This is a genomic window from Candidatus Eremiobacteraceae bacterium (assembly GCA_036511855.1).
Taxonomy (GTDB): Bacteria; Vulcanimicrobiota; Vulcanimicrobiia; order Eremiobacterales; family Eremiobacteraceae; genus JABCYQ01.
Genome location: DATCBN010000030.1, coordinates 1 through 51,234, shown reverse-complemented (window position 1 = coordinate 51,234; position 51,234 = coordinate 1). Strand labels below are relative to the sequence as shown.

The window sequence follows — 51,234 nt, the reverse complement described above, 5'->3', positions numbered from 1 at the left end:
GGAAGAAAAGCTCGTCGATGACGTCGAGATGACGTTCACGCAGCACCTCGCCGAGCTGCGTAACCGCCTCTTCATCTCGATCATCACCGTCGTCGTTATTTCAGCGGTCGCCTTTCCGCTGATGCCGCGCATGCTCAACTGGGTCGAGCAGCGCTTCTTGAACGGAATTCAATTGCACGTGTTCTCGCCGGCAGAGATCATCACGGTAGAGATCAAGCTCTCGCTGCTCGCGGGGGTCGTGGCCGGCATGCCGGTCGTGCTCTATCAACTCTACGCGTTTGTCGCACCCGCCCTCGATCGCCGCGTCCGCGGCCGGATCGGATGGTACGTGATCCCGTCGTTCTTCATGTCCGCGCTCGGCATCGCATTTTGCGGCTTTCTCATCTTGCCGTTCGTTCTGCGCGCGCTTCTGAGCCTCACGCAGCAGGCGGGCCTCGTCGGCACGTATCAGTTGGAGCCGACCATCGGCTTCGTCACCGTCTTGCTCGGCATCTTCGCGGTCATGTTCCAACTTCCGATCGTGCTTTCGATCCTCGCGAGCATCGGCTTGGTGAACGCGAAGATGCTCGCGGACAAGTGGCGCCACGCGACCGTCGTGATATGCGTCCTCGCCGGCGTCGCCGCTCCCGACGGCAATCCGTTGACCATGGGCCTGCTGGCACTTCCGCTGCTCGGGCTGTATCTCGCGAGCATCGCGGTGGTGCGTGTCACGCAGCCGAAAATCGCACCGGCATGAGCACCACTCGCCGGAGGCCGTTCGCAGACGAAGTGCTCGACGTGCTCAGCAACGTGCTGTTTCCGGTCGCCGTGTTCTGCGTGTGGGCGGCCGCGACGACCGTCGGCACGATCATCGATCAGAATCAGACGCCGGATCACTACTATCAATAGTATCCGTCGGCGGTCGCGAACCTGGTCATCCGGCTTCACCTCGACGGCGTCTTCCACTCGGTGCCCTACATCTCGCTCGTCGTCCTGTTGCTCGTGTCGATGTCGGTGTGCACCTTCAGACGCGTCATCCCAAAGCGCTTCCCCGCCGACCGGGCAGTGCCCATCGAGCACTTCGCCTTGCGGGCGAGCGCGCATGTGGCAGGAACGCAGGCGGCGGCCGCTGCTGCTTCGGATGCGTATCTCAAGCAGCGCGGGTTCAACGTGCGAACGCAGGAAATAGACGGCGCCCACTGGGCGTTCGCGCACCGCCAGAAGTGGGCGCGTTACGGCGTGTTGGTGGCGCATCTCGGATTTGTCGTGCTGTGCATCGGCATCTTCTTGGGCTGGAAATTCGGCATCCGCGGCCAGCTCATGGCATTCGACGGCCAGACGATCGCGGTGGCGCAAACGCCGCTGCAATTGACGCTGCGGAAATTTACGGCGACGTTCGAGCCCGTCCAGACGCCGACCGGGACGTTTTATCAAGCGTCGAGTTTCCAATCCGATGTGGCGCTGGCCGGACCCGACGACAACGCTGCGCCGAGCGTCACCGTGAATCATCCGTACGTGACCCATGACGGTATCTACATCTACCAAGCTTCGTACGGTTTTGCCGGAAGGCTCGCGGTGACGCGCCACGGTAAGCCGGTCGCAGTCGACGGAGCACAGCGCTTGATGCCGCAAGATGAAGTGCTGTTTCCCGGAACGAGCCGCGGCGTGCAATTCATGACCATGGCGGGGCCGAGCGATCCGTCGCAACTGCCGCCGGGTGTGCGGCTGCCGAAGACAGACGAGTACGTGTTCTGGGCGTTTCACGACAACATCCCCACGACCGACAAACCGATCATCCTTCCGGTCGGCAAGACCGTGGATGTGGGCGACGGCTACAAAGTCACCGCACTCGCGCCGATCGCGTGGTCCGGCATGACGTACCGGCGAGATCCGGGCGAGGACTATGTCGGTCTCGGCGTCGCGATCCTCATCGCAGGCTTCGTGATGTCGTTGTTCTTTCTACCCGTCAAGCTCTATGCGCGGGTCCGGCGGGGTGCTTCCGGCGTTGAGGCGGACGTCGCGGTCACGACCACGAAAGGCAACGCGATGTACGAGGACGATTTCGCTGCGCTCGTATCCGGATGGCGCGAAGCCTTGGCCAAAAGCGCCGCCCCGGACGATGTCAGTACGGTGAAAGCCTATGCCTGATACCAACTACTCGCAGTACAACTCAAACGCCGCCGCGGCGATGACCGCGCATTCGCTGCAGTACATGGAATGGTACTTGGCGGCCGTCATCATCTACGTGTTCGCGTTCGCGGTCTTCGTCGGCTGGTGGTTCTTCCAGAACAGAGTGGTGCTATTCGCCGGCGTCTCGATTGCCGTCGGCGGAGCCGCATGCCAGATCGTAAGCCTCGGTCTGCGGTGGTACTACAGCGGCCACGTGCCGTGGAATGATCTTTATGGCTCGCTCTCTGTGGTCGTGCTCTGGACGGTGCTTCTCTTCGTCACGTTCGGCGCGCGCTTCAAGATCTGGTATGCGGGTCCGATCGTGTTCGCCGTCGCCGACCTCTTGCTCGCCTACGCAAGCGGTTGGAACAAGGGGCTCGAGCCCCTGGTACCGTCGCTCAAATCATATTGGATCGTCTACCACGTGCCGATCGTGTTGGCTGCATATGCATCGTTCTTGATCGGGTTCGCGACGAGCGTTCTCTTTCTCCTGAAACGGCGCAGCGAAGAGGCGGCCACGCCACAAGCCTGGCTCGTCAACGTGCCGCCGTCGTCTAAGCTCGACGTGGTCACGTACCGCGTCGTCGCGGTCGGCGAGATATTGCTCACCATCGGAATCGTCTTGGGTGCGCTTTGGGCGCACGACGCCTGGGGTGCATATTGGCAGTGGGACCCGAAAGAGACCGCGGCGCTCGTATCGTGGCTCGTCTACGCAGCGTACCTGCACATGCACACGCGGCCTTCGTGGCGCGGCGTCAATTCGGCTTGGACGTCCATCGTCGGATTCGCCAGCATCATGTTCTGCTACTTCGGCGTGAACATCTGGATCAGCGGGCTTCACTCTTACAAATAACAATCAACCCGTAGGAGGGTGAGCATCGCTCACCCAATTTTTTTTGGGCAAGCGATGCTTGCCCTAGTACATTTGCCTTCCTACAGAGAGTTGGTCACCAGCCACAGCTTTTGGTCGCGCGCCAAAACGGTAAGCGGAAGGCCGCTCGCGCGTAGGTCGTCGTAGCGCTGCGGTGAGACGACGCACAGCGCGCGTTTCTCGGCCGCGAAATACTTTTTGGGATTGACGTCGGTCGGATCGTGACCAATCGACGTCACAGGGCCGGATTCAGTATAGAACAAAAGCGAGAATCCACCGCTCACGCCGTCGAAGCAGACCGCGTCGCCGGCGCGGTCGTGCGACATCAATTGTGCGGCCATTCCCTTCATCGGTTTGAACGTCTCCACTTCCGGCAGGATGAAAAACGCGAGCGCGGCCACGAATCCGGCCATCGTGAGGCTCAAGCCGACCGGTGCTAGCCAGACTCGCTTCAGCGCCACCGTCAGCACGGCGGTCAGCACGCACGGCACGACAACGAGCCACGCAAGCGTCGCGAGCGACGGCGCAAGGGCCGCCATCTCGCCCTGGAAATGCAATCTGCCATAGAACGCGATTCCGGCGGTGAGCAGCACTAGCGCGGCCGGCAAGAATATCAGGGCTGAGCGCAGCGGTCTCAAGTTGTTCTCGCGCGCCGAAGCCCCCACGAAGCTCGCCACGAGAATACCGAGCGCCGGAAAGAACACCGCGATGTAGTTCGGCAATTTTGTCTGCGCGATCGAGAAGAACACGAAGGGCACCGCAACACAAAGAAGGAGAAAGCGCTCGTCGTCGCTGCGGAGTCGCCACGCCCGCTGCAACGCTTGCGGCAAGAATGCGATGAACGGGAAAAAACCCAACAGGAGCACTGGTACGTAGTACCACCAGGGACCTGGTTGATTCTCGAACGGATGTAAGAAGCGGCCGACGTTTGAAAGCCCGAAGTACTCGCCGAGAAAACCCGAACCACGCAACATCGTGGCGATCGCGAACCACGAACCGGCGATGACGATATAGGCCACTGCCGCGCCAAGAACCGGTTGACCGCGAAGCCGCGACCAGCCGCGCGTCCACGCGAGCCACAGCAGGATCACGAGCAACGGAAGAACGAGCGCGATCGGGCCTTTGGTCAATGTGCCGAGCGCCGCCGCAGCCGCCGCGATCCACAGCGCACGCCCGTCGCCGTCGCGCAGTGCGAAATACGACCAAAAGAACGCGACGGTCATGAAGAAGATCAGCGCCGTCTCCATCATGGCGAGCCGGGAGAGCACGATCATCTCGAGGCTTGTGCCGGCGGCGAGCGCTGCGATCAGCCCTTCCGCCGAACCGTACATGCGCCGGCCGGCGCGATACGTCGCGATCGCGGTGGCGATGCCGAACAGCGCGCTCGGCAAACGAAGCGCAAACTCGTTCAACCCGAAGAGCATCGCGCTAAGACCCGCTGTCCAGAACCAAAGGGGCGGATGCGTATCCCAAGGCCGGAAATTCAGATGCAGCGTCAGCCAATCGCCGGTCCGGAACAGTTCTTTGACGATCTCGCCGTAGGTTGGCTCGCTATTGTCCCAGAGGCTGCCCGCGCCGAGACGGACGAGATAGATAGCGGCCAATAGCGTGAATACCGCGGCGGTGAGGAACGGCGGAATTCGCAAATCGGGCGCGCCGGACGACGCGTTCACGCCGACGTGAGTTGCAAAAGCCGCACGGCTTCCCCTCTTTAGCGCCATGCTCGTGGGAGCCGGCGAAGCTGCGGGCGAACGGAGTCCGCCTATCATGTCCGCAACGCACGTCGCCGCCTTGCGCATCGCCACGCGCAAGAGCCGCCTCGCACTGGCTCAAGCCGAACTCGTCGCCACGCTGCTCGCGCGCGTCGCCGGCTGCGCGCACGTCATGCTCGAAATCACGACGCGCGGCGATTCGGTTCAAGACCGGAGCATTGCCGCGATCGGCGGCGACGGGGTCTTCATCAAAGAATTGGAGACGGCATTGCTCGAGGACCGTGCCGACATCGCCGTGCATTCGCTCAAAGACATGCCGACCGAGACGCGCGCCGGGGTGGATGCGGGCATCACGATCGAACGAGGCGATGCGCGCGACGCGTTGATCTCCCGCGACAACCGCTATCCCACGATCGCGTCATTGCCGCACAACGCTCTCATCGGGACCAGTTCGCCGCGCCGCCGCGCGCAGCTGCTCGCATTGCGCCCGGATCTCGACATCCGCGACATACGGGGCAACGTCGATACGCGCGTGCGCGCCGTGCTCGACCAGCGCTACGATGCCGCCGTGCTCGCCGTCGCCGGCATGGACCGGATAGGCCTTCTCGGATCCGTCGGCGGTGGTTCGCCGCTCGATCCGGCTACGTTCGTTCCCGCGCCCGGGCAAGGCGCGATCTTCGTCCAGCATCGGACCGGCGACAAACGCGTTGCGGATTTGCTTGCGCCACTGCAGCATGCCCCGACGGCGATCGCGACCACGATGGAGCGCTCGTTCTTGCGGCAGATGGGCGGCGGCTGTCTCATGCCGATCGGCGCGTACGCATCGATTGACAATGGACACGCGACCATGTCCGCGTTCGTCGGATCGCCGGGCGGCGACGTTTGGCTTCGCCGGACTTTCGCGTGCGATGCAGAGGTGGGAACGGCGCGCGCCGAGATGGCTGCCGACGAAATGCTCGACGCCGGCGGCCGCGACATCCTCGCACTGTGCAGAGCGGCGGAGACCAAAAAAGCGTGAAGCTTCCGATCCGCCCGCGCAGGCTGCGTTCCACAGCGACCCTTCGGCGAATGGTCGCCGAACACTCGGTCAGCGTCGACGATCTTGTCGAGCCGCTGTTCGTCGTGCCCGGCTCCGGCGTACGCACGGAAATCAAATCGATGCCCGGCGTGTATCATCAATCGGTCGACTCAGTCGTGGAAGATGCAAAAGCCGCAGCCGCGCTTGGCATCCCCGCCGTGCTCTTGTTCGGACTGCCACCGTCCAAAGACGAAGCGGCGTCGTGGCTCGACAAGCCCGACGGCCCCGTGCAGCTCGCGATCGAAGGCATCAAGCGCGCATGCCCGGAGCTACTCGTCGCAGCCGATCTGTGCGCGTGCGAGTACACGTCGCACGGTCACTGCGGGATCGTGGACGACGATGGCCACATCGACAACGACCGCAGCGTGGAGCTGCTCGCTCGCGGCGCGCTCTCGTATGCGAAATGCGGCGCCGACTTCGTTGCGCCCTCAGATATGATGGACGGCCGCGTTGGCGCGATCCGCTCGGCGCTCGACGGAGCCGGTTTTGCCGCCACCGGCGTGATGTCGTACGCCGTCAAGTACGCATCCGCGTTTTACGGCCCATTCCGGGAGGCGGTGGATTCGACGCCGGCGTTCGGCGACCGCCGCACGCACCAAATGGATCCGTCCAACGTGCTCGAGGCGGTGAAAGAAGCGCAGCTCGACGCCGAAGAAGGCGCAGACGTCATCATGATAAAGCCGGCGATGGCGTATTTGGATGTGGTGCGTGCGGTGCGCGACGCGGTGCTCTTGCCGCTCGCCGTCTACAACGTCAGCGGCGAATACGCGATGGTCAAGGCTGCGGTGGCGAAAGGATACCTCGAAGAAGAGCGCACCGTGGACGAATTGCTCGTCGCCTTCAAACGCGCCGGCGCCGATATCATCGTGACCTATTTCGCGCGCGCCTATGCCGCTCGACGCGCCCGGCGCTGAAAAGCGCGTCACCATCATCGTGCTCGCCGGCGGCGCTGCCACGCGCTTGCCCGGCAAGCTCGCGTTGCCCGTAAACGGCGAGCCGATGCTCGTTCGCGTGGTGCGCGCGCTTTCGGCAACGGGTGATCCGTGCATCGTGTCCGCCAACGGCCTCTTGCCGGCCGAGATCGCCGCTCAACTCGACGTGCCGGTCGTCTACGACGACCGCCCAGGCGAAGGCCCGCTCGCGGCGCTCGCCTCATGCGCCTCGGCCGTGAACACGCCGTACTTCTTCGCAGCCGCAGGCGACATGCCGGGAATCGACGCCGCCTTCGTCGCGCGCGTTGTCGCAGCGGCGCAAGCGGCAGTTTGGCCCGACGCGATCGTTCCGGCGCATGCCGACGGCACGCTCGAGCCTTTGGCCGCATTGTATAAGGCCGCGCCGTGGCTGGCGGCGGCGCGCATCGCACTCGCGAACGGCCGCCGCAATGTCACTGCTGCGCTCGACGGCTTGCGCACCGTTTACTACCCGATCGTGCCGGAAGATGAGCCAGCGTTGGCCAACGTCAACACGCCCCGCGACTACGAAAGCCTGCGAAGCGCATCGGCCGCTCGCGATCGGAGAACATGAACACCCCACGATCGACTGAGTTGTTCGCGGCGGCGCGGCGCGTCATCCCCGGCGGCGTCAATTCGCCGGTGCGTGCGTTCGCAGCGGTTGGAGGCACGCCGCGCTTCATCGCCCGCGGCGAAGGTTCGCGGATCTACGACGTCGATGGAAATGAGTACATCGACTACGTGGGCTCGTGGGGGCCGCTCATCCTCGGGCACGCGCACGAAGCCGTGGTCGCAGCGATCGAGCGGGCCGCGCGCATGGGCACCTCGTTCGGCGCGCCCACCGCATTCGAAGTCGAGCTAGCCGAACTCGTGACGAAGGCCATGCCTTCGATCGAGCTCGTGCGCTTCGTCAACTCAGGCACCGAGGCGTGCATGAGCGCGCTGCGGTTGGCGCGCGCGTTCACAAAACGCGACAAGATCGTGAAGTGCGCCGGCTGCTATCACGGTCACGCCGACGCGTTGTTGGTCAGCGCGGGATCGGGCGCGCTCACCCTCGGCGTGCCGGACTCGCCGGGAGTGTCTAAGAGCCAAGCCGCCGACACGATCGTCGTGCCGTACAACGATGCCGCCGCGCTCGAAGCTGCATTTGAAAGCAACCCGGGCCAAATCGCATGCGTCATCGTCGAACCTGTCGCGGGCAACATGGGATTGGTGCTGCCGGGTCAAGGTTATCTGCAGGGGCTGCGAGACATCACCGCGCGCGCCGGCGCGCTGCTCATCTTCGACGAAGTGATGACGGGCTTCCGCGTGGCGTACGGCGGCGCGCAGGCGGTGTACGGCATCGTGCCGGACCTGACGTGCTTGGGCAAGGTGATCGGCGCCGGCCTTCCGGTCGGCGCGTTCGGCGGTAGGCGGGAAATAATGACACGGCTCGCGCCCAGCGGCGATGTCTACCAGGCGGGCACGCTCTCGGGCAACCCGCTCGCGATGGCGGCCGGCATCGCGCAGTTGCGCGAACTTGCCGAACCGGGCGTCTACGAGCGGCTTGAGTCGAAAACTGCGCTGCTCGAACGCGGCTGGCGCGACGCGTTCGCCGCCGCCGGCGTCTCCGTCCAGACCGCGCATGCCGGGTCGTTGTGGGGTTTTTTCTTCAGCGCGACGCCCGTGACGGATCTTGCGAGCGCTAAAAAGGCGGACACCAAGTCGTTCGCCGCTTTCTTCAATAACATGCTCGAGCGCGGCGTCTATCTGGCGCCGTCGCAATTCGAAGCCGCCTTCGTCTCGCTCGCGCACAGCCCGGATGACATCGCGCGCACGGTCGCCGCAGCGCGCGCATCGCTATGATAAAACGCGCGCACAAGCCGGCGACGAAGCGATCCGTCCGCCGCGAACCGTCCGGAGACGGCGTGCAGGTCATCAGTCTGCCGCGGCTCTTCCTCTACCATCGCGGCTTGGAGGACGCCGTGCGCGACGGCGTGACCGTGTTGACGTCCGAAGAGCTTGCTCTGCGCGTCGGTCGAGGCATATCGTCGACGCAGGTGCGCAAGGATCTTTCGCGCCTTGGCGCTCTTGGCAGGCGCGGTCAAGGCTACGGCGTGGTCGCGCTCATGCGCAAGTTGGCGCGCCTGCTCGGGCTCGACCGCGATTGGCGCATCGTCATCGTGGGATTCGGCTATCTCGGCCACGCCCTTGCGACGTTCCTCGAATATCGCGAAGAGAAATTTCACATCGGCGGCATTTTCGACACCGACGCGGCGCTCGTCGGATCGCGTTGGCATGGCGTGCGCATCAGCCATGCCGACGACCTCGAGAAGGTTCTGCCGGCGCTCGAATGCAGCATGGGCATCGTGACGGTGCCGTCCACTGCCGCCCAACTCGTCGCGGATCGGCTGGCTCGCTGCGGCATCGGCGCGATCCTCAACTTCGCGCCAACCACGCTGAAATTGCCGGCGCGGGTGGCCGTGCGCACGATCGATCTCGCATCCGAACTCTCGATCCTGACGCACCACTTGAAGCGCGGCGTCCGCGAATAGTCTTATTGTCCCGGGTTACGGTGCGAGGTTTGCCGCTGCGCCGCGAGAACGCTTGACGTACTTTGCCGATCGTCGTCCTCGGACTGAGTCATCGAACCGCGCCGCCGGACGTGCGCGACCGCCACGCTTTTCCTCCCGGGCGCATCATCGAGGCGCTCGGTGTGCTTCACGAATACCCTGAGGTCCGCGAAGCGGCGATCGTCTCCACGTGCAACCGTCTCGAGATCTACGCCGATGTCGGCGACTTCGAGAACGGCGTGGCTCAGCTCAAGGAATTCCTGACGACGTATCGATCGATGCGCGTCGACGACTTCGACAAATATCTGTACACGATGCTCGGCGCCGAAGCGGTCGAACAACTCTTCAAGGTCGCGAGCGGTCTCGATTCCATGCTCGTCGGCGAGGCAGAGATACTCGCGCAAGTAAAAGATGCGCTGAGAGCGGCGGAACTCGCAGGCACTGCAGGCAGCAACCTCCATCATCTTTTCCGCAAAGCGCTCGAGACGGGAAAGCGTGCTCGCACCGAGACCGCGATAGGCCACGACGCCGTTTCGCTCGGATCTGCGGCGGTCGAGCTCGCAGCGCGGCATTGGGATATCCGGGCGGCGCGCGTGCTTGTTGTGGGAGCCGGGAAGATGGGCGGCATCGTCGCGCGCCACTTGGCCGCCCGCGGCGCCGCTTCGCTTGTGATCGCCAACCGCACCGTGGCCAAAGCAAAACAGCTCGCTCACGAAATCGGCGCCGACGGCGCCGGGCTCGACGACGTGCCCGCGCTGCTCGCGAATGTGGATCTGGTGATATCCGCCGTCGGCGCGGGCGCGCCGGTGATCTCCGCGGACGCGATCAGGGCGGCCGTGCGTTCGCGGGTCGGACAGCCGCTGCTCGTCATCGACGTGGCCACGCCGCGCGACGTCGAAATGGCAGCTCGCGACATCGCCGCGGTGACGATCTACGAACTGGCCGATCTGCGGCAAATCGTTGCGGGCCACATCGAAAGACGCCGTGAGGAGATACCCGCCGTCGAAGCGATCGTCGCCGCAAGCGTGGCGGCTTATACCCGCTGGTATGTTTCCCGAGCGGCGGCGCCGCTCATCGCCGACCTTAGAAGGCGCGCCGAAGCCGTCCGCGCGGCAGAAATCGAGAAGCTGTTCGCGAATCTTGGAAGCTTGAGCGATCGCGATCGCGAGCTCATCGAGTCCGCGAGCCAAGCGATCGTCAACCGGCTGCTCCACGCGCCGGTGACGCATTTGCGAGAGACGATCGCCGATCGCTCGCAAGACGTTTTCGAGACCGACGCGCTGCAGAGCTTGCTCGACGTAGACGGTTTGCATCGCGATCTCGAGCGTGATCTGCGCGAAACGCTCGCGCCGGTCGCGAAGCGGCACGGAGAATAACGCAAAGCCGCTGACCGGTGTGCGCGTGTTGCTGACGCGGGCGCCGGCGGCCGGGCATAAGGACATCGACCGCCTGCGCGATCTCGGCGCGCTCGTCCGCGAAATACCACTGATCCGGATAGTTCCTCCACCCGATGAACGCGCGCTCACCGCGGCCGCAGCGCGAACGGATTTCGACTGGATCGCGTTCACGAGCGTGCACGGCGTTGAAGCGTTCGCACGCGAACGCGGCTCAGGCAAAGCGTCGACGTCGAAATTCGCCGCGGTCGGGCCGGCGACGGCGCGGGCGATACGCGCCGCATTCGGCCGCTCCCCAGAGCTCATACCGGCTTCGCACACCGGCGCCGCACTTGGCGAAACGCTCGCGACGGTCATGAAATCCGGCGAACGAGCGCTGCTCGTCCAAGCTTTGGATGGGCGGCCGGACGCTCTTGAATCGCTTGCGGGCGCAGGCTGCGCGGTGGAGACCGTGGCGGCCTATGCGACGATTGAAGCGCCGCCCGACGATATCGGCGCCGCAATTCGGGATGCGGACGTGATAGTAATAGCATCCGGCAGTGCCGCGCGCAGTCTTCGCTTGGGTCTCGGCGCGGCGACGGCATCGACCTTGGCGCCGAAGATCATCGCCTGCATCGGCCCCGTCACCGAGGGCGAGGCGCGCCACGCGGGCATTCCCGTGACGCTTGTGCCGCGCGAATATACGATGAACGGGGTCATCGACATCCTGATCGAGCGCTTCAAACAGAGCTGACGCTCGCGGGATATCGGGCCGATGTGCGCTGCGTCACATAAAATCAGCAAGGCGCGCCTGCGGTGCGACGGCGGAAGCGCCGAACCCTAATAGTAGATGAACGGTTCTCGCGCATCGATGGCGCAAGCATGGGACCGTCGCTACGCTAGGAGATTCCACTACGATGGCTGTCGACGTTCGCAACCAATTCGGGCCGCTCGAAGCGCTGGTCCGCGCAATCGCAGATCGCAAAGAGCGCCCCACTCCTTGGGTCGATGCGACGACATATCCATGGAGCGATCCCGACTTCAGCAAACGCTACGTGCGCCGTGCCGACTACGCGCAGCAGATCGGCATGAACGAGACCGGCGAAGAAGTAGAATCGCTCATCTCGGCGTTGCAGGCCAAACCTAAAGCGCGCATCCTCGACCTTTGCGCAGGCAACGGCAGGCACGCCGTGGGGATGGCGTTGCGCGGATTCCGGATGACCGGCATCGACATCGGACCCGGGGCCGTGGCGCTCGCGCGCGAAACCGCCAAGAACCTCGGTCTTGCCGTCGACTTTCGCGAACTAGATGTTTGCGATCTCGCCATCGAAGATGCATACGACGGCGCTTACCTCACCTGCGGCGGCCTGTCCGATTTCGCGCCGGCCGATTGCAACCGCCTGCTGGCCGTTGTCGAACGCGCGCTCGTCTCGGGCGGCAGAGCCGCCATCGAGTTCGCCGACGCCGCGAGCGCGGCGGGCGATGTCCGCGCATGGCAGTTCGTTCAAGCGGAATCATCGTTGTTCACGGACGTGCCGAATCTGCAGTTGGAAGAGCGGCTTTACGACGCGGATGCGTCCGCCGAAGTGATCCGCCACTACGTCGTGCCGACCGACGGCAAGATCTTCGAAATCGCGCGCTGCCGGCGCTACTTCACCGACGCCGCGATCCGCGAAGCGATGACCACCGCCCGTTTCGGCTTGCTCGAAGTGGTGCCAGGCAGTGCACCCGGCCTTAAAAAGATCATCGGCATCAAGAACTGATCGATGGGCAAGCGATGCTTGCCCTAGTACAACTGATGAAAGGGCCGACCTTTAAGGTCGGCCCTTTCATCAGTGAACGATCAGCGGATTGGGATACGCCGATGAGAGATACGTAAAAGCACCCTTTTTATACTGGTAAAAGTAGACATCGGCGCCGAGCACGTCGCCCGACGGTTGGAATTGTATCTGGCCCAGAATCGTGTTGAACGAATGGGTGGCGAGCGCGCGATCCACCGCGCGATGCTCGACCGAAGTGGCGAACTTCGTGGATTGGATGGCGATCTGCGCTGCGACGTAGCCGAATAGAGCGTACGACGACAGCCGGCCATACCGCGATTGGAATTGCGTGACGAAGTTATTCGCCGTCGGCATGAATTGGACGGGCGGCACGCACGAGCTCACCGTGATGCCTTCGGCATTGTCGCCGAGTGATTTGAGCAGTGAATCGCTGTAAAATCCCTGCGTGGCAAGGAGCGGCACGGTGACGCCCGCGGTGCGGAGCGATGGAATGACGCGGATCATATCGCTTCCGACCCCGCTCAAGAACACGAGATCGGGCGCCCAATCTTTCAGCGCGGCCACCTGGGTCTTCAGATTCTTGAACTCGACATCCAGCGGAAAATCTTTTTCCGTCACGTTGCTCGCAGCGGTGTAGTTGACGAATCCTTGACCGGCGTCGGCGCCGTAGTCGTTTTGCTCGTACACGACCGCGATCCGCTTTGCGCTGAGCGTGCGATCGGCGTAGCGGGCATCGCTGCGACCCTCGCTGACGTCGGTCGGGCAAAGCCGGAACACATTGTCGTATCCGGTCTGCGTGAGCGCGGCGAACGGCGACGTCGGGATGATGACCGGCACTTCAGCTTGATGGTAGGTCGGCAGCGAAAGCGCGGTCTCCTGACCGCCGATGTGGCCGATGATGAACGCCGTGCTCGGATCGACCAAGGCGAATTGCGCCTGCTGCTGTGCGATGCCGGGATCGGCTTGATCGTCGAAGCTATGCATCACCCATCCGTAGTCCGCGATGCCGCGCGCGTCGTTCGCCTCGTCGACCGCTTGCTGCACGCCGTTGGATAGATCGATGCCGAATTGTTTGTCGGACCCGGAAAGCGGTGCTACGATGACGATCGACACGACCTTCGCGTAGGGCGGGAAATCGGCGCCTGCTGGAGCCGACGACCGTATGATAAGGGCGGCGGCGGCAAGGGCGGCCGCGATGGCGGATCTACGGGATGAAAGCGGCATGGGCGGATACTCCGGTGACGAGCGAGGCAAAGGTAGTGCACATGAAGACGACCGAGAAGAGCATGTTGGCGTTGAAGACGGCGGCATTGAGCGAAAAGACGTCGCCGCTCGTGCGTAGCAGTGAGAATTCGAAGGCCAGCAGCGCGCCGGCGGATGCGACTCCCACCCAATACCATCCATGCGCGCCGGTCGCGACTCCTAACCAGGCGAGCGCCGCGACGACTCCGAGATGCAACAGTTGCGGCAGAAGGCGTCCGCTCCCTTCGCCGAAGCGCGCAGGAACGGACGCGATCCCCTCGCGGAGGTCGAAATCTCGATCCATGAGCGCGTACAGGATGTCGAACCCTGCGACCCAGAGCGTGACTGCGGCGAACAGCAGCCAGGCGCCGGCTTCGAATCGGCCCGTGATCGCGATCCATGCGCCGAGCGGAGCGAGCGCGTCCACTGCGCCAAGGAAGAAATGCACGCCCCACGAGACGCGTTTGACGTACGGATACACGATCAATCCGACCGCGGCCAGTGGAACGAGGGCAAAACAGAGCGGGTTAAGTTCGAACGCAGCGATGGCGAGCGCGACGAGGCTGATCGCGATAGCCCATATCATCACCGACGGCGAAAGTTCGCCGGTCGCCAACGCGCGGCGCGCGGTGCGCGGATTCTTCGCGTCCATGCGCGCATCGATCAGACGGTTCGCCGCCATCGCCGCCGTTCGTCCGCCGAAAACGGCGACGGTGATCCACGCGATGCTATGCCACGGCGGCACGCCGCCGTAGGCGAGAAGCGCGCCGACGTAAGCGAACGGCAGCGCGAACAGCGTGTGCTCGATTTTGATCTCTTGCAGAAATGTGCGGAGCATCGCCGTCATCGATCGGCGAGACTGGACAAACCGTATTCGGCCCAGCGGCGCGCCACCAGTACTTTGACATCGTCCGACATGACGATGTCGGGCGGCCACTCTCGCTGATAACCCTCTTCGGCGGTCTTGCGCGTGGCGTCGATGCCAAGCTTCGTGCCGAGCAAGGGCAGCGGTCCAGCATGATCGAGCACGTCCACCGGGCCGGGCGCGAAAACGAGATCGCGGCCGGCGTCGACGTTGTTGAGCGCGACCCACGCGACGTCGCGCACGTTTTGCACGTCGACATCGGCATCGACCACCAGAATATTTCGCGTGAGCATCATCATGTGGCCGAGGCCCCACAACGCATACATCACCTTCTTGGCTTGGCCAGGGTAGCGCTTTTTGATCGAGACGATGGCGAGATTGTGAAAGCCTCCTTCGACGGGCAGATTGTAATCGGTGATCTCGGGCACCATCTGACGCAGCAGCGGCAGGAAGAAACGTTCTGTGGCTTTGCCGAGCCACTCGTCCTCCATCGGCGGTTTGCCGACGATGGTGGTCCAGTAGATCGGATTCTTGCGATGGGTCATGCAGGTGACGTGGAAGACCGGGTAGTCGTCGGCGAGCGAATAGACGCCGGTATGATCGCCGAACGGTCCTTCTCGGCGCAGCTCCGCGTTGTCGACGTACCCTTCGAGCACGAATTCCGACTCTGCCGGCACTTTAAGATCCACCGTGCGGCATTGGACCATCGGTACGCCGTGACCGCGCAGGAAGCCGGCCAACACCGCCTCGTCAATGCCGGCTGGCAGAGGTGCGGTGGCCGCGTATAACATCGCCGGGTCCGTGCCGATCGCCACCGCAACCGGCATCCGCGCGCCGGCGCCCGCTGCTTCTTGGTGTTCGCGTCCGTGTTTGTGCCGCTGCCAATGCATGCCGGTGGTGTTGCGGTCGTAGACCTGCATGCGGTAGACGCCGACGTTTTGCGCGCCCGATTTCGGATCTTTCGTGATGACCAATGGAAGCGTGATGAATGGTCCGCCGTCCAGCGGCCAACACGTGATGACCGGCAGCAAGCCGAGGTCGACATCGTCACCTTGCAGGACGACGTCCTGGCATGGACCCGAACGGACCGTCTTTGGGAAAATTCCGGCGAGGTCTTTGAGGCCTAGGAGCATTCCAAGTTTGTCGGACGTCGCGCCGGACTGCACGAACTTGAGCAGCGCTCCGACTTTGGCTTCGAGTTCCTCGAGGTTGTTCAAGCCCAGCGAGCGAGCCATCCGCCGTTCGCTTGCCAACGCGTTGATCAGAACCGGAAAGCGCGAGCCCTTCACATCGCTGAACAGCAGTGCGGGCCCGCCATCGGCGCTCTTGACGCAGCGGTCCGCGACCTCCGAGATTTCGAGATAAGGATCGACTTGGACGGGAATTTCGCGCAGCTCGCCGTCACGCCTCAGTCGATCGACGAATTCCCGAAGATTGGCGTACACGGCTTCGCTCGTTCTCATGCCGCGCATGGAAAGCCTCGCGTGCAAATTCTAGCGGCCGTCGCACTGAATCAATCACTTTGACGAGCGGCGTCGCGGACATCAGCTCGAACATTTCGTCAATGCGAATTGACGCGTGCGGCGCAGAAAATCGCGCTCGTTCGAATTTCGCCGGCTCTCTCAAAGCCATGGCTTCAGTTCGCTTGTCACCGAACCGCCGGACGCGGCGCATGAATGCGTTCACGGCCTCTGCCGCATCGACGCGAACCACAGATCCGGCCGTTGCGCGGCGGGTGAATAGACGCTCGCGCACGACCGGCGCTATCGATTGACCGTGCGAACGATTGAACGCGAGCCAACGGGTCTCAGGAACGGCCTTTTCGTCCCGTTGCACGGGATTTTAGTTTCCTCACTAACTGTTAGGTAGGATATGGTGAAGCAGTTAACAATATACGTGGAAATAGTTAACTCGTGTACCGGTTGCGGCAAGCAACAACGTCTGGAGAGAGAAATATGGGCATCGACATCCGCACTTTTGATTCGATCGAACCGGGCGAGACCGTCGCCGTCGTCGAGGGAGATCTCGACGCGGCAACCGGCCGCGTCGTGCGCAACCGCCTCGTAAAACTTATGGCAGGCGAGCCGAAGAGTTTCGCACTCGATCTCAGTAACGTGCATCTTGTCGACTCGGGCGGCCTCGCAGCCATAATCGGGCTGCTGCGCGCGGTGCGCGATGTCGGTGGTGATGTGCGTGTGATCGCCGCCAACGAATCGGTCAGACGCGTGTTCGAAGTCACCGCCTTGTCGCGAGTGTTCAAGTATCACCCGATCCGGCCGCAGGTCGTATCGGCCGCGTAAGTGGCGCGATACGACGGCCGCCTTTTGAAAGGTCGCCAAACCGTGCGCGTTACTAGTTTCTCGGCTGCCGCAGCGATTTGCGGCGCGATTTTCCTGGCGAGCCCTGCGGCGCAGGCAGGCCAGACGAACGTCGATCAACCCCAAACAGCGTCCACGACCCGGACTTCGCTTTCGCTCGCGGACGCTTTGCAGCTCGCGCTTGCCAACAATCTTTCGTATCAGGCTTCCGCGCAGGACGTGAGCGCGGCGCAAGCGCGCGTGATCCAAGCCGGAGCGGGCCGCGTTCCGAAGCTGTCGGCCGACTATTCATTCGTGCACACGCAAAATCCGGCATTCTTCAATTTTCAAGCGCCTGGGCCGGGCGGCAAACTGGTGACCAAACCAATTTTCTTCTCGGCGACCAATCTCAATAACGTGGACGCGACGCTGCAATACGCGTTGTACAGCGGCGGCGCGGTTCAGGCCGCCATCGGTCAAGCCGCCGCCGGACTCTCCGCAGCGCAAAGCGATTACGCGGCGCAGCGTGCCACCGTCATCCGCGACGTCACCAACGCGTATTTCCAACTCATCGAAGCCCAGCGCGGAACCGCCATCGCGGATCAAACCGTCGCGGTCGCCAAAGAGAATCTCAAAACTGCCAACGATGGACTCAGCGCCGGAACGCTTGCGAAGGCCGATGTGTTGCGGCAGCAAGTCGCGCTTACGAACGCGCAAGTCCGCGACATCCAGGCCGGCGCCGCCGCGTCACTTGCAAACGCCGCGCTGGCAAATCTGCTCAACGTCAATCTCGGCAGTCAGATAGACCCGACGGAAGAACTCGCCGCGGCCACGCCGTCGTTCGCGCTTAGCGACGTGCTCGCCGATGCCACCGGGCATCGCTACGAGCTCGGCGCTGCACGGGCCGCGGTCGACATCGCCGCCGCCGCAGTCAAGGCGGCGCGTTCGGGCGCGCTGCCGTTCATCACGGTCCAGGTCGCCGATGCGAGCAGCAAACCGAATTTCGAAAATGTTCCGCAGCCGCAGCTCTCCGAGACCCTAGCCGTGACCTGGAAGCTCTTCGACGGCGGGCTCACGCACGGCAAAGTAGCCGAAGCCAACGCCGATGTCGAAAAGGCGAAGATCAACCTCAAGCAATTGAGCAACGGGATCGACTTGGAGGTCAGGCAAGCGTATTTCAACTACACCGCCGCGCAGGCACAAGTCGGCGCAAATAAAGCCGGGCAGGATGCCGCCGACGAAAGTCTGCGTGTCAGCCAGATCCGTTTCAAATCCGGCGTTGGGACGTCGCTCGAGCTGGCCGATGCGTTGCTTGACGACGCTCAAGCCCGCACCGACTACGTGAACGCACAGGCGAACCTTCGCATCGCGTTGACCGCACTGCAGCGCGCCGCCGGGCTGCTGTAGCCCATTTTGTAGGGCCGGCCTTTCCGGCCGGCCGATGATAAACATCGGCCCTACAACCACGAACGCTACGGGTTGCCGGCGCCGATCTCCATCGTGTCGCATTCGAGGGTTGGATTCGGGCCGGCGCATTCTACGAAGATCTTGCCGCCGCTCGCCGGCAGCGTGCGCGCCAATTGGTCGCTCTTGAACAACCTGATCTGATACTTCGCACCGACCGCGTGGGCGATATCCTTGGCGTCGTCCGGCAGATAGGCCGCAGCGAATTTGAATCCCGCCGCCGGGTCTTTGCCCTCGAAGAAGTCCAGCGAGAAGTGCTGCGCGACCGCCGGCGTCATACCGAAATACGTCACCGTGAGATACGCGTGCTCCGTGGTGTAGATCGAAGCACCCGGCGGAGGCGACGGCAGCGCGTGATACTTCGACGGTTGCGGCGGACTTGGCTTGCCGAGCACCGATTCCACCTCGGTGCGATTGTAGCCGAGGGTGGCACAGCATTGGGGCGGCGCTTGGGCCTTCGGCGCGCATGCGACAAGCGCCGGCAGAATGACTAGTAACGCTCGTGCCATCATGTTCCGCGTTGTCATAGTCGAACGGATTGTAGGGTGGGCGCGGCTGAACCTACTGCTACGGGACTCAATCATACTAAAAAAAATGGCCGGCCATAAAGGCCGGCCCTACATTATCTTCGGCCAAACGCTTAGTTGTTGGAGTTGTCGCCGGTGAGCACGCGCGAGAGATTCACACGTCCTTGGCTGTCGATCTCGCGCACCTTGACGGTGAGCGTATCGCCGAGATTCACTTCGTCCTCGACGCGGTTGACGCGGTGAGCGGCTAACTGCGAGATGTGGACGAGACCCTCTTTGCCCGGCAAGATCTGGACGAACGCGCCGAAGTTCATGATCCGCTTGACCACGCCCGTGTAGACCGCGCCGATTTCGACGTCGCGAACAAGATCTTCCACGATCTTCTTGGCCTTCTCGCCGCTCTCGCCGTCGGGCGCAGCGATGAACACGCGGCCATCGTTCTCGATGTCGATCTTGACGCCCGTGTCGGCGACGATCTTGTTGATGATCTTGCCGCCTGGCCCGATGACGTCTTTGATCTTCTCTGGGTTGATCTCCAGCACGTACATGCGGGGCGCGAATGCCGAAAGACCGCGCCGCGGCGCAGCGATCGTCTCCCGCAACTTGCCGATGATGTGCAGCCGGCCCTCACGCGCCTGGGCCATCGCGTCTCGCATCGTTTCGATGGTGATGCCCTGCACCTTGATGTCCATCTGCACGGCCGTGATGCCGTCGACGGTGCCTGCCACCTTGAAGTCCATCTCGCCCAGCGCGTCTTCAAGACCTTGGATGTCGGACAAGATGCCGGCGCGCCCGCCCTTGAGGATGAGCCCCATGGCGATGCCGCCGACGTGTTTGGGAAGCGGCACACCGGCGTCCATCAGCGCTAACGTGCTCGCGCAGACGGAGCCCATGGACGATGAACCGTTGCTCTCAAACGTCTCTGAAACGAGGCGTAGGGTATATGGGAACTGATCCGGCGGCGGAAGCAGCGGAACCAGCGCGCGCTCCGCAAGGTGGCCGTGGCCGATCTCACGTCGCCCCGGGCCACGCATCGGACGCGTCTCGCCGACGGAGAACGGCGGGAAGTTGTAGTGGTGCATGTAGCGCTTGAACGTTTGCGGGCCGAGTCCGTCGATTCGCTGCTCGTCGGAGATGGACCCGAGCGTTGCGGCCGTGAATATCTGCGTTTCGCCGCGCGTGAACAGTCCCGAGCCGTGCGTGCGAGGCACGACGCTGGTGCGGCAGGTGATTGTCCGGATCTCGTCCAGACGGCGTCCATCGGGCCGGATGCCCTCATCGACCACCATCGTTCGAAGCTCATCCTCTTCGCGCGCCTTGACGCACTTGTTGAAGTCCTGATTCTTCGGATCTTCGAGCTGCGGACGCAATTCCGACTCGAGCATATGCCCGACGATCCGTCGCTTCGCTTCGTCGCGCGTGATCTGCTCGAAGGCGCGCTCGCGCTCTATCTTGCCGGTGATGCGCATGGCGCTCGCGATATCCGCGCCGAACCTGTCGTCGACAAAGCTGTGCATGGATGGCGACGGCACGAATAACTTGAACTTACGCTTCGGCTTGCCGGCGCGCCGCGCAAGGTCGTTGATCAACCGCACCAGTTCTTTGATGCGCTCGTGCCCAAACGCGACGGCGCCGAGCATCTGCTCCTCTGAGATTTCTTTCGCGCCGCCTTCGACCATCATGACCGCATCGGCCGTTCCGGCCACGATCATGTCGAGCGTGCTCGATTCGAGGATCGACTTTGCGGGGTTGACGACATACTGGCCGTCGACGATGCCGACGCGCACAGCGGAGACGTTGAAATCGAAGGGGATGTCGGAGACCGCGAGCGCGGCGCCCGCGCCGATCATCGCGACGACATCGGGGTCGACTTCAGGATCGACCGAGAGCACCGTGCAGATGACGTGGATATCGTTGCGGAATCCTTCCGGGAACAGCGGCCTGATCGGCCGGTCGATCAACCGGGCGGTGAGGGTGGCCTTTTCGGACGGCCGGCCTTCGCGCTTGATGAAGCCGCCCGGGATCTTACCGGCGGCGTACATCCGCTCTTCGTAGTCGCAGGTGAGGGGGAAGAAATCGATGCCCTCGCGCGGATTTGCGCTTGCGGTGGCGGCCGCGAGAATACAGGTGTCGCCATAACGAACAAATGCGGAGCCGCTGGCCTGGCGCGCAAGTTCACCGGTTTCGATGGTGAGCGTGCGCCCGCCCAGCTCCATGCTGACGGACTCTGGCAAAAGGGAGTTCCTCCTAGATTCTTATTGATTTAATCTCGATATTTCGACAATCCGATGTTCTTAAAGATCGTCGAACATCCCTGGACGCGCAAAGCGCACCGGTGCGATCCGACCGGCGCGCTTCGATCGCATAAATGGTTAGTAGCTAGTGGCGCAATCCTAGTTTCGCGACGATCGCGCGATATCGATCGAGATCGCTTTTTTCAAGATAACGCAGCAGACTTCGGCGTTTACCCACCTTTTTGAGCAGCCCGCGGCGGCTCGCGTGGTCCTTCTTATGGATCTTGAAGTGACCGGTCAGCTCGTTGATTGATTCGGTTAAGAGAGCGATCTGGACTTCGGGTGAACCGGTGTCATCTTTTTTGCGCTGATGTTTATCGATGACCGCAGTCTTGCGATCCCTATTGAGTGCCACGGTTTGATAGACTCCTTCCGAATTCGCGTACGGCCGCAGCCCGCATCGTGCGAGCCGCTTCGCCGTCGTAAAAAGGCACCTCAGTAGGATAACATACAGGTCCGGTACGGTCAAACGCCGCTTCCACAAAAAAAGCGGCGAGCCGTAGCTCACCGCTTGAACTCAAGCCGAGCCTATCGCGGTATCAGGAGCACCTGGCCGGGTTGAAGCCTGCTCTTCGCGGTGAGATGGTTGACCTGCGCGACCGTATAGGCCGCCTCCGCGACGTCGCTGCCTGGGCCGGCGCGCTTTGCGACGATGCTCCAAACCGTGTCGCCCTGACGGACCGTGACGCGATCGTAGCGCGACGGCGTGGACGTGTAGACGTGAGCGCCCCAGACGACCGGCAATGCGAACACGATGACTAAGGACAGCAATTGGATGACGGGAATCAATGTGGCTCGCGAGGCGCGGTAGGTTCGTAGCATGGGGCTTGTCCTCTCGGTCGGGACGCGGTCGAACGTATGTTTGACAGGTTCATCTTAGCGCCGGGTGCCCTCAGTGTCAAGATTTTTTCGAACAAACGTTTGCAATTTTTGAGCCCCTATGGTACGATTCACTTTGCGCGACGGTCGAGCTATCGGCCGCCGTACAGTATCGTCACCCTAATTTGCCTCTCTCGAAGAGCATTGGATAAAGGCGGTAATCGCAGTGGATCGCAAGACGACGCCGCGCCAGCAATCCATCCTAGATGTCATCCGCGATTTTCGTCGCGAACACGGTTACCCGCCGTCGGTACGCGAAATCGGCGAGCGCGTGGGCCTCTCCTCGAGCAGCACGGTGCAATGCCATCTGCGCACCCTCGAGAAGAAGGGGCTCATCAAGCGCGATCCCACCAAGCCGCGAGCGCTCGTCTCCGGCAACGAATCCCATGAAGAAACGCTGTCGCTGCCGGTGGTCGGCCGAGTGGCCGCGGGCTGGAACTACGACGCCATTCAAAACGTCGAAGAGCGCTTTACCGTGCCCGCCACCTTCGTCAAGAATTCCGGATCATTCATGCTTCGCGTGAAGGGCGACTCCATGGTGGATGCCGCCATCCTCGACGGCGATCTCGTCGTGGTCAACCCGCAACCGGTCGCCAATAACGGCGATATCGTGGTCGCATATCCCGACGATTCGCAAGGCGGCGAATGGGAAGCCACCCTCAAGACGTTCTACCTCGAAGGCAACCGCGTCAGACTGCAGCCCGAGAACAAATTCATGGAACCGGTCTATACCACCAAAGCCAAGATCCTGGGCAAAGTAACGGCGGTCATCCGCAAGCTTTCGTAGCACGCGCGAGCGAAAATGTAGGAGGGCAAGCATCGCTTGCCCTTTTTCGTAGGAGGGTGAGCAACCCGTATTAGGGTGAGCAGCGCTCACCCAATTGGGCAAGCGATGCTTGCCCTAGTACGAGCTTGCCCTCCTACACAGACCCGAGGGGTCCTCGCAGCGCAAAGTTGAAACATCGTCGCGATGAAGCCTAGAATCGCGATCACGGTCGGCGCGGATGAAGTGTCGGTCCGTGACCACTGGGCCACCTACCGCCAAGCAGTAGAACAAGCCGGCGGCGAGCCCACGCTCCTCTACGGCACATTCACCGAGGATCAGATTCCGGCAATCGTCGAGGCCTACGACGGACTGCTGTTGCCCGGCGGTCCGGACTTGCCGCCCGACGAATACGGCGGACGGCCGCATCCGACCGTGTTCGTCTCGTCGGCCGATCGCGACGGTTTGGAGCTCGGGGCCGCCCGCTACGCGAAAAGGGCCAAGATTCCGACGCTTGCGATTTGCCGGGGCTGTCAAGTGGTCAACGTCGCGTTCGGCGGCACGTTGTACGAAGATATCGAAGACCTGTACGAATCGCCCAACCATCAGATCGTGCAGCATCAGCAAACGCCGGACCACGGCCGGCAAGAAACCACTCACCCCGTCGACATCCATACCAACTCGAAACTCGCAGAGATCGTGGATGGCGTCTGCATCGAGACGAACTCGATGCACCATCAGGCGTTGCGGCGCGTCGCCTATGGACTTCGGGTGGTTGCGCGCGCGCGTGACGGCACGATCGAAGGCATCGAGGCCGACGATGGCCATCCATTTTTCGTCGCTGTCCAGTGGCACCCGGAAGAGCTGGTCGGCCGCGATGAGCCGAGCCGCCGGATCTTTCGCTCGTTCGTGGAGCATGCCGCAGCGCGACGCCGCGCCAGGTCGGCCGTGCCCGCGTCCGGCGCTTCGTAGGGCCGGTAACCTTTGCAGCACGCCCCGAGCGGCGGTTTCGAGCGGACGATCGCCGCGCTCGAGATGCGCTTTTTCCCCGCGCTTCGCCGCGCAGCCGAAGAGCCGCATATGGCGGCAGTTCGAGAGGCGATCGGGCCCGCATTCGTCGCCCTGCTAGTCGCGAGCATCGCAGCATATTTCTACCAATCCGATCCGGATCCGGCCAGCCGCTTCTTCGCGGCGTACCACGTGGGCTTCGGCGTCATGGGCGTGGCTCTGGCGGCCTTTCTCGCCGAGCGGCTCGCGCGAACCTTCCGCTACAACCGCGTCGCGGCCGTCGCGCTTAGCTTGATCGCATTTTACCTCTCGCTTCCCACGGACTCGCGCGCTCAGCCGTGGTTGGCTATCGCGCAGATCTCCTCGACGAGCATATTCTTGGGACTGATCGTTGCAATGCTCACCGGCGAAGCGCTGCGGATCGCATGCAGAAGGCTGCCAGCGATGGCCGGCATCGCCGCGGCCGCAATCGCGACCGTTGCCGTCTTCGGCTTGCTCGCCGCCGCCGGCATAAGTCTGGGCGGCCTCTTGCTTCCGCTCATCAGACCGCTGGTGGCGGTCGGCGATACCTTGCCGGGTCTGCTGGTCGTCGTCGCGCTGCAGACGCTGCTTTGGTGCGCCGGCGTGCACGGACCGGCATTCCTATCGGCCATCGTCACGCCGATCTATCTCCACGCGCTCGATCAGAACAGTCAGGCCTTCATCCATCATCAGCTGCCGCCGCACATCGTCACGATAGCCCTCGCCACGTTTTTCTTCCCCGGCGGATCGGGCGCCACGTTGCCGCTGGCGCTGCTCATGCTGGGCTCGCGCGTCGCTCGCTTGCGCAAACTCGCGCTCGCATCGCTGCTGCCGTCGTTCGCGAACGTCAACGAACCGTTGATCTTCGGCGTCCCCATCGTCATGAATCCGACGTTTGCGCTTCCGTTCATCGGTGTGCCGCTTCTGCTCGCGACGATCACCTACGCGGCCATGTGGTTCGGCATCGTCGACCGGACCGTGTTTTGGGTGCCGCCCGTCAATCTGCTTCCGGCGGTGATCGGCGCGTGGATCGTCACTGGCCGCGATTGGCGCGCCGTCGTCCTCGTCGTGGTCAACGTAGCGGTCGGCGCGGCCCTGTATGCGCCGTTCTTGCGATCGTTCGAACGCGAGATCGGCCGTTCGCCCGAAGAAGCTGAAGCGCTCGTCAAGACCGCCGCAGCGATCCGCGCGCACGAACTCGACGTCGAGCGTCATCCCGAACATCTGGTGGAAGAGAAGACGGATGGTTGACCGACTTCGCGCTGCGGCCAAGCTTTTCGGCTTCACGCCGCGTGTCGTCGACGCGGCGGAGTCCGCGCTCGCGCTTGCCTTGCCTGCGTGGCGCGACCGCGATGCCAAAGCGTTCGAAATCTCGGCAAAGGTGATCGGCGCGTTCGCGCAGGCCGGCTTGAACGAAGGCCACCTCACAGGCAGCACCGGTTACGGCTATCACGATCGCGGCCGTGAAGCGTACGAATCGTTGTTCGCCCGATTGATGGACGCCGATGCGTCGATCGCGCGCCTGCAGCTTGCAAGTGGAACCCAGGCGATCGTCGTCACGCTGTCGGCGCTGCTTGACGCGGGCGGCCGCTTCTGCTCGGTGACGGGCCGGCCGTACGACACGCTGAGGATGGCGCTGGTGGACCACCCCCGCAGTCTCGTCGCCCGCGGCGTGAAGTACGATGAAGTGCCGTGGACTGACGGACCCGCCCCGGCGGCGCACGATGTCGCCGCAGCGCTCGATCGCGTGCCAGACGTCGTCTTCGTGCAACGCTCGCGTGGCTATGCGCCGCGTCCGTCGCTCGATGTCGCGGCGATCGGCGCTCTTGTCGCGGCCGTGCGCGAGCGGGCTCCCAATGCTATCGTGGTGGTGGACAACTGCTACGGGGAATTCGTCGAACCTGTAGAACCGTGCGCCGTCGGCGCCCACGCAGTGGTCGGTTCGCTCATCAAGAATCCGGGCGGAGGCGTGGCGGTGAGCGGCGCGTACGTCGCGGGGCGGGCCGAAATCGTGGAGCGCGTGGCAGAACGAATTTTCGCACCCGGGATCGGCGCCGCGATCGGACCGACGCTGGACACGAGTCGATGGTTTTTCGCCGGGCTGCATCGCGCGCCGCGCGCCGTGGCCGAGAGTTTGAAGACGATGGATTTCGCCGCCGCGCTGTTCGCCGAATTAGGATACGAAACGGAGCCGGCGTGCGGCGCAGCACGTACGGACATAATTCAAGCGATCCGCCTTGGATCGCCCGAGAAGCTAAAGGCATTCGCACGCGGTGTGCAACGGATGCTGCCGGTGAACTCGCGCGCCTTGCCGGAACCCGGTCCGGTGCCGGGTTATGCGGATCCCGTGTTGATGGCCGACGGCGCGTTCGTCGCCGGCTCGACATTGGAGCTCTCGTGCGATGCTCCGATGCGCGCACCGTACGAAGTGTATCTTCAGGGCGGTCTAGATGTTGCGCACGGAGTGCTTGTGGCGATGAACGCCGCAAGTGACATAGAGCGCGCGAGCGGCGGGCTCGAGCGCACCCTATAGCGGCTGCGCGGAGTCGCCATCGGCGTCGTCGCCAAACCAGCTGAAGTTGTTGTCCACCGGCTGGCCGAGCGCGCCGAGCATCGAACCGTCTTGACCGGGGTTGCCGCACTGCTGACCGATCGGCATGCTGGCCACCGGTTGCGTGAAGCTGACCTCCGAGTCCGGCTGCATCTCCTGACCGAATTCTGAACCGCAAAGTCCATCGTCTAATGTGGATGAGTAGGTAGGAAAGCCGACAGACGACGATGAGATATCCATTCGCGTTTTGCCTCATTTCTGGCGCGAGCGCCGCGCCGGCGGACGGGCGTGAGCGCTATCACCCGAGCTCGCGATGAGGGCAAGTAAATTCAAGTATGGCAGGCTCCGAACGCCTGTGCGAGAATACTGGGACAAATGGATGGTGAGCTAAGCCGGCGTCAGTATGTCCGCGTTGCAGTTACTTTGCCCGTGGAATTCTCGGTGGATGGCGAAGCTAATCCGCACGACGGCTCGGTCTTCGATCTTGGGGCCGGGGGAATGCGCCTCGTCGCCTCGTATGATTTGCCGGCGCGCGCGAACGTCGGCCTCAAGTTCGGTCTTCCCGGTACGAACCGCACGGTTCAGGCCAGGGGACGGGTCGTGTTGAGTTTCTTCGCGCGCAACGAGCAGAAATTTCATCACGGCATCGCATTCACGTCCATCGAGCCGGGCGACCACACGGCCATCCTGGGTTTCGTCGAATCCAACGACGCGCAACGGCGGGCCTGATCCAAAAACCGAGCCTCTAAAATCAGAAAAACTCGCGTCGTCGCGCGAGTTTTTTGTTTGCAGCTTTATGCGACGCAGAATTCAGTCGCGTTTTGCCTCACCCATGAATCCGTAGAAATAATATTCGCTCCCGTCGGTCATCGTGAGGACGACGCGGGTCTCTTCGTACGCGGCGCTCGCAACGAGCTTGCCGGGCATCGTGTCCAAGATGCCTTGCGCGAAAACTCGCTCGGCTTCCCGAAGCGCGTCGGGGTCGATGTCAAGCAAATCGGAATCGCGAACCTGGCTCACGCTCGGGTCTTCCACAACGTTTTTCAGCTCCGGTTATAAGAGGCGCGGCCTTCTTACATTTAGTGTTGTCGGCCAGACCGGACGGTAAAATTAGGCTTGCAAGACCTGGCTAGGCCAAAAGTCCGGCACGGCCTCTAACCGCCCCATGGGCGGCTACGCGGGAGGGCGCCGCGCAACCCGCGAAATCGGCCGTTCTCATGTACGAACTCGAAGCGATGAACGGCCCACTCGACGGCAAACGCTGGGCGTTTTCCCGGGACATCAGCATCGGCCGCGACGGTACAGCCGTCGGCGCCGAATTGTCCACCGACCGAGCCGCATCCCGCCGGCATGCCGAAGTTCGCGCCACGCCCGGCGGACTTGTACTCACCGACCTGGACAGCCGCAACGGCACGCTCGTCGACGGCTCGCCCATCGATGGTCCGATGCTCATCACCACGGGCCAGCCGTTTATCGTCGGCCGCACGATGTTGCGCGTGCTCGATCCTGCTCCGCCAAAGAAAGCGTAGACCAACAAAAATGCCCGTCACCGTCAACACTTTTTTCGACAAGAAAGCACGTGGCGAGAAGATCGCGATCGTCACGGCCTACGACGCGCTCGTTGCGGCCATGGTGCACGCAGCCGGCGCCGATGCGATTTTGGTCGGCGATTCCGCCGCGATGGTATTCGCGGGATACGATACCACGCTGCCGATCACGATCGACGAAATGCTCTACCATACCCGCGTGGTGACCCGCGGCGCTAAAGGCGCGTTCGTCATCGCAGATATGCCGTTTCTTTCGTTCCAATGCGGCCACGACGAAGCGGTCCGCAACGCAGGCCGGTTTCTCAAAGAGGGCTTGGCGCAAGCCGTCAAATTGGAGGGCGGGCACGACATCGATCTGGTCGCACGCCTCGTATCGAGCGGCATTCCAGTGATGGGGCACCTCGGCCTCACGCCGCAGTCGGTCAATGCGCTCGGTGGATATCGCGCGCAGGGCAAGACGGTCGAATCTGCCGAGCTCATGCTCGCGCAGGCTGAGGCATTGGACCGAGCCGGATGCTTTGCCATCGTCCTCGAGTGCGTGCCGAGCGCGCTTGCGTTGAAGGTGAGCGCAGCTATCCGCTGCGCGACGATCGGTATCGGCGCGGGGCCGAGCTGCGACGGCCAGGTCAGCGTCATCAACGATCTGCTCGGGCTTTCGGTCGGCTATCTGCCCCGGCACGCCAAACGTTACGCGAAATTGTACGACGACGGGCTTGCCGCGGTGCGTTCGTACGTCGGCGATGTGCGAACGCTGAAGTTCCCTGAGCCGGAGCACGAAGTCGGCGCCCAGACGCGGGATGCGCAATCGAACGCTCACGCAGCGAGCCAGAATCCCGCGACGCGCTAGCGCGTGCACGTCGTCCGTTCGGTCAGCGACCTTCGCGCCGCGCGGGCCGCTCTGTCGTCGCCGGTCGGGTTCGTGCCGACGATGGGCGCCTTGCATGCGGGCCACGCATCGCTCGTCGCGCGTGCCCGCGCGGAGTGCGCGACGGTCGTCGTGTCTGTGTACGTCAACCCGTTGCAATTCGGACCGGGCGAAGATCTAAGCCGCTATCCGCGCAGGTTCGACGCCGATGCCGCGATGTTAGAACGGATCGGCACAGACCTCTTATTCGCACCAGCGGACGACGTGATGTACCCGCCCGGCGCGCAAACGACGATCGATCCGGGATCTCTCGCTTCGCAGCTCGAGGGCGAGCGCAGACCGGGGCACTTCCGCGGCGTCGCGACCGTCGTGCTGAAACTCTTCAATCTCGTCGTGCCGCAGCGCGCGTACTTCGGTCAAAAGGATGCGCAACAGCTCGCGGTGGTGCGGCAGATGACGGCGGACGTCGATCTGCCGGTTGAGATCGTCGGCTGCCCCATCGTGCGCGAGGACGATGGTCTCGCGCTTTCGTCGCGCAATATCTATCTGTCCACGCAGGAGCGGCGCGACGCGGTGAAGCTTTCGCAAGCGCTTCAAAGCGTAGCGCAAGCACTGGTCGCCGGACGAACGGACGCACATCGGCTCGTCGCGGATGCAGCGGCTTTGTTGGCTCCATTACGGCTCGACTACATCGCCGTCGTCGATCCGCGCGCGTTCGTGCCGCTCGTCACCGCGCCCGCGGAGTCGGATCTTCTTGTGGTTGGTGCCGCGTACTGCGGTGCGACGCGATTGATCGACAACGTCAGCATGCGCACGCCGTAGGAGGGATTTGCCCGTGAATGCTAGCGCCGTGGAGGGCGGCATCGGGGGGCCGACTAAGCAAGCACATCCACTCCCATGAACATCGCGCCATCATCTGCGCCGCCGGATCTCGCCGGTCGCACCGTACTCGTCGGCGTCTGCGGCGGAATCGCCGCCTACAAGTGCGCGGGCGTCGTCAGTAAACTACGCCAAGCAGGCGCCGACGTCCACGTGATCATGACCGAAGCAGCGTGCCGGTTTGTCACGCCGCTCACGTTTCAAGCGCTGTCCGGCAACGACGTGCACACCGAGATGTTCGACGCCGGCACCACGTGGCAAGTCGCGCATATCACGCTGGTGCGCAAGAGCGAACTGTTCGTCGTGCTCAACGCCACCGCGAACACGCTAGCCAAAATCGCGCACGGCATCGCCGACAATCTGCTCACGACCTGCGTCCTCGCCACGCGCAACCCCGTACTCGTAGCGCCGGCAATGAACACCGCGATGCTCGATTCCGCGGCGACGCGTGAAAATATCGCGTCGCTGACGGCGCGCGGGCTTGAATTCGTCGAGCCCGGTTCCGGATTTCTCGCGTGCGGCGAGATCGGCGACGGCCGTCTTGCAGATGAAGACGACATCGTCGCCGCTGTCGTGCGCGCCCTCGGGCGGGCCAGCAGCATGGCCGGCGAGCGCGTCGTCGTCACCGCAGGTCCGACGCGCGAGTTCGCCGACCCAGCGCGCTTTCTGTCGAACGCGTCCAGCGGCCGCATGGGTTACGCGCTTGCCGGTGAGGCGCGGCGGCGCGGCGCGCACGTCACCTTGATCAGCGGGCCCGCCGAACTCGCGCCGCCCTTCGACATAGAACTCGTTCGCGTCGTCACCGCCCGCGAAATGCACGCCGCAGCGCTCGCACATCTGCCGGACACGACGATGTTCATCGGCGCGGCCGCGGTGGCGGATTTTCGTCCATCCTCGCAGGCTTCGGGCAAGGTGAAGAAAGACGGCGCGCCGCTGCAGATGGATCTCGAACGCAACCCCGACATCATCGCCGACGTCTCGGCGCGTCGTCCGACGGGATGTTTGGTGGTGGGCTTTGCAGCTGAAACCGAAGACCTGCGCGCCAACGGGCTGGAAAAGCTCGCACGCAAGAAGTTGGATTGCATCGTCGTCAACCGGATCGGCAACAACGGCAGCGGCGCCTTCGGCGCAGCCGATAACGAGGTGCTCATTCTTTGGCCGGGCGGCGAACAAGCCGTTGCGCGCGCGTCGAAGCCCTCGATCGCGGCTTCGATCTTAGATCGCACCGCCCAGCTCCGATCGGGCGCCTGACGATGCTCCTCGCGGTCGACATCGGCAACACGAATATAAAGTTCGGTCTATTCGAAGACGCCGGCCACAGCGCCGGAACGCTCGCTCATACGTGGCGTTCGGTCACGAACCGCCGCCAGACCGGCGACGAGCTCGCCGTTCTCGTCGATGGGATGCTGCGCGTGCGCGGCGTGCCGCCGGCGTCGGTCCAGCGAGTCGTGGTGGCGAACGTTGTTCCCCAACTCTACCGAGCCGTCACGAGCATGTCGCAGCGCTATTTCAACTGCCGCACGGAGTTCATCTCCGCCGCAAGGCAAACGATGATGCCCGTTCGCACGCAACGTCCAGCCGAACTCGGCGCCGACCTCATCGCCAATGCGATCGCGGGCGTTAAGAGGTACGGCGCGCCGATCATCATCGTCGGATTCGGCACTGCGACCACGTTCTCGGGTGTGGACGCGGACGGCGCGTTCGCCGGCACCGCCATCGCACCGGGCATCGAGCTCTCAGTCGACGCGCTCGTCGGGCGCGCCGCAAAACTCATGAGCGTGCCGCTGATCCGGCCGCGAGCCGCGCTCGGCACCGATACCGCAGAGGCGCTCCAATCCGGGATCATCTTCGGATTTGTCGGCCAGGCGGAATTTCTCATCGCGAAGATCGCCGCGGAACTCGGCGGCAAGCCCACGGTGGTGGCCACCGGCGGCCTCGCGGAATTAGTCGCGAAAAACACCGAGGCGATCCATCACGTCGACGACAGCCTGAGCCTTCACGGCTTGTATCACTGGGCCACCACCGACCGCCGCGCCATGCTCGATCCGGCGAGCGACGGCGCGCCGGTGCTTGGCGGAAACGAATGACGGCGGACATCGTGAAGGTGGCCGCATTTGCGGGTTCTCTTCGCGTGAAATCATACAATCGTGGATTGCTGCGCGCGGCCGTCGCGCTCGCGCCGCCGGACGTGACGATCAACGTCATCGACATCGACGACGTACCGCTGTACAACGCCGACTTCGACGACGAGTCGAATCCATTGCCGCCGGTCAAGCGCCTGGTTGACGCGATCAAGGCGGCGGATGCGTTGCTCATCGTCACACCCGAATACAACTATTCGATGCCGGCTGTGACCAAGAACGTGCTCGACTGGGCATCGCGATTCGACGGGGTCCTTGACGAAAAACCCACCGCGATGATGGGCGCTTCGACGACCGGATTCGGCACCTTGCGCTCACAGCTCCAACTTCGCCAACTGGCGGCCGGCGCCGACATCTGGTTTCTCACGGACCCCCAGCTATACGTGTCGTCGGCGCGCACGAAGTTCGACGCCGATGGCAATCTCACGGATGAGAAGACCAAAGGGCTGGTCACGGCGTTGCTTTCCGCGTTGGCGGAATTTGCCCGCCGGGTTGGACGAACGGATTCGCAAGGCATAGTTCCGTGATACCGGCGCTCATCGGTCCGAAGTGGGAGCGTTTGGAGCGCGATTCGCTGCCCGTTTTCAATCCGGCCACGGCCGAAGAAATCGAACGCGTGCCGCTGCTCGGTGCCGCCGACGTCGATCGGGCGGTGAAAGCCGCAGCTGCCGCGCAACCGGAGTGGAGCCGCGTGTCGATCATGGATCGTCAACGGCTCATGTTCGCCTACAAAGCGAAACTTGAAGAACACGCCGAGGAACTCGCGGCCATCGTCACCCGCCATCACGGCAAAACTCTTGCCGAGGCGCGGGGCGAGGTGCGGCGCGGGATCGAGGTCGTGGACTTCGCCTGCGCGGCGTCGACGATTTTGCAGGGCCGGACCCTGCGCGATGTCGGCAACGGCGTGGATCAGGATTGCTACCGCTATCCCGTAGGGGTTGCCGCCGGCATCACGCCGTTCAATTTTCCGGTGATGATCCCGCTGTGGATGTTCCCGCTCGCGGTGGTGTGCGGCAACACGTTCGTCCTCAAACCATCGGAGCGGACGCCACTCGGAGCGGTCCGTCTGGCTGAGATCTTCCTGGAGGCCGGCTTTCCCGATGGCGTGCTCAACGTGGTTCACGGGACTCGCGATTGCGTCGACGCGCTCATCTCGCATCCGGACGTCGCAGCGGTGTCATTCGTCGGTTCCGAGGCGGTGGCGGCGCACGTCTACCGCGAGGCCGCTCGCACCGGGAAGCGCGTGCAATCGGCGGGCGGCGCGAAGAACCACATCTTCGTCATGCCCGACGCCGACATCGACGCAGCGCTGCCGTCGATCCTCAACTCAGCTTTCGGAAATGCCGGCGAGCGCTGCTTGGCTGGAAGCGTGGCGGTCGCGGTGGGCTCGGCGGGCGCGCCGTTGCTCGCGGCCGTGAATGAAGGCGCGCGCAAACTTGTCGTGGGCCCCGGCGATCAAGCGGGCGTGGACGTCGGACCGCTTATCCGCGATGAGCATCGCACGCGGGTGCTTGAATACATCGCGCGCGGCGCGGCAGAGGGCGCGCGCGTGACCACTGACGGACGCGGCTACATAGACCGGCCAGGCTATTTCGTCGGCCCGACGGTGCTCGACGGCGTGACCACCGAGATGGCGGTGGGTCGCGACGAGATCTTCGGGCCGGTGCTTTCGATGGCGTATGCGAAGACGCTCGACGACGCGATCGCGATGGCGAACGCGTCACGGTACGGCAATATGTCGGCGATCTTCACGTCGAGCGGCAAGTCCGCACGCCAATTCCGCGACACGGTGGAAGCGGGCATGGTCGGCATCAATGCCGGCACCGCGCAGCCGTTCGGGTTTTATCCGTTCTCGGGCTGGAAAGGCTCGTTCTTCGGCGACCTTCATCTGCAGGGCCAAGACGCGGTGGAATTCTACACGCGCAAAAAGATGGTCATCTCGCGCTGGTGACGAGTCCTACGGATTCGCCGCACAGGTGATCGCGGGTTTATCGTGTGTGAGCCGAGCGAGGTCCGTGAGATACGTCTTCATGGTCTGCGTGTAGCCAAAGACGTAGCGCGCCATGAACCGGAAAAACGGATTGTAGATCTTGCCGTCTTCGATGATCGTTAATCCCGAGCCGTTGATTGGAGCGATCGCAAGCCTTCCCGACTCGGCTGAGAAAATGTACGCCCACGTACCGCCGAACGGCATGCCCGGCACGAAGTCGATGGTGCGCACCAACTTGTTGTCTTCGGCATATGCGATCGTGCGGTAGATGATCGCGCTGCCATGAGTGTCGGTCTCGCGCCATACCGCCGTCGCACCGCGCCCCGACACGAGCTCGGCGCGCGAGATTTCAGGCCGCCAATACACCGACGTGTCGTCGTTTTCCACCACCGCGAATAAAAAATGGACTGGTCTCGCATAGTTCGCGGAGCATACCGCATGATGATCGATCGGCAGCGATGTGCCGATGCCGGTCATCACCAAAAAGACGAAGACGAGCGCGAAAAAAATCGTGCCCGTCCAGCGCCAGAACGCCTTCACGCCTGCGCTATTTTTGGCGCGTCCAGAGCGAGCGCCGTCATCATCTGCACACCGGCTTCGAGACAATCCTCATCGATGGCGAACCTCGCGTTGTGATGTGCGACCGCCGTCGCCGGCCCGCTCTGCACGCCGACGAAGAAGAACGCGCCCGGTCTCTGCTCGAGCATGAACGAGAAATCTTCCGCGCCCATGGTTCGTTCGAATTCGACGGAACGAGACGGCCCTAGAGTCTTGGCGGCGAGATCCGCGACATACGCGGCCTCGGCGGCGTTATTCACCGTGACCGGATAGCGCCACAAGTAGTTGTAGTCGTAGGCGGCGCCGGCTCCGTCGCAGCAGCCTTTGAGCACGGCTTCTATCCGCGGCTTCATCTGCTCGCGTACGTCCGCGTCGAACGCGCGCACGGTGCCGAGCATGGAGACGTTGTCCGGAATCACGTTGTGGATGTTGCCGCCATGGATAGAACCGATGGTCACAACGGCAGGCTGTATGGGATCGACGGAACGGCTGACGACGGATTGCACGCTTGTGACGAACTGAGCTGCCGTGAGGATCGGATCAACGGTCTGATGCGGCGCCGCGCCATGGCCGCCGCGCCCGCGGATCGTGATTTCGATGGAATCGCTCGACGCCATCACAGGGCCGGGCCGGACGGCGATCACGCCCACTGGATACAACGACGCGAGATGAAGTCCGTAGACCTTGTCGACGTGCGGATCTTCGAGCACGCCGTCGTCGATCATGGCCTTCGCGCCGCCTTTCCCTTCCTCAGCCGGCTGAAAACAAAGCACGATCGTGCCGCAAAGCAGATCGCGGCGTTCCATGATCATCTGCGCCGCGCCGAGCAATATGGCCACGTGGCCGTCGTGGCCGCACGCATGCATCTTGCCGTTCTCGCGCGACGAGAAACCGACACCGCTCTCTTCCTGCACCGGAAGCCCGTCCATGTCCGCGCGCAGCAAAATGGTGCGGCCCGGCTTTTTCGTGCGCAAAATCCCGACGACTCCCGTCTCACCGATACCGGTGCGGACTTCATATCCGAGAGCCTTGAGACGATCGGCGACGATGCCCGCCGTGCGGACTTCTTCGAAACCGAGTTCGGGATGCATGTGGAAATCGCGCCGCAGCTTGATGACATCGTCAAGCACCGGTGCGGGAACTTCGAGGATGGCGCCGCTCATGTTCGGATCCTTTCGGGGACTGGATGTGCGCTCTTCGCCTCGTCTGCGGGTCGCTCTTGCCAGGCCGCATCGCGCGCCGGCGCGAAGAAGCTCGAACTGTCATGAATGCGTTCCCACCGCTCACGATCGCCGGCATCGAGATATCTCCCCCCTTGGCTCTCGCGCCGATGGCGGGCGTCACCAACGCGCTATTCCGCAAGCTGTTCAAGCCGTTTGGCTTCGGCCTGACGGTCAGCGAGTTCGTTTCGGCACAGTCGCTCATACGCATGAACCGCCGCACGCTTGAGATGATCGACGTGTACGCGGACGAACGGCCCACATCGGTTCAGCTTCACGGCAACGACCCTGCGGTCATGGCGCAGGCGGCAGCGTTCGTCGAGGAGTGCGGCGCGGACATCGTGGACATCAACTTCGGCTGCCCGGCACCGAAGATCGTCAAAGGCGGCGACGGCGCCGCGATCTTACGCGATCCCGATCTCGCGGTGGCCATTTGTGCGGCCGTGCGCAAGGCCGTCAAGCGCGTGCCCGTCACCGTGAAGATGCGGCTAGGCTGGGAGCGCGACAACTACACGTACTTGGAAATCGCCAAACGCGCGGAGGCGGTCGGCATCGACGCTTTCACCCTCCACGGGCGCTACGGCAAACAGTTCTACAAGCCGTCTGCCGATTGGTCGTACATCGCGCGCCTCAAAGAAGTCGTGTCGGTGCCCGTCATCGGCAACGGCGACATAGCGTCGCCCGCAGACGCAGTGCGATGCTATCATGAATCCGGCGTCGACGCGGTGATGGTGGGCCGCGCCGCACTGGGCAATCCTTGGCTCATCCGCGGCATCGCGGCCGCGATGCAAGGCCTGCCGCAACCGGCGCCGCCGACCGTCGCCGAGCGCATCGATTTCGCTCGCGTTCACTTCGACGCCATGGTCGAGCGTTACGGCGAAAAATCGGGCGTCTTCCAAATGCGCAAGCACCTCGCTTGGTACATCCGCGGCATCGCCGGCGCCTCGAGTCTGCGCGAACAGATCAACAATTTGGCGGAGGCCGATGCGGTCCGAGCGCTGTTGGCCGATGCGCGGAACCGGCCGTCGGCCGAAGTGCCTGCACTAGATGAAGTAGACGTCGCGGTCTAGGCGGCCGTCCCGCCAGCGAAGCGTCACGACGTGTAACAACGGTAGGACGCGTGCGATATAATCATAAGACCCGGGCGCATCGATGCCCAAGCCAGAGGAGTACACGATCACTCATGGAGACAAACCCGACGCCGCTCCCCGGCGGCACACCCACAGTCGCCGCCGCTCCGGGTGCGGTCGAATCTTTGATCGGGCACCCCGCCACGATCGGCGAGGCGCTCAACAATTTGGCCATGCACGTTCCCGGCTTTGCCGGCTACAAAGCCGCCGAAGACCGGCGCATCGCCGACAAGCAATTGCGCGCCGTCATCGGCGAGCATCTTTCTAAGGTGAACGACCGGCTCGACCGCGTCGTCGACTCGCTCTCGCGCTCGGGCAACCTCGAAACGCTTGCGATCATCGATCAAAGCGGACGCAAGTTGGAGCGGCTGATCGATCGCATGCAGTTCGCCGACTACGGATTTTCGGCGGTGTTCGACCGGGTGCAGCTCGGCGATGCGCAACTGCTTCAGCTCTACCAATATGACGCATCGATCATGGCCGACGTGCCTCGATTCGATATCGCGGCGAGCGCCGTGGAGTCGGCCGGTACCGACGCCGAACAGATCCGCGCTGCGCTTGCTTCGCTCGACGCGCTCATCGACGAATTCGACAAACGCTTCGAGGGCAGGCAACATATGTTCGACGGGCTCCCTACGCCGTATGCTGGTTTGCTGTAGCCGAGCGTATCTTGTAGGACGGCGAGCCGTACGAGGGCAAGCATCGCTTGCCCATGGGTGAGCGTTGCTCACCCTACTACGACGACGATCGGCGAGCTCTAGCTCGCCGCTTCATATGATTCCGGCGAAGGCCGAATTCAGGGATGAAAGGCCTAGACCTATTGGATTGATGACCGTGGGGCCTCGACCGGACTGCGGGTGAAATGGGGATTACACGATTATGTCAACCGCAGATTTCGTCTTTGTTCCAGATTCGGAGGCCGGGGTAACCGGAGTCGTCACGGTTCCGGCCCGGACAAAGATCTTGCGTTATCGGCCGCGCGTCCGCACAGCGGTCGTGATTTTTTGCGCCGCGTTGGGTGCGGTGTTCGCGGCAATGTTTTCGCAGCTTGAGGCACCGCGGCTGCATTTCGCGCCGATCGATGCGGTCACGGCGAGCTCCGCGGCATCTCTTGCGAGCGTCGTCTGCGCGTTTCTGTTGAGCAGCCGCCTCGCGATAAGCCGATCGCCCGCTCTCGCCGCTCTTGCCGCGACGTTTACATATTCCGGAATATTGCTGGCGGCTCACGCGTGGGCAGGCAACACCCGCGGCGGCTGGCTCTGGGCTGCGTGGGCTCTGGGTTGCGCGGTGGGGATCACGATGTTCGGCGCGATCGATTGGTACTGGGCGCGAAAGCAGCGGCGCAGCGCCGAACGCGGGTACTACTCGGATACGCGCCAGCGATACAAGCGGCTTCCGCGGCCGAAGGCGATGGCCGTGCTCTTCTGGGCAAACGGCATAGCCATCGCGTCGGCAACGGTCATTGTTTGGAGCTCACTGAGATTTGCGGCCGCGGGCGAAGCCGATTCGTCTGCTTGGGCGGCGTGGACCGTCGGCGCATACGCGGCGGCAGCCGTCACGCTGATTTTCGCACCCGGGCACCGGACGATTCTGCGAGATTGGATGATCGCCGCCGTAGCGGCGGGCGCATTGAGCGCCGCCGCGACCATCGCCGTGAGCACGGGAGGGTCCGAAGCCGTGCTCGTCTCCACCGCCTACGCGTTGATCGCAGCGCTCATCCCGGCGGCGGTGCTCCTGTGCGACGCGAAGATCGACATGTACGTCGTCGACAAGCAGGCTGCGGAAATCCACGAGCTGGCACTGGTGAACGATCTCACCGGACTAGGCACCGCGCGCGCATTTGGAATTCATCTCGAGCGCGCGATCGCCTTGGCCGACGCGACGCGCGTCGGCTTCGACGTGGCCATGTTCGACGTCGCTGGTCTGCGGGCCGCGAACCGCGATGCCGGACGGAACGTCGGCAACGAATTGCTCGTCTTGACGTCGCGCGTCATCGGCTCTGCGTTGCAGCCCGGCGAGTTTGCGGCGCGATGTAAAGGCGACGAGTTCGCGGCGTTGCTGATGCCGGGCGACGCGCACGCGCAGAACGACTTGCGCGCGCGGGTCGCAAATGCTCTCGATGCCCTCGGGCCGAGACTCGAACGTTTGGATTTGGCGCTTCACGTCGGCGTGCACCGCTACGACCCACTCGCGCCGCAGTCGGCAGAATCGTTCATGAGAGCGGGTTGGCAACGTCTGTTCGCCGAGAAAACTTCCGTCGATACCGTGCGCCAGTCCTGAATTAGAGACGATACCCCGAGCATGAGTCCGGGCGCGCGTCCAAGAACGTGCGCGCCATGACAGCGCTCGCCATCGTTCGATCGCTCTCGAGCAGCCAGCAAAAGACCTTCGTCGCGAGCTTCCTTGGTTGGACGCTCGACGCATTCGATTACTTCCTGGTGACGTTCGTCGTGGTCAAGATCGCCGGCGAATTCGGCCGCGCGATTCCGGACGTCGCCTTCGCGATCACGATCACCCTCATGATGCGCCCGCTCGGCGCGCTCATCTTCGGCTGGTTCGCGGACCGCTACGGCCGGCGCGTGCCGCTGATGGTCGACATCGCCATCTATTCACTGCTGGAATTGCTCACGGCGTTCGCGCCGAACTATTGGGCGTTCATCGGATTGCGAGCGTTGTACGGCATCGCGATGGGCGGCGAATGGGGAGTGGGCGCGGCGCTTGCAATGGAGGCGCTGCCGCCACAGGCGCGCGGATTCTTTTCCGGCGTCTTGCAGCAGGGGTACGCGTCGGGTTATCTTATCGCGGCAGTTGCATACTTTTTCGTTAACTACTACCACCTTGGTTGGCGCGCCATGTTCATCGTCGGCGCGGTGCCTGCACTGCTGATCCTCTACATCCGTTCGCAAGTGGCAGAGTCCGACGCGTGGAAGAAAAATGCCGCTGCGCGCACCGGTCAGACCGGCGGCCTTTGGCGCAGCATCACCGCCAACGCGCCGCTCTTCGGCTATGCGATATTGCTCATGGCGGCGTTCAACTTCATGTCGCACGGCACGCAGGATCTCTATCCCACATTTCTGCAGAAGCAGCGCGCATTCACGGTCGGTCAAGTCACCGCGCTGACCATCGTCATGAACGTCGGCGCGATCATCGGCGGCACAATTTTCGGATCGATCTCGCAGCGCCTCGGGAGGCGACGGGCGATCGTGACCGCCGTCGTGTTGGGCGCGTGTGTCGTGCCGCTGTGGGCATTCGCTTCCAGCGCTGCGCTGCTCGGGCTCGGCGGGTTCTGCATGCAGTTCATGGTGCAGGGAGCGTGGGGAATCGTTCCCGCGCACCTCAACGAATTGTCGCCGGCCGACGTGCGCGGAACGTTTCCGGGTTTCACGTATCAGATGGGGAACCTCATATCCGCCGGCGCCGCGCAGATGCAAGCGCTGCTCGCCGCAAAGTTTCCGCTGCCGGGCGGGGGCGCCGACTACGCCCGCGTGCTCGCCATCGTCGCACTCGCGACGTTCGCCGCCGTCGGGATTTTGGCGGCGGTGGGGCCGGAGGCCAAGGAGCGGGAGTTCCTCTAGCGACCTTGTACATGTGCGGCGGGACAGCCAATCGGAACGCGTGAAACAGTTGCCGCCCGATAGGGTATGTACAGGCGCTCGACCACCGGCCGGCGCAAGCCCGCATCTTCGACATCGCCTCTGAAAGGGACGTCATGGCACTCGGCCTCTCCGTCATCGAATTCTTTGACAACACCGGGCAGCAGATGGTTCACCGTTGGCCGGAGACCGGCTCGACCGACATAAAGTGGGGCAGCCAGTTGATCGTCCAAGAGAGCCAGGCGGCCGTGTTCTTCCGCGACGGCAGGGCGCTCGACACGTTCGGTGCCGGCCGTTTCACACTGTCCACGCAGAATCTGCCGCTGATCACCGGCTTGCTCTCCATGCCCTTCGGCGGCACCTCGCCGTTCCAATCCGAAGTCTATTTCGTCGGCATGCAGGTCTTCACGAACCTGCGCTGGGGCACGGCCGAGCCGATCCTTTTCCGGGATGCCGAATTCTCGATGGTGCGTTTGCGCGCATACGGCGCGTTCAGCGTCCGCGTGAATGACGCGCAGTTGTTCGTGAACAAGATCGTCGGCACGCAAAACGTCTACACTTCCGACGCGCTGCAAGATTTCTTCCGGAACATGATCATCGCGCGCCTCAACAGCTTGCTCGGCGAGACGGTGAAGAGCCTCCTCGACCTGCCGAAGCAATACGATGCGCTGAGCGCCGCCACTAAGGCGCGCATCAAAGACGATTTCGGCCAATACGGCGTGGAGATCGTCGACTTCCTCATCAACGCCATCACCGCGCCCGAAGACGTGCAAAAGGCCATCGATGAGCGCACGGGCATGGGCGTGATCGGCAACATGAACACGTACATGCAGTTCAAAGCCGCACGCGCGGTTGAAGACGCGGCTCAGAATCAGGGCGGCGCGGCAGGCGCCACCGCCGGTTTGGGCATCGGCGCCGGACTTGGGTTTGCGATGCCCGGCATGATCAACCAAGCGATGCAGGCAAATGCGGCGCAGACCTCGGCGCCGGTGGCCGCACCCGCGGCAACGGCCGCCTGTCCGAAATGCGGAGCGAAGAATTCAACAACGGCGAAATTCTGCAACGACTGCGGCGCGCCGATGACCCAGACCGTCGCGTGCCCGAATTGCAAAGCAGAGAACCCGGCGGGAGCTAAATTCTGCGGCGAGTGCGGCACGAAGCTCGGGGCATAGCAGCCTCAGAAGAACTTCGCCCGTTTCACCTTCGTCCACGCCTTTGACCAAGCGCGACGGCAGCGAAAGTCGATACGCCGTTCCCGATCGAGCAGCGCGGCGCCGACTCGAGACGCCCGCGCTTTCGCAGCTACGTTCTTGATGTAATCCTGTGCGACCACCGCGTCGTGCTGTTCGCCGAGCGCCTCTTGCAGCTGGGCCAGCTTCGCCGCGAATTTTTCCGCGGCCGGCCCCAGCACTTGCTGACCGGTTTCAACGGCGTACCGGCACCGTCGGACGCGGATTCGGAGCGCATGGAGTTGGTCATCCGGCGAACGCGCGTCGGCGTGCTTTGCCGCTTTGCACATCTTACGCCACGGCCCGCGAATCAGCTTCGGCAAGAGGAGCCTGGCCGGAATTTCCGCGCCGGTTACAAGCTTCGGGTGCGATGCGGCGTTCACGAGCCTGTCGAGCAGACGCGCGTATCGCGGCGACCGCAGCGCGCGCCGGACCGAACGGTATTTCGGATCGAGGCCTTCATGCAACGCCGCGATGAAGCGCGCTCGCTGCGCGCCGAAATCGTTGTCGAGCTGCGCCGCGCTCTCGCGAAGCCGTTGCACGAGGACGTCGGCATCGCGCGCGGCGCCGAGGCATCTGCCGAGCCAGGCGAGATCATCGCTGAGCCTTTGCGCCCACGATTGGTCGAGCACCGACCTAAACGTGCGCAGTGTCGACCGCAATCGCCGGGTTGCGACTCTCGCGACGTGCAGCGGCTCCGGACCGTAGCCGAGACGTATCGCCGCGTCGTTTGCTTGCAGCTCCGCGACGTATTTCGAAATCTCAGCGCGGATGAGATTGCCGACGCCGCTATGAGGACTGATGGGCGGCCGCCTCAGCTCCGGAACGAGCGCAGCAGATCCGCCCAGCGCGCGCTGGATCTTGGATTCATGGATGAGCGTGCCTGCGCCGACCGCCTGAAGCCGGCGGGCAAGATCGACGAGAAGCGCCGCCGGCGCCTGTTCGCGCAGCTCCACTTCGATCTCGCGGAACCCGGAGGGCTTGCCTTCGAGCGCGAGGTGCGTCACGTCGTCTTCGGCGATCTCGGCCAATATCGAGCCGCCTACGCCGCGCACGCTGAGAGTGCGCCGAACGGTTCGCAATGTCGCGATCGGGCGCATGCGCCGAGTGCGGACGTATCCGGTGATCAGATCGAGCAACGCTGGCGGCGGCGTGCGCGGCCCTGCGTCCGACGCAAGCTCAAGGCGCGCCATTTCCCCATGTTCCGGCGTCTGCGGCAGCTTCAAAGTCCAGCCCTGGCCTGTGCGATATCGTAGCGAGCAACCCGCGCGCGTCAGCCGGAAATCTGCGGTGTCGAAATAGCGCGAATCAAATGTCGCGGTCTCGATCTTCGACAGACGATATCCGCCGCCGAGAGCGGTCACGGCCTCCAGCCTGAACGAGGCCGGCGCGTCGAGTTTGATCTCACGTTCGAGCATCGGCGCTACTTCAGAAAATCGGCGACGACGGCATTGAAAGCGACCGGATTCTCCATCTGCGGGATATGGCCGGCGCGGGGGACTTCGCTGACTTCTCCGCAGGCCGGGATGGCGCGGGCGAGCTCCTCGCTAAGCGGACGCGGCGCGATCTTCGTATCGTACTCGCCCCACATCACGAGTGCGCCTACTTCGATCTTTGGCAAGAGGGCGCGGTAGTCGCCCGTCCACGTCGCGCGCGTCGACGCCTTGTAGACTTCCAGCGGAATTGACGCGAGGTCGGCGCGGGCGCTCTCGACGAGCGATTCCGGCGCATCCGGACCAAACAAAGCGCGCGATCGCGTCTCGGCGAATTTATCAATGCCGAGGTCGTCGAGCGTCTTGATGCGATCGGGTAAACTCTCCGCACCGCCGGGATAGTAGGCGAATGAATCCACGAGGATCAGAGACTTGACGCGCTCGGGGAATTGACTATAGAACTCAAGGGCCACTACGCCGCCGAGGGAGTTTCCGCACAGCACCGCTCGATCGATGCCCGCGGCGTCCATCACCGCAGCCACGTCGCGCGCGTACGCCTCGCGGGAAATGCTTTCTAACGGCGGCACCTCCGATTCGCCGTAACCGCGATAGTCGAGCGCGATGCAGCGGAATCGATTCGACATTGCTTGCAACTGGTCGGCCCAACAGCGCTTGGTCGCTCCAACGCCATGCAGAAAGATGACTGGATCGCCGGCTCCGGCTTCCGCATATGCAATCCTAACGTATCCTGATTTGGCGAACCGAGTCATCATCGCGCCGCACTCGTTCTTTGCGCCCGTACACGTCCCTCTGCACGCACGGAAAAGGTCCCGGCCAAACACGGCACGGAACAAGCGGTGCATGGCCAAACAGTTGGACACAGAACAGATCTCGCTCTTCGACAAAGTCTATGCCGACTATAAAGAGTTCGTGAATCCGCCGCTTGCGCGATTCATGAAAGTCGCCGGCGCCCCCGTGGAAGATCACGCGCAGGGCTGCCGCGTCTTCGATAGCAACGGCAAATCCTATTTGGATTTTTGCGGCGGGTACGGCGTCTTCACTCTGGGCCACAGCCATCCGAAAGTGGTGGCAGCGGTCAAGAAGCAGCTCGACCGCATGTCGCTGTCCACACGTGTGTTCTTCAACGAACAGATGGGGTCGCTCGCACGAGAGCTCGCGGCGATCGCCCCCGGCGACCTTCAGATCACTTTCTTTTCGAACAGCGGCACCGAAGCAGTGGAAGCGGCGCTGAAGATGGCGCGATTGTCCACCAAGCGCGTGCATATCGTCTCGACGCATAACGCTTACCACGGCAAGACGATGGGCAGCTTGACCGCGACCGGACGGGACATCTTCAAAGATTCGTTCAAGCCGCTGGTGCCGGAATTCGAACACGTGAAGTTCGGCGATCTCGACGCGCTCGACCGCGCACTGCCCGGCGCGGCCGCGTTTATCGTCGAACCCATCCAATGCGAGGGCGGCGTCATCTTGCCGCCCGACGGCTACCTCAGAGGCGTGCGCGAACTTTGCGACAAGCACAACGCGCTCTTCATCGCTGATGAAGTGCAGACCGGGCTCGGGCGCACCGGCTACCTTTGGGGAGTCGATCACGAAGGCGTCGTGCCGGACATCATCACGGTCGCCAAGGGACTATCCGGCGGTGTTGTGCCGATCGGTGCGACGATCGCGCGGCCCGACGTATGGATGCAAGCATTCGGCAAATCGCCGCTCGTTCACACCTCGACGTTCGGCGGCAATCCGCTCGCCTGCACGGCGGGGCTCGCGGCGCTCGGCGTGTTGAAGGAAGAACGGCTCGTCGAACGAGCGCGCACGATGGGCGTCTATCTGCTCGAAAAGGCGCGAGCATTGCAGGCGCGCATGCCCGATGTCATCGCCGAAGTGCGCGGCCGCGGGCTCGTCGTCGGGGTCGAACTGACGAGCGAGGGTTACGCGGGCGTGATCATTCCGGAGTGTCTCAAACTTGGCATGACCGCAGCATATACGCTGAACGAACAGCGCGTGATCCGGCTCGAACCGCCGCTCATCGTCACTGAAGCCGAAATCGATGAAGGTATGGCTATCTTCGCACAAGGAACGGCGAAGGCCAAGGAAAAATTGGGGGTCCTCAATGGCCGATGAACATCCGCTACGGCCGCGCCGGTCGAGATCAACTCGGCCGCTTCCTTTTTATGCCCGACTCGGAAATCGCCCGGGGCCGGAAGTCTGAAAGGCCTCGAGTAATTTCGCCATGCCGTACGTCGAAACCGCAATAGATATCGCCGCGCCGCGGCGGAAGATCTACGAACTGGCGAAGGACATGGAACGCTACGCCGAGTTCATGCCCGACGTCGAGTACGTCCACATCGTTCGCCGCGACGGCAAGAAGACTATAACGCGTTGGAAGACGCTCGTCGAAGAGGCGCCCATCGAATGGACGGAAGAAGACGTGTTCGACGACGAGCACACGCGCATCGACTACCGGTTATTGGATGGCGATCTCGACAAATTCGAGGGTTTCTGGACATTTGAGGAACACGATGGCGTGACGCACGTGGTCCTCGCAGTGGACTACGACTTCGGTGTGCCCACGCTCGCCGAGCTGATCGGACCCATCCTTCACAAGAAGGTTGAAGAGAATTCTCTCATGATGCTGCGGGCGCTCAAAGCCAAGAGCGAAGGGCCGGAGGGCCGCGTCGGGTAATAATAACCGAGGTCGCACTTCGGGTCCGGTCGGCAAAGAGCTGGCCGGTATCCTGATTGCCAATGCACGCGAAACTCTCGAGGCGGCACGCTCTTTGCGCAAGTTCGGGTTCCTCATCCACCCGCTGTCGTACGACGATGTCCTGCGGTACGAACCAAAGGCAGTCGGCAAGGGCATGCCGCTCATCAAAAAGATCCTCGAGTGGATGCCGGCCTACAAGGTCTCGACGATCACCGGCGTTCGTAGCCTGACCGGCGAGGAGATCGAAGGGTTTTTCATCGGCACGCCGCTGCTTCCCGAGCAGTGGCTTGAATTGCCGCGAGAAGAGGCCATGGCGCGCGTGATCGCCGGCGCCAATCTTGCCGCCGAGCTCGGCTGCGACATCGTCGGCCTAGGCGGCTTCACCGCAGTCGTCGGCGACGGCGGCGTGACGGTGGCTGAGAACTGCCCCATCGCCGTCACGACCGGCAACTCGTATACCATTGCTTCGGCCATCCAGAGCTTGCTGCGCGGGGCGCGCGAGATGGACATCGATCTCTCCACCGCGAGCGCAGCAGTCATCGGCGCCACCGGCAGCATCGGCTCGGCGTGTGCGCAGATCCTGGGGAACAAGGTCGCCCGTCTCACGCTCGCTGCGCGCAACGCCACTCGCTTGAAGAATCTTCGGCACGCCATGCAGCCCCACGTCAGCGCCATGCTCGACTGCACGACCGATGTGGCCGACGCCGTTCGCAACGCCGACATCGTCCTGACCGCGACTGCCGCAACCTCGTGCATCGTCGAGCCGGAAGACCTGCGGCCCGGCGCAGTCGTGTGCGAGGTCTCGCTGCCGCACGACGTTTCGCGCCGCGTCGCGTCCGAGCGGCCGGACGTGCTCGTCACCGAAGGCGGAAACATCCGCGTGCCGGGCGATCCGAATTTCAACTTCGACTTCGGTCTGCCCGATGCGGTCGCGCTTGCGTGCATGTCCGAGACCATGATCCTCACCCTCGAAAATCGCATCGAGAATTTTTCGCTCGGTCGCGGCATCAATATCCACAAGGTCCTCGAGATCGAACAGCTGGCGGCAAAGCACGGCTTCGTCTTGGCCGGCATGCGCGCGTTCGACAAGCCGGTCACCGAAGAGAAGATCGCGAAGACGCGGATGCTCGCGCGGGCTGCGCGTGCGGCGCGATCCACCAACGGCCACGCGATTTCGGTCGATCAGGTCCGCCCGCTGCCGGCGGTGCAATGAAGAAAGTCGTCTCGGTCAGCCTGGGATCGTCGTCGCGCGATCACCGGGTGGAGACTCAGTGGCTCGGCGAGACGTTCGACATCCGGCGCATCGGCTTCGACGGATCGCTCGACCGCGCCATCGCAGCCTTGCGCGAACTCGACGGCACCGTCGATGCCATCGGGCTTGGCGGCATCGACGTCTACCTTTATGCCGGCACCAAGCGCTTTGCGATGCGCGACGGCCTGCGCATGCTGGAGGCGGTGAAGATCACGCCGGTGGTGGACGGCAGCGGGCTCAAGAACACGCTCGAGCGCGAGACCGTGACCTACTTGCAAGAGAACGGGATCGTCGACTTTCGCGGTTTGCCCGTGTTGATGGTGAGCGCGCTCGATAGGTTTGGGATGGCGCAAGCGCTCGTGGCCGCCGGTGCCGACGTGATGTTCGGCGATTTCATCTTCGCGCTTGGTATCGACAAACCGGTATCGTCGCTGAGCGAATTCGAAGCGCTCGCCGAGAAGTATCTGCCCGATGCGTGCAAGCTGCCGTTCCAATTCTTCTATCCAACGGGAAAAAAGCAAGACCGGCCGCCAGAGCCGAAGTTTCCGGAATACTATGCGCGCGCGGCCGTCGTGGCGGGCGATTTCCACTTCATCCGCCAGAACATGCCCGACGATATGCGCGGCAAGACCGTGCTCACGAATACCGTCACATCTAAAAACGTGGAGGAGCTTCGCGTTCGCGGCGTCGCGCGGCTCGTCACAAGCACGCCCGAGCTTGGCGGCCGCTCCTTCGGCACAAATGTGATGGAGGCGGCGCTGCTCGCACTGCTAGGCAAGCGTTGGGACGAAGTCGCAGAAAGCGACTACGTCGACTTGCTGCGGCGCCTGCAATTCCGCCCGCGCATCAAGGAATTGAATCCGGTCGGCATAACATCGACCGTTACCAGCTAGCTATCTTGGAGAAACGATGAACGAGAGAGAGACCCTGCTCACCGAAGACGGCCTGCGCAAACTCGAAGCCGAGCTTGACGACTTGAAGACCGTCCACCGCAAAGAAGTCAACGACCGCATTCGCCAAGCGAAAGAATTCGGCGACATCTCTGAAAATGCGGAGTACGAGGACGCGAAGCAAGAGCAAGCCTTCGTCGAAGGCCGCATCCTAAAACTCGAAGTGATGATCCGCAGCGCGCGCATCATCGAAGAAAGCGAAGGCGGCGGTGACGAGGTCCACCTCGGCAGCACGGTCAAGATCAAGAACATGAACACCGGCGCCGATCTCGACTACACCATCGTGGGCTCCACGGAAAGTGATCCGCTCAACGCGAAGATCTCCAACGAATCCCCGATCGGCATCGCGCTCATCGGCGCCAAGCCCGGCCAGACGCTCAACGTCGCCACGCCGGGCGGCGAGATCCAACTCAAGATCCTGTCCATCAGGGGCAATCGGAAGACCGGCGCAAAAGCGAAGGCAAAATGAGCCGGGAGCCCGAGCTCGGCGCCACCGAAGCCGAACTCATCAAGGCCAGGCGCGCCAAACTCGAAGGGTTGCGCGCGCTCGGATTGGATCCGTTCGCGCACACCGTCTATCACAGGTCTCACACGGCGGCAGCGCTGCGCGAGGAGTTCGATCGTCTCGGTCCGAGCGAACACTCCGGCGCATCCGTCTCTGTGGCCGGGAGGTTGGGCAACCTTCGGCGCATGGGCAAGAAAGTGGCGTTTGGCGACCTGGCGGATCAATCCGGGCGAATCCAAGCGTTCTTCAGCGCCGCCGATCTCAGCGACGCATTCGCGCTCGTAGATGCGTTGGATCGCGGCGACGTGATCGGCGTAACGGGCGAGCCGTTTCGCACCAAGACCGGTGAGCTCACGATCGGCGCGCGCGAACTCGTCGTCCTTGCGAAAAGCCTGCGGCCTTTGCCGGAAAAATTTCACGGTCTGACCGACGCCGAAACGCGCTATCGCCGGCGCTACGTGGACCTCATCGTCAACCGGCCGGTTCTCGACACGATGCTCTTGCGCAGCAAGATCATCTCGGGGATTCGGCGCTACCTTGACGATCGCGGTTTCTCAGAAGTGGAAACGCCGACCCTGATGAGCGTGGCCGGCGGCGCGAACGCACGGCCGTTTGTCACGCATTCAAATGCGCTGGACATTCCGCTGCAGCTGCGCATCGCCACGGAGCTGAACCTCAAGCGCTGCATCGTCGGCGGCATGGAAAAGGTCTACGAAATCGGACGGACGTTCCGCAACGAAGGCATCGACCGGACGCACAACCCCGAGTTCACCATGCTCGAGCTGTACGAAGCGTACACCGATTTTGAAGGCATGCTCCAGCTATCGCAAGACCTGATCTTGCACGTCGCCGCCGCCGCGGGCATTCGCGGCGAACACGAATTCGCGGACGGCAAGATCAAGCTGCAGGCGCCGTTCGCCCGCATCGAATTTCTCGAGGCGATGAAGCGATTCGGCGGGCTCGAGCGCGAAGACGTGCTGGTGGAAGAACGCGCGAGGGCCGCGGCCCTTGCGGCGCGCGTCGACGTCGGACCTAAAGACAGCCACGCGCACGTCATCGACAAGCTCTTCGAAAAGTTCGTCGAACCGCATCTCAACGATCCGACCTACGTGCTCTTCTATCCGGTCGCGCTGTCGCCGCTGGCCAAACGCAAGCCAGGTGACCCGGAGCTCGTGGAGCGTTTCGAACTGTTCATCGCGCGCATGGAAGCGGCGAACGCATTCTCGGAACTGAACGACCCCGATGATCAGCGAGCGCGATTTGCCGCGCAGGCCCGCGACCGCGCTGCGGGAGACGCCGAAGCGCCCGAACCCGATTGGGATTTCGTCCACGCGCTGGAATACGGCATGCCTCCGACCGGCGGCATCGGCATCGGCATCGACCGGCTTGTCATGTTGTTGACGGGCCAGACGTCGATCCGAGACGTGCTGCTGTTCCCACTGCAAAAACCAGAGGCGTCGAGCTAGCCGCACGTCGATGGAACCGAAGTCGCGCACCATCGCGCTCGTCGTGGAATACGACGGATCCTACATGCACGGCATGCAGAAGCAATCGGAGTTGCCCACCGTCGCCGGCGCCCTTGAGGCTGCACTGGGCACGCTGCTCGGTCAGCCTGTTCGGGTCGTGAACGCAGGGCGCACGGATGCCGGAGTGCATGCGACGGGCCAAGTCGTCTCGTTCGTAACCGAATCTGGGGCGGATCTGTATAGAATGCCCGTGGCGCTTAGCGCGATGCTTCGCAGCGCGCACATCTCGGTCGTGCGCGCCGTCGAGCGGGCCCCGGGTTTTTCCGCTCGCGGTTCGGCGCTTGCGCGAACCTACCGTTATCGCGTCCTCAATCGTCCTGCGCCGTCGCCGTTGCACGAACATCGCGCGTTTCACATCGGCGCACACCTGGACCTCGATAGGATCAAAGCGGCGGCAAACGCGCTTGTCGGTGAACACGACTTTGCGGCGTTCTGCGCGACGACGCCAGTGCGCGGCGGAACCCGGCGCACGGTCACGTCGCTCGCCGTCGAACGCGAACGCGACTTTATCGAGCTCTGGATCACCGCCGACTCGTACCTGCATCACATGGTGCGCATCATCGTCGGCACGCTCGTCCAGGTCGGACGTGGGCAGCGCGATCCGGACGATATGTTGCGGCTGCTCGAGCCGGCTATGCGCGCCGACGCCGGATTCACGGCTCCGGCCCACGGATTGTATCTCGAGCGCGTGCACTACACCGACCCTTTGTGACTTCTGAAGCGGCGAGGTAGTGATAGAAACGCACCGGACGTTCCAACCACCTGATCGGCGCAATTGCCCGAGCCAGTGGATAGCACGTCCGGTGCTCGCTATTCGTTTGCTTAGGTTGCGACCAACACGCCTTCGGCGGCTGTTTCGATAAGGTTTGCGACCGCACGTGGGTTCGATACGTAAATCGCGTGACTACCAGGGACCTCCGTCGTGGTCGAACCGGCGCGTTTGGACATGAACTGCTGTGCCGGCAGCGGGATCGTCTTGTCGTCTGTGACGAGCAGGTGCCAACTAGGCTTTGTCTTCCACGCTGGATCAGTGATCTGGCCGGCAAGCGCATCCACGCCCCACGGCACCTGTGAGTTGGCCATGAACTCGGCCGTGTTGGCATCCACGTCGCCCGCGAACGCGGCTGGAAATTTGGCCTTATCCAAGAAAAGGAACCCGTCCTTTGAGCGATAGGGCGGGATTCTGGACGACGCTGACATCGAAACCGTCTTCCTTGAGGATTTTGTAGACGCCCATCCAGCCTTAGCCGTCTACGAAGCCGCCGTGCACTAACACAACGCTGAGATTGTTCGGCATTTTCCTACCCTTTCCGAGGTA

Annotated in this window: 53 protein-coding genes; 38 read left to right on the top strand and 15 right to left on the bottom strand. The window is 63.1% G+C overall.

Annotated elements, in window-relative coordinates; genetic code table 11:
• The 4 genes from tatC to ccsB form a co-directional block, all read left to right on the top strand.
• On the top strand, window positions 1-736 hold a 736-nt coding region (gene tatC, locus VII69_04860), incomplete at its 5' end, for a twin-arginine translocase subunit TatC (protein ID HEY5094434.1).
• Window positions 733-888 carry a hypothetical protein gene (locus VII69_04855; GenBank protein ID HEY5094433.1) on the top strand — a complete coding sequence of 52 codons (156 nt, stop codon included), beginning with the start codon at window positions 733-735 and terminating at the stop codon, window positions 886-888. The genes tatC and VII69_04855, both read left to right, overlap by 4 nt.
• Before the next feature lie 21 nt (window positions 889-909).
• Window positions 910-2,127, top strand: a complete 1,218-nt coding sequence (locus tag VII69_04850; protein HEY5094432.1) for a cytochrome c biogenesis protein ResB — start codon at window positions 910-912, stop codon at window positions 2,125-2,127.
• Window positions 2,120-3,001, top strand: coding sequence for a c-type cytochrome biogenesis protein CcsB (gene ccsB / locus VII69_04845; protein ID HEY5094431.1), 882 nt, complete (start codon window positions 2,120-2,122; stop codon window positions 2,999-3,001). Before VII69_04850 ends, ccsB begins: the two co-directional genes overlap by 8 nt.
• An 80-nt stretch (window positions 3,002-3,081) precedes the next feature.
• Here ccsB and VII69_04840 read toward each other — a convergent pair whose 3' ends face one another.
• Entirely contained in the window at window positions 3,082-4,692 is a 1,611-nt protein-coding gene (locus tag VII69_04840; protein HEY5094430.1) for a glycosyltransferase family 39 protein, read from the bottom strand.
• 94 nt (window positions 4,693-4,786) lie between these two features.
• Between VII69_04840 and hemC the strand changes: the two genes are divergently transcribed.
• The 8 genes from hemC (at window position 4,787) to VII69_04800 (ending at window position 12,447) form a co-directional block, all read left to right on the top strand.
• A complete protein-coding gene (gene hemC, locus VII69_04835) occupies window positions 4,787-5,749 on the top strand; it encodes a hydroxymethylbilane synthase (protein ID HEY5094429.1) in 963 nt (320 codons plus the stop codon).
• On the top strand, window positions 5,746-6,723 hold the full coding sequence (hemB, locus tag VII69_04830) for a porphobilinogen synthase (protein HEY5094428.1): 978 nt from the start codon (window positions 5,746-5,748) through the stop codon (window positions 6,721-6,723). The genes hemC and hemB overlap by 4 nt, the downstream gene beginning before the upstream one ends.
• On the top strand, window positions 6,698-7,333 hold the full coding sequence (locus VII69_04825; GenBank protein HEY5094427.1) for a molybdenum cofactor guanylyltransferase: 636 nt from the start codon (window positions 6,698-6,700) through the stop codon (window positions 7,331-7,333). The genes hemB and VII69_04825 overlap by 26 nt, the downstream gene beginning before the upstream one ends.
• Window positions 7,330-8,604, top strand: coding sequence for a glutamate-1-semialdehyde 2,1-aminomutase (hemL, locus tag VII69_04820; protein HEY5094426.1), 1,275 nt, complete (start codon window positions 7,330-7,332; stop codon window positions 8,602-8,604). The genes VII69_04825 and hemL overlap by 4 nt, the downstream gene beginning before the upstream one ends.
• Window positions 8,601-9,293 (top strand): redox-sensing transcriptional repressor Rex, encoded by a 693-nt coding sequence (locus tag VII69_04815; protein ID HEY5094425.1) that lies wholly within the window; start codon window positions 8,601-8,603, stop codon window positions 9,291-9,293. Before hemL ends, VII69_04815 begins: the two co-directional genes overlap by 4 nt.
• 62 nt (window positions 9,294-9,355) lie before the next feature.
• A complete protein-coding gene (gene hemA / locus VII69_04810; GenBank protein ID HEY5094424.1) occupies window positions 9,356-10,687 on the top strand; it encodes a glutamyl-tRNA reductase in 1,332 nt (443 codons plus the stop codon).
• Window positions 10,638-11,438 carry a uroporphyrinogen-III synthase gene (locus tag VII69_04805; GenBank protein ID HEY5094423.1) on the top strand — a complete coding sequence of 267 codons (801 nt, stop codon included), beginning with the start codon at window positions 10,638-10,640 and terminating at the stop codon, window positions 11,436-11,438. The genes hemA and VII69_04805 overlap by 50 nt, the downstream gene beginning before the upstream one ends.
• Window positions 11,439-11,601: 163 nt before the next feature.
• Window positions 11,602-12,447, top strand: coding sequence for a class I SAM-dependent methyltransferase (locus tag VII69_04800; GenBank protein HEY5094422.1), 846 nt, complete (start codon window positions 11,602-11,604; stop codon window positions 12,445-12,447).
• A gap of 69 nt (window positions 12,448-12,516) precedes the next feature.
• Here VII69_04800 and VII69_04795 read toward each other — a convergent pair whose 3' ends face one another.
• Genes VII69_04795 through VII69_04785 form a run of 3 tightly spaced genes read right to left on the bottom strand, consistent with a single transcriptional unit; the run spans window position 12,517 to window position 16,035 of the window.
• Entirely contained in the window at window positions 12,517-13,689 is a 1,173-nt protein-coding gene (locus tag VII69_04795; protein ID HEY5094421.1) for a branched-chain amino acid ABC transporter substrate-binding protein, read from the bottom strand.
• Complete coding sequence (locus VII69_04790) at window positions 13,670-14,545, bottom strand: UbiA-like polyprenyltransferase (protein ID HEY5094420.1); 876 nt, start codon at window positions 14,543-14,545, stop codon at window positions 13,670-13,672. Before VII69_04790 ends, VII69_04795 begins: the two co-directional genes overlap by 20 nt.
• 5 nt (window positions 14,546-14,550) lie before the next feature.
• Complete coding sequence (locus tag VII69_04785) at window positions 14,551-16,035, bottom strand: menaquinone biosynthesis decarboxylase (protein HEY5094419.1); 1,485 nt, start codon at window positions 16,033-16,035, stop codon at window positions 14,551-14,553.
• Window positions 16,036-16,527: 492 nt separating this feature from the next.
• Between VII69_04785 and VII69_04780 the strand changes: the two genes are divergently transcribed.
• Window positions 16,528-16,872, top strand: a complete 345-nt coding sequence (locus tag VII69_04780; GenBank protein HEY5094418.1) for an STAS domain-containing protein — start codon at window positions 16,528-16,530, stop codon at window positions 16,870-16,872.
• A gap of 42 nt (window positions 16,873-16,914) precedes the next feature.
• Window positions 16,915-18,276: a TolC family protein gene (locus VII69_04775; GenBank protein ID HEY5094417.1), complete on the top strand. Its 1,362-nt coding sequence runs from the start codon at window positions 16,915-16,917 to the stop codon at window positions 18,274-18,276.
• A gap of 65 nt (window positions 18,277-18,341) precedes the next feature.
• Here VII69_04775 and VII69_04770 read toward each other — a convergent pair whose 3' ends face one another.
• The 4 genes from VII69_04770 to VII69_04755 all read right to left on the bottom strand — a co-directional run bounded on the left by VII69_04770 (window position 18,342) and on the right by VII69_04755 (window position 21,976).
• Entirely contained in the window at window positions 18,342-18,860 is a 519-nt protein-coding gene (locus VII69_04770) for a hypothetical protein (protein ID HEY5094416.1), read from the bottom strand.
• 113 nt (window positions 18,861-18,973) lie between these two features.
• The gene (gene pnp / locus VII69_04765; protein HEY5094415.1) at window positions 18,974-21,094 is read right to left on the bottom strand and encodes a polyribonucleotide nucleotidyltransferase; all 2,121 of its coding nucleotides are present in this window, start codon (window positions 21,092-21,094) and stop codon (window positions 18,974-18,976) included.
• A 145-nt stretch (window positions 21,095-21,239) separates the two neighbouring features.
• Window positions 21,240-21,509 (bottom strand): 30S ribosomal protein S15, encoded by a 270-nt coding sequence (gene rpsO / locus VII69_04760; GenBank protein ID HEY5094414.1) that lies wholly within the window; start codon window positions 21,507-21,509, stop codon window positions 21,240-21,242.
• A gap of 173 nt (window positions 21,510-21,682) precedes the next feature.
• The gene (locus VII69_04755; protein HEY5094413.1) at window positions 21,683-21,976 is read right to left on the bottom strand and encodes a LysM peptidoglycan-binding domain-containing protein; all 294 of its coding nucleotides are present in this window, start codon (window positions 21,974-21,976) and stop codon (window positions 21,683-21,685) included.
• A 223-nt stretch (window positions 21,977-22,199) separates the two neighbouring features.
• On the opposite strand from VII69_04755, the gene lexA reads away from it, so the two are divergent.
• From lexA to VII69_04735, 4 genes are all read left to right on the top strand, one after another.
• The gene (gene lexA, locus VII69_04750; GenBank protein ID HEY5094412.1) at window positions 22,200-22,820 is read left to right on the top strand and encodes a transcriptional repressor LexA; all 621 of its coding nucleotides are present in this window, start codon (window positions 22,200-22,202) and stop codon (window positions 22,818-22,820) included.
• Between the two features lie 183 nt (window positions 22,821-23,003).
• The gene (locus VII69_04745; GenBank protein ID HEY5094411.1) at window positions 23,004-23,768 is read left to right on the top strand and encodes a gamma-glutamyl-gamma-aminobutyrate hydrolase family protein; all 765 of its coding nucleotides are present in this window, start codon (window positions 23,004-23,006) and stop codon (window positions 23,766-23,768) included.
• Between the two features lie 12 nt (window positions 23,769-23,780).
• Complete coding sequence (locus VII69_04740) at window positions 23,781-25,076, top strand: PTS transporter subunit EIIC (protein HEY5094410.1); 1,296 nt, start codon at window positions 23,781-23,783, stop codon at window positions 25,074-25,076.
• On the top strand, window positions 25,069-26,358 hold the full coding sequence (locus tag VII69_04735) for a methionine gamma-lyase family protein (protein ID HEY5094409.1): 1,290 nt from the start codon (window positions 25,069-25,071) through the stop codon (window positions 26,356-26,358). Before VII69_04740 ends, VII69_04735 begins: the two co-directional genes overlap by 8 nt.
• Here the strand turns inward: VII69_04735 and VII69_04730 are convergent.
• A complete protein-coding gene (locus VII69_04730) occupies window positions 26,353-26,616 on the bottom strand; it encodes a hypothetical protein (GenBank protein HEY5094408.1) in 264 nt (87 codons plus the stop codon). The two genes, VII69_04735 and VII69_04730, sit on opposite strands and share 6 nt — an antisense overlap.
• Before the next feature lie 135 nt (window positions 26,617-26,751).
• On the opposite strand from VII69_04730, the gene VII69_04725 reads away from it, so the two are divergent.
• Window positions 26,752-27,105, top strand: coding sequence for a PilZ domain-containing protein (locus tag VII69_04725; GenBank protein HEY5094407.1), 354 nt, complete (start codon window positions 26,752-26,754; stop codon window positions 27,103-27,105).
• Window positions 27,106-27,186: 81 nt separating this feature from the next.
• Here VII69_04725 and VII69_04720 read toward each other — a convergent pair whose 3' ends face one another.
• Window positions 27,187-27,396: a hypothetical protein gene (locus VII69_04720; GenBank protein ID HEY5094406.1), complete on the bottom strand. Its 210-nt coding sequence runs from the start codon at window positions 27,394-27,396 to the stop codon at window positions 27,187-27,189.
• Window positions 27,397-27,593: 197 nt separating this feature from the next.
• On the opposite strand from VII69_04720, the gene VII69_04715 reads away from it, so the two are divergent.
• From VII69_04715 to VII69_04685, 7 genes are all read left to right on the top strand, one after another.
• Window positions 27,594-27,905: an FHA domain-containing protein gene (locus tag VII69_04715; protein HEY5094405.1), complete on the top strand. Its 312-nt coding sequence runs from the start codon at window positions 27,594-27,596 to the stop codon at window positions 27,903-27,905.
• A gap of 10 nt (window positions 27,906-27,915) precedes the next feature.
• The gene (panB, locus tag VII69_04710) at window positions 27,916-28,770 is read left to right on the top strand and encodes a 3-methyl-2-oxobutanoate hydroxymethyltransferase (GenBank protein ID HEY5094404.1); all 855 of its coding nucleotides are present in this window, start codon (window positions 27,916-27,918) and stop codon (window positions 28,768-28,770) included.
• Between the two features lie 3 nt (window positions 28,771-28,773).
• Window positions 28,774-29,610: a pantoate--beta-alanine ligase gene (gene panC, locus VII69_04705; GenBank protein ID HEY5094403.1), complete on the top strand. Its 837-nt coding sequence runs from the start codon at window positions 28,774-28,776 to the stop codon at window positions 29,608-29,610.
• 75 nt (window positions 29,611-29,685) lie between these two features.
• Complete coding sequence (gene coaBC / locus VII69_04700) at window positions 29,686-30,918, top strand: bifunctional phosphopantothenoylcysteine decarboxylase/phosphopantothenate--cysteine ligase CoaBC (protein ID HEY5094402.1); 1,233 nt, start codon at window positions 29,686-29,688, stop codon at window positions 30,916-30,918.
• Window positions 30,919-30,920: 2 nt separating this feature from the next.
• Window positions 30,921-31,754 carry a type III pantothenate kinase gene (locus tag VII69_04695; GenBank protein ID HEY5094401.1) on the top strand — a complete coding sequence of 278 codons (834 nt, stop codon included), beginning with the start codon at window positions 30,921-30,923 and terminating at the stop codon, window positions 31,752-31,754.
• Complete coding sequence (locus VII69_04690) at window positions 31,751-32,335, top strand: NAD(P)H-dependent oxidoreductase (protein ID HEY5094400.1); 585 nt, start codon at window positions 31,751-31,753, stop codon at window positions 32,333-32,335. Before VII69_04695 ends, VII69_04690 begins: the two co-directional genes overlap by 4 nt.
• On the top strand, window positions 32,332-33,759 hold the full coding sequence (locus VII69_04685; GenBank protein ID HEY5094399.1) for a CoA-acylating methylmalonate-semialdehyde dehydrogenase: 1,428 nt from the start codon (window positions 32,332-32,334) through the stop codon (window positions 33,757-33,759). The genes VII69_04690 and VII69_04685 overlap by 4 nt, the downstream gene beginning before the upstream one ends.
• A 6-nt stretch (window positions 33,760-33,765) precedes the next feature.
• Here VII69_04685 and VII69_04680 read toward each other — a convergent pair whose 3' ends face one another.
• Both VII69_04680 and VII69_04675 read right to left on the bottom strand, forming a co-directional pair.
• A complete protein-coding gene (locus VII69_04680) occupies window positions 33,766-34,338 on the bottom strand; it encodes a hypothetical protein (protein HEY5094398.1) in 573 nt (190 codons plus the stop codon).
• A complete protein-coding gene (locus VII69_04675; GenBank protein ID HEY5094397.1) occupies window positions 34,335-35,519 on the bottom strand; it encodes a M20 family metallopeptidase in 1,185 nt (394 codons plus the stop codon). Before VII69_04675 ends, VII69_04680 begins: the two co-directional genes overlap by 4 nt.
• 23 nt (window positions 35,520-35,542) lie before the next feature.
• On the opposite strand from VII69_04675, the gene dusB reads away from it, so the two are divergent.
• The 5 genes from dusB to VII69_04650 all read left to right on the top strand — a co-directional run bounded on the left by dusB (window position 35,543) and on the right by VII69_04650 (window position 41,471).
• Window positions 35,543-36,646 carry a tRNA dihydrouridine synthase DusB gene (dusB, locus tag VII69_04670; protein ID HEY5094396.1) on the top strand — a complete coding sequence of 368 codons (1,104 nt, stop codon included), beginning with the start codon at window positions 35,543-35,545 and terminating at the stop codon, window positions 36,644-36,646.
• Between the two features lie 113 nt (window positions 36,647-36,759).
• Complete coding sequence (locus tag VII69_04665; protein HEY5094395.1) at window positions 36,760-37,365, top strand: hypothetical protein; 606 nt, start codon at window positions 36,760-36,762, stop codon at window positions 37,363-37,365.
• 220 nt (window positions 37,366-37,585) lie between these two features.
• Window positions 37,586-38,986: a GGDEF domain-containing protein gene (locus tag VII69_04660; GenBank protein HEY5094394.1), complete on the top strand. Its 1,401-nt coding sequence runs from the start codon at window positions 37,586-37,588 to the stop codon at window positions 38,984-38,986.
• A gap of 56 nt (window positions 38,987-39,042) precedes the next feature.
• Complete coding sequence (locus VII69_04655) at window positions 39,043-40,281, top strand: MFS transporter (GenBank protein ID HEY5094393.1); 1,239 nt, start codon at window positions 39,043-39,045, stop codon at window positions 40,279-40,281.
• A 134-nt stretch (window positions 40,282-40,415) separates the two neighbouring features.
• Window positions 40,416-41,471, top strand: coding sequence for an SPFH domain-containing protein (locus tag VII69_04650; GenBank protein HEY5094392.1), 1,056 nt, complete (start codon window positions 40,416-40,418; stop codon window positions 41,469-41,471).
• Window positions 41,472-41,476: 5 nt separating this feature from the next.
• Here the strand turns inward: VII69_04650 and VII69_04645 are convergent, their stop codons facing one another.
• A complete protein-coding gene (locus VII69_04645; GenBank protein HEY5094391.1) occupies window positions 41,477-42,946 on the bottom strand; it encodes a CYTH and CHAD domain-containing protein in 1,470 nt (489 codons plus the stop codon).
• A gap of 5 nt (window positions 42,947-42,951) precedes the next feature.
• Window positions 42,952-43,731 (bottom strand): alpha/beta hydrolase, encoded by a 780-nt coding sequence (locus VII69_04640; GenBank protein ID HEY5094390.1) that lies wholly within the window; start codon window positions 43,729-43,731, stop codon window positions 42,952-42,954.
• A gap of 91 nt (window positions 43,732-43,822) precedes the next feature.
• Between VII69_04640 and VII69_04635 the strand changes: the two genes are divergently transcribed.
• From VII69_04635 to truA, 7 genes are all read left to right on the top strand, one after another.
• On the top strand, window positions 43,823-45,100 hold the full coding sequence (locus VII69_04635; GenBank protein HEY5094389.1) for an aspartate aminotransferase family protein: 1,278 nt from the start codon (window positions 43,823-43,825) through the stop codon (window positions 45,098-45,100).
• 109 nt (window positions 45,101-45,209) lie between these two features.
• Window positions 45,210-45,662 carry an SRPBCC family protein gene (locus VII69_04630; GenBank protein HEY5094388.1) on the top strand — a complete coding sequence of 151 codons (453 nt, stop codon included), beginning with the start codon at window positions 45,210-45,212 and terminating at the stop codon, window positions 45,660-45,662.
• A gap of 94 nt (window positions 45,663-45,756) precedes the next feature.
• Window positions 45,757-46,896 (top strand): NAD(P)H-binding protein, encoded by a 1,140-nt coding sequence (locus tag VII69_04625; GenBank protein ID HEY5094387.1) that lies wholly within the window; start codon window positions 45,757-45,759, stop codon window positions 46,894-46,896.
• Window positions 46,893-47,828 carry a hypothetical protein gene (locus VII69_04620; protein HEY5094386.1) on the top strand — a complete coding sequence of 312 codons (936 nt, stop codon included), beginning with the start codon at window positions 46,893-46,895 and terminating at the stop codon, window positions 47,826-47,828. Before VII69_04625 ends, VII69_04620 begins: the two co-directional genes overlap by 4 nt.
• A gap of 16 nt (window positions 47,829-47,844) precedes the next feature.
• Complete coding sequence (gene greA / locus VII69_04615) at window positions 47,845-48,354, top strand: transcription elongation factor GreA (GenBank protein ID HEY5094385.1); 510 nt, start codon at window positions 47,845-47,847, stop codon at window positions 48,352-48,354.
• On the top strand, window positions 48,351-49,856 hold the full coding sequence (lysS, locus tag VII69_04610) for a lysine--tRNA ligase (protein ID HEY5094384.1): 1,506 nt from the start codon (window positions 48,351-48,353) through the stop codon (window positions 49,854-49,856). The genes greA and lysS overlap by 4 nt, the downstream gene beginning before the upstream one ends.
• A 10-nt stretch (window positions 49,857-49,866) precedes the next feature.
• Window positions 49,867-50,628: a tRNA pseudouridine(38-40) synthase TruA gene (gene truA / locus VII69_04605; protein HEY5094383.1), complete on the top strand. Its 762-nt coding sequence runs from the start codon at window positions 49,867-49,869 to the stop codon at window positions 50,626-50,628.
• Between the two features lie 110 nt (window positions 50,629-50,738).
• On the opposite strand, the gene VII69_04600 is transcribed toward truA, so the two are convergent.
• Window positions 50,739-51,116 (bottom strand): alpha/beta hydrolase, encoded by a 378-nt coding sequence (locus VII69_04600; protein ID HEY5094382.1) that lies wholly within the window; start codon window positions 51,114-51,116, stop codon window positions 50,739-50,741.
• Between the last annotated feature and the right edge of the window lie 118 nt (window positions 51,117-51,234).

Coding starts and splice junctions, on each gene's coding strand:
- VII69_04825 (HEY5094427.1), top strand. CDS start 6,698: ATGCCGCTCGACGCGCCCGGCGCTGAAAAGCGCGTCACCATCATCGTG.
- greA (HEY5094385.1), top strand. CDS start 47,845: ATGAACGAGAGAGAGACCCTGCTCACCGAAGACGGCCTGCGCAAACTC.
- VII69_04665 (HEY5094395.1), top strand. CDS start 36,760: ATGGAGACAAACCCGACGCCGCTCCCCGGCGGCACACCCACAGTCGCC.
- hemC (HEY5094429.1), top strand. CDS start 4,787: ATGTCCGCAACGCACGTCGCCGCCTTGCGCATCGCCACGCGCAAGAGC.
- VII69_04780 (HEY5094418.1), top strand. CDS start 16,528: ATGGGCATCGACATCCGCACTTTTGATTCGATCGAACCGGGCGAGACC.
- hemL (HEY5094426.1), top strand. CDS start 7,330: ATGAACACCCCACGATCGACTGAGTTGTTCGCGGCGGCGCGGCGCGTC.
- panB (HEY5094404.1), top strand. CDS start 27,916: ATGCCCGTCACCGTCAACACTTTTTTCGACAAGAAAGCACGTGGCGAG.
- VII69_04675 (HEY5094397.1), bottom strand. CDS start 35,519: ATGAGCGGCGCCATCCTCGAAGTTCCCGCACCGGTGCTTGACGATGTC.
- VII69_04815 (HEY5094425.1), top strand. CDS start 8,601: ATGATAAAACGCGCGCACAAGCCGGCGACGAAGCGATCCGTCCGCCGC.
- truA (HEY5094383.1), top strand. CDS start 49,867: ATGGAACCGAAGTCGCGCACCATCGCGCTCGTCGTGGAATACGACGGA.
- dusB (HEY5094396.1), top strand. CDS start 35,543: ATGTGCGCTCTTCGCCTCGTCTGCGGGTCGCTCTTGCCAGGCCGCATC.
- VII69_04640 (HEY5094390.1), bottom strand. CDS start 43,731: ATGACTCGGTTCGCCAAATCAGGATACGTTAGGATTGCATATGCGGAA.
- VII69_04785 (HEY5094419.1), bottom strand. CDS start 16,035: ATGAGAACGAGCGAAGCCGTGTACGCCAATCTTCGGGAATTCGTCGAT.
- VII69_04620 (HEY5094386.1), top strand. CDS start 46,893: ATGAAGAAAGTCGTCTCGGTCAGCCTGGGATCGTCGTCGCGCGATCAC.
- VII69_04745 (HEY5094411.1), top strand. CDS start 23,004: ATGAAGCCTAGAATCGCGATCACGGTCGGCGCGGATGAAGTGTCGGTC.
- VII69_04725 (HEY5094407.1), top strand. CDS start 26,752: ATGGATGGTGAGCTAAGCCGGCGTCAGTATGTCCGCGTTGCAGTTACT.
- VII69_04790 (HEY5094420.1), bottom strand. CDS start 14,545: ATGCTCCGCACATTTCTGCAAGAGATCAAAATCGAGCACACGCTGTTC.
- VII69_04755 (HEY5094413.1), bottom strand. CDS start 21,976: ATGCTACGAACCTACCGCGCCTCGCGAGCCACATTGATTCCCGTCATC.
- VII69_04795 (HEY5094421.1), bottom strand. CDS start 13,689: ATGCCGCTTTCATCCCGTAGATCCGCCATCGCGGCCGCCCTTGCCGCC.
- VII69_04715 (HEY5094405.1), top strand. CDS start 27,594: ATGTACGAACTCGAAGCGATGAACGGCCCACTCGACGGCAAACGCTGG.
- VII69_04800 (HEY5094422.1), top strand. CDS start 11,602: ATGGCTGTCGACGTTCGCAACCAATTCGGGCCGCTCGAAGCGCTGGTC.
- VII69_04855 (HEY5094433.1), top strand. CDS start 733: ATGAGCACCACTCGCCGGAGGCCGTTCGCAGACGAAGTGCTCGACGTG.
- coaBC (HEY5094402.1), top strand. CDS start 29,686: ATGAACATCGCGCCATCATCTGCGCCGCCGGATCTCGCCGGTCGCACC.
- VII69_04770 (HEY5094416.1), bottom strand. CDS start 18,860: ATGACAACGCGGAACATGATGGCACGAGCGTTACTAGTCATTCTGCCG.
- VII69_04655 (HEY5094393.1), top strand. CDS start 39,043: ATGACAGCGCTCGCCATCGTTCGATCGCTCTCGAGCAGCCAGCAAAAG.
- VII69_04645 (HEY5094391.1), bottom strand. CDS start 42,946: ATGCTCGAACGTGAGATCAAACTCGACGCGCCGGCCTCGTTCAGGCTG.
- VII69_04730 (HEY5094408.1), bottom strand. CDS start 26,616: ATGGATATCTCATCGTCGTCTGTCGGCTTTCCTACCTACTCATCCACA.
- VII69_04630 (HEY5094388.1), top strand. CDS start 45,210: ATGCCGTACGTCGAAACCGCAATAGATATCGCCGCGCCGCGGCGGAAG.
- lysS (HEY5094384.1), top strand. CDS start 48,351: ATGAGCCGGGAGCCCGAGCTCGGCGCCACCGAAGCCGAACTCATCAAG.
- VII69_04660 (HEY5094394.1), top strand. CDS start 37,586: ATGTCAACCGCAGATTTCGTCTTTGTTCCAGATTCGGAGGCCGGGGTA.
- VII69_04650 (HEY5094392.1), top strand. CDS start 40,416: ATGGCACTCGGCCTCTCCGTCATCGAATTCTTTGACAACACCGGGCAG.
- VII69_04690 (HEY5094400.1), top strand. CDS start 31,751: ATGACGGCGGACATCGTGAAGGTGGCCGCATTTGCGGGTTCTCTTCGC.
- ccsB (HEY5094431.1), top strand. CDS start 2,120: ATGCCTGATACCAACTACTCGCAGTACAACTCAAACGCCGCCGCGGCG.
- VII69_04735 (HEY5094409.1), top strand. CDS start 25,069: ATGGTTGACCGACTTCGCGCTGCGGCCAAGCTTTTCGGCTTCACGCCG.
- VII69_04635 (HEY5094389.1), top strand. CDS start 43,823: ATGGCCAAACAGTTGGACACAGAACAGATCTCGCTCTTCGACAAAGTC.
- VII69_04600 (HEY5094382.1), bottom strand. CDS start 51,116: ATGTCAGCGTCGTCCAGAATCCCGCCCTATCGCTCAAAGGACGGGTTC.
- VII69_04695 (HEY5094401.1), top strand. CDS start 30,921: ATGCTCCTCGCGGTCGACATCGGCAACACGAATATAAAGTTCGGTCTA.